The sequence below is a fragment of the Streptomyces cinereoruber genome (genome assembly GCF_009299385.1).
In the GTDB taxonomy this organism is placed as follows: Bacteria; Actinomycetota; Actinomycetes; order Streptomycetales; family Streptomycetaceae; genus Streptomyces; species Streptomyces bikiniensis.
In genome coordinates, this window is the sequence record NZ_CP023693.1 from 1,370,074 (window position 1) to 1,427,744 (window position 57,671).

A 57,671-nucleotide genomic window follows, 5' to 3' on the forward strand; every position below is an offset into this window, starting at 1 on the left:
CGCCGCGCCCGTCGCCGCCGAAGATCGTGGACTCCTCCCGGCCGACCCGCGTGAGGTCGTCGGGCGAGGTGGTCGTCCACTCGACCTGGGTGCCGTGGTACGCGGCGACCTGCTCGGCGATGCGGGTGGTGGTCACCGGCAGCGCGACCCGCCCGGAGCGCCGCTCGGCCGCCACCAGGTCCAGCATCACCAGGAGCGCCCGGTCGTCCTCGATGATCCGGCCCCGTTCGTCCACGAGCGAAAGGCGCTCGCCGACGGGGTCGAACCGCACGCCGAACGCGGCGCGCGCCGAGGCCACGATCTCCCCGAGCCGTACGAGTCCGGCCCGCCGGCTCTCGGCCGACTCCGTGGGCCTGGACTCGTCGAGACCGGGGTTGATCGTCAGCGAGTCGACCTGGAGCCGTCCGAGCAGGCTGGGCAGGACGAGCCCGGCGCTGCCATTGGAGGCGTCCACGACGACCTTGAGGCCGGCCTCCGCGATCCCGGAGGTGTCGACGTTGCGCAGCAGCGATCCGGTGTACGAGTCGAAGACGCTCGCCGGGAAGGACAGGTCTCCGATCTCACCGGGGAAGGCCCTCCGGTACTCCTGGCGCGCGAACACCCGGTCGAGCTTGCGCTGCCCGCCCTGCGAGAGGTCGGCTCCGCGCTCGTCGAAGAACATGATGTCCACGGAGTCGGGCACGCCGGGCGAGGTCCGGATCATGATGCCGCCGGCGCTTCCGCGCGCGGTCTGCTGTCTCGCCACCGGCAGCGGTACGTTCTCCAGGTCCCGTACGTCGATGGCGCTGGCCTGGAGCGCCGAGATCACCGCGCGTTTCAGCGCGCGGGCGCCCCGGGAGTGGTCACGGGCCGTGGTGACGGTCGAGCCCTTCTTCAGGGTCGTGGCGTACGCGCCCGCGAGGCGGACGGCCAGCTCGGGGGTGATCTCCACGTTGAGGATGCCGGAGACTCCGCGCGCCCCGAAGAGGTGGGCCTGGCCCCGGGACTCCCAGATGACCGAGGTGTTGACGAACGCACCGGCCTCGATCGTCTTGAACGGGTAGACCCGGACGTTGCCCTGCACGATCGATTCCTCACCGACCAGGCACTCGTCCCCGATGACGGCTCCGTCCTCGATCCGGGCGGCCCGCATGACGTCGGTGTTCTTGCCGATCACACAGCCGCGCAGATTGCTCTGCTGACCGATGTAGACGTTGTCGTGGACGACGGCCTTGTGCAGGAAGGCGCCGCTCTTGACGACGACGTTCGAGCCGACGACGGTGTGCTCGCGGATCTCGGCACCGGCCTCGACCTTGGCGTAGTCACCGATGTAGAGCGGCCCCCGCAGCACGGCGTCGGGGTGCACCTCGGCGCCTTCCGAGACCCATACTCCGGGCGAGATCTCGAAGCCGTCGATGTCGACCTGGACCTTGCCCTCCAGGACGTCCGCCTGGGCCTTCACATAGCTCTCGTGCGTACCGACGTCCTCCCAGTAGCCCTCGGCGACATAGCCGTAGATCGGCTTGCCCTCCTTCATGAGCTGCGGGAAGACGTCTCCCGACCAGTCGACCGACTTGTCGGCCTCGACGTAGTCGAACACCTCGGGCTCCATCACGTAGATGCCCGTGTTCACGGTGTCCGAGAAGACCTGGCCCCAGGTCGGCTTCTCCAGGAAGCGTTCGACCTTGCCCTCCTCGTCGACGATCGTGATACCGAACTCCAGGGGGTTCGGCACCCGGGTGAGGCAGACCGTGACGAGTGCGCCCTTCTCCTTGTGGAAGGCGATGAGATCGGTGAGATCGAAATCGGTGAGCGCGTCCCCCGAGATGACGAGGAAGGCGTCGTCCTTCAGCGCTTCCTCGGCGTTCTTCACGCTTCCCGCTGTACCGAGCGGCTTCTCCTCGTTGGCGTAGGTGAGCTCCATCCCGAGCTCTTCGCCGTCACCGAAGTAATTTCGGACGAGAGAGGCGAGAAACTGCACGGTGACGACGGTCTCGTTGAGACCGTGCCTCTTGAGCAGTCGTAGGACGTGCTCCATGATCGGCCGGTTCACCACCGGCAGAAGAGGCTTGGGCATGCTCGAGGTCATGGGGCGAAGACGGGTTCCCTCGCCACCGGCCATCACGACGGCCTTCATGTCGGAAGCGTCCTCCTTCAAGAGATGACGGTCCTGCCGACTTCGCCTGTCCGCTCAGTAGCCCGCGGACGTCCTCGTTGTTGCCGGCGACGCTGCTCGACACAGAAGGAACGGGCTCAATCGGCCTCGGTATCCGTCTTCACGAGTCGACGGACCTGGACCACGTAGAGGATCCCTGCCCACCAATACAGAGTTGTACCCCATCCGGCGAAGGCCCACCCGAAAACTTCAGCGAGTGACGAAAGCCAGCCCGTTCCGTCACTGAGAAGCAGCAACGGGAACGCGTACATGAGGTTGAAAGTCGCAGCTTTTCCGAGGAAGTTGACCTGCGGCGGCGGGTAGCCGTGCCGGCGGAGGATTCCCACCATGACCAGGAGCATGGCCTCGCGCGCCAGGAGGGCGACGGTCAGCCAGAGCGGCAGGATCTCCCGCCAGGTGAGGCCCACGAGGGTGGACAGGATGTACAGGCGGTCGGCGGCGGGATCGAGCAGCCGGCCGAGGCTGCTGATCTGGTTCCAGCGTCGGGCGAGTTTCCCGTCGAGGTAGTCGCTGACGCCACTGAGCGCCAGGACGAGAAGCGCCCATCCGTCGCTCTTGGGGCCGCCGAACTCGGGGCGGAGAATCAGCCACAGAAACAGCGGCACGCCGACGAGGCGCGCCATGCTGAGAATGTTGGGGATGGTGAGGACCCGGTCGGTCTGAACGCGAGTCTCCTGGACCTCCACCCGGGGGCCTCCTGCTGGGGATGATGCCGACGTTGCCCCCTGACCCTACCTTCAGCTCACCGGACCACCGCGCACGGGGTCACGTCGGCGCCCCTGAACGCAGGAAAGCCCCGCACCAGAGGTGCGGGGCTTTCCCACAATGATTGTTCGGCGGTGTCCTACTCTCCCACAGGGTCCCCCCTGCAGTACCATCGGCGCTGAAAGGCTTAGCTTCCGGGTTCGGAATGTAACCGGGCGTTTCCCTAACGCTATGACCACCGAAACTCTATGAAGTTCACGAACCGCCGCACCCCGCAGGGGGCGTGTTCGTTGCTTCAGAACTAACACAGTGGACGCGAGCAACTGAGGACAAGCCCTCGGCCTATTAGTACCGGTCAGCTCCACCCCTTACAGGGCTTCCACATCCGGCCTATCAACCCAGTCGTCTACTGGGAGCCTTACCCTCTCAAGGAGGTGGGAATACTCATCTCGAAGCAGGCTTCCCGCTTAGATGCTTTCAGCGGTTATCCCTCCCGAACGTAGCCAACCAGCCATGCCCTTGGCAGGACAACTGGCACACCAGAGGTTCGTCCGTCCCGGTCCTCTCGTACTAGGGACAGCCCTTCTCAATATTCCTACGCGCACAGCGGATAGGGACCGAACTGTCTCACGACGTTCTAAACCCAGCTCGCGTACCGCTTTAATGGGCGAACAGCCCAACCCTTGGGACCGACTCCAGCCCCAGGATGCGACGAGCCGACATCGAGGTGCCAAACCATCCCGTCGATATGGACTCTTGGGGAAGATCAGCCTGTTATCCCCGGGGTACCTTTTATCCGTTGAGCGACGGCGCTTCCACAAGCCACCGCCGGATCACTAGTCCCGACTTTCGTCCCTGCTCGACCCGTCGGTCTCACAGTCAAGCTCCCTTGTGCACTTACACTCAACACCTGATTGCCAACCAGGCTGAGGGAACCTTTGGGCGCCTCCGTTACCCTTTGGGAGGCAACCGCCCCAGTTAAACTACCCATCAGACACTGTCCCTGATCCGGATCACGGACCGAGGTTAGACATCCAGCACGACCAGAGTGGTATTTCAACGACGACTCCACCATGACTGGCGTCACGGTTTCACAGTCTCCCACCTATCCTACACAAGCCGAACCGAACACCAATATCAAACTGTAGTAAAGGTCCCGGGGTCTTTCCGTCCTGCTGCGCGAAACGAGCATCTTTACTCGTAGTGCAATTTCACCGGGCCTATGGTTGAGACAGTCGAGAAGTCGTTACGCCATTCGTGCAGGTCGGAACTTACCCGACAAGGAATTTCGCTACCTTAGGATGGTTATAGTTACCACCGCCGTTTACTGGCGCTTAAGTTCTCAGCTTCGCAACCCCGAAAGGTCACTAACCGGTCCCCTTAACGTTCCAGCACCGGGCAGGCGTCAGTCCGTATACATCGCCTTACGGCTTCGCACGGACCTGTGTTTTTAGTAAACAGTCGCTTCTCGCTGGTCTCTGCGGCCACCCCCAGCTCAGGAAGCAAGTTCCTTCACCAGTGATGGCCCCCCTTCTCCCGAAGTTACGGGGGCATTTTGCCGAGTTCCTTAACCATAGTTCACCCGAACGCCTCGGTATTCTCTACCTGACCACCTGAGTCGGTTTAGGGTACGGGCCGCCATGAAACTCGCTAGAGGCTTTTCTCGACAGCATAGGATCATCCACTTCACCACAATCGGCTCGGCATCAGGTCTCAGACTATGTGTCACGCGGATTTGCCTACGTGACGTCCTACACCCTTACCCCGGGACAACCACCGCCCGGGCTGGACTACCTTCCTGCGTCACCCCATCGCTTACCTACTACAAGTCTGGTTCGTCGGCTCCACCACTCCCCTTTGCCCGAAGGCTCCGGGGCGGCTTCACGGACTTAGCATCGCCTGATTCGATATTGGGCGTTTCAAAGCGGGTACCGGAATATCAACCGGTTGTCCATCGACTACGCCTGTCGGCCTCGCCTTAGGTCCCGACTTACCCTGGGCAGATCAGCTTGACCCAGGAACCCTTAGTCAATCGGCGCACACGTTTCTCACGTGTGTATCGCTACTCATGCCTGCATTCTCACTCGTGAACCGTCCACAACTCGCTTCCGCGGCTGCTTCACCCGGCACACGACGCTCCCCTACCCATCACAGCGGGCGTTGGCCCTCATGCTGCAATGACACGACTTCGGCGGTACGCTTGAGCCCCGCTACATTGTCGGCGCGGAATCACTTGACCAGTGAGCTATTACGCACTCTTTCAAGGGTGGCTGCTTCTAAGCCAACCTCCTGGTTGTCTCTGCGACTCCACATCCTTTCCCACTTAGCGTACGCTTAGGGGCCTTAGTCGATGCTCTGGGCTGTTTCCCTCTCGACCATGGAGCTTATCCCCCACAGTCTCACTGCCGTGCTCTCACTTACCGGCATTCGGAGTTTGGCTAAGGTCAGTAACCCGGTAGGGCCCATCGCCTATCCAGTGCTCTACCTCCGGCAAGAAACACACGACGCTGCACCTAAATGCATTTCGGGGAGAACCAGCTATCACGGAGTTTGATTGGCCTTTCACCCCTAACCACAGGTCATCCCCCAGGTTTTCAACCCTGGTGGGTTCGGTCCTCCACGAAGTCTTACCTCCGCTTCAACCTGCCCATGGCTAGATCACTCCGCTTCGGGTCTTGAGCGTGCTACTAAAATCGCCCTGTTCGGACTCGCTTTCGCTACGGCTTCCCCACACGGGTTAACCTCGCAACACACCGCAAACTCGCAGGCTCATTCTTCAAAAGGCACGCAGTCACGAGACGCACCCGAAGGCACGTCCGACGCTCCCACGGCTTGTAGGCACACGGTTTCAGGTACTATTTCACTCCGCTCCCGCGGTACTTTTCACCATTCCCTCACGGTACTATCCGCTATCGGTCACCAGGGAATATTTAGGCTTAGCGGGTGGTCCCGCCAGATTCACACGGGATTTCTCGGGCCCCGTGCTACTTGGGTGTCTCTCAAACGAGCCGCATGAATTTCAGCTACGGGGGTCTTACCCTCTACGCCGGACCTTTCGCATGTCCTTCGCCTATCCATACGGTTTCTGACTCGCCTCACAGCCGGCAGACTGTGAAAGAGAGATCCCACAACCCCGCATGCGCAACCCCTGCCGGGTCTCACACGCATACGGTTTGGCCTCATCCGGTTTCGCTCGCCACTACTCCCGGAATCACGGTTGTTTTCTCTTCCTGAGGGTACTGAGATGTTTCACTTCCCCTCGTTCCCTCCACATGCCCTATGTGTTCAGGCATGGGTGACAGCCCATGACGACTGCCGGGTTTCCCCATTCGGAAACCCCCGGATCAAAGCCTGGTTGACGGCTCCCCGGGGACTATCGTGGCCTCCCACGTCCTTCATCGGTTCCTGGTGCCAAGGCATCCACCGTGCGCCCTTAAAAACTTGGCCACAGATGCTCGCGTCCACTGTGTAGTTCTCAAACAACGACCAGCCACCCACCACACGACACTGCTGTGTCGCTTTACTGGGGCCGGCATCCACGAAGGCAGACCATGACGGCCGTACCCTCAGACACCCAACAACGTGCCAGGCACGATCCGTTGAGACGGATTCACGTTCCACGCCGAAGCAGTACTGGTGAAGGTCTCTCGTGATCGTGCCAACTAATCAACGTTCCACCCATGAGCTGACCGTGCAGAACGTTCGTCTGCATCCGGTGCTGTGCTCCTTAGAAAGGAGGTGATCCAGCCGCACCTTCCGGTACGGCTACCTTGTTACGACTTCGTCCCAATCGCCAGTCCCACCTTCGACAGCTCCCTCCCACAAGGGGTTGGGCCACCGGCTTCGGGTGTTACCGACTTTCGTGACGTGACGGGCGGTGTGTACAAGGCCCGGGAACGTATTCACCGCAGCAATGCTGATCTGCGATTACTAGCAACTCCGACTTCATGGGGTCGAGTTGCAGACCCCAATCCGAACTGAGACCGGCTTTTTGAGATTCGCTCCGCCTCGCGGCATCGCAGCTCTTTGTACCGGCCATTGTAGCACGTGTGCAGCCCAAGACATAAGGGGCATGATGACTTGACGTCGTCCCCACCTTCCTCCGAGTTGACCCCGGCGGTCTCCTGTGAGTCCCCATCACCCCGAAGGGCATGCTGGCAACACAGGACAAGGGTTGCGCTCGTTGCGGGACTTAACCCAACATCTCACGACACGAGCTGACGACAGCCATGCACCACCTGTATACCGACCACAAGGGGGGCACCATCTCTGATGCTTTCCGGTATATGTCAAGCCTTGGTAAGGTTCTTCGCGTTGCGTCGAATTAAGCCACATGCTCCGCTGCTTGTGCGGGCCCCCGTCAATTCCTTTGAGTTTTAGCCTTGCGGCCGTACTCCCCAGGCGGGGAACTTAATGCGTTAGCTGCGGCACCGACGACGTGGAATGTCGCCAACACCTAGTTCCCAACGTTTACGGCGTGGACTACCAGGGTATCTAATCCTGTTCGCTCCCCACGCTTTCGCTCCTCAGCGTCAGTAATGGCCCAGAGATCCGCCTTCGCCACCGGTGTTCCTCCTGATATCTGCGCATTTCACCGCTACACCAGGAATTCCGATCTCCCCTACCACACTCTAGCCTGCCCGTATCGGATGCAGACCCGGGGTTAAGCCCCGGGCTTTCACACCCGACGTGACAAGCCGCCTACGAGCTCTTTACGCCCAATAATTCCGGACAACGCTTGCGCCCTACGTATTACCGCGGCTGCTGGCACGTAGTTAGCCGGCGCTTCTTCTGCAGGTACCGTCACTTGCGCTTCTTCCCTGCTGAAAGAGGTTTACAACCCGAAGGCCGTCATCCCTCACGCGGCGTCGCTGCATCAGGCTTGCGCCCATTGTGCAATATTCCCCACTGCTGCCTCCCGTAGGAGTCTGGGCCGTGTCTCAGTCCCAGTGTGGCCGGTCGCCCTCTCAGGCCGGCTACCCGTCGTCGCCTTGGTAGGCCATTACCCCACCAACAAGCTGATAGGCCGCGGGCTCATCCTTCACCGCCGGAGCTTTCCACCCGCCGAGATGCCTCGGCAGGTCGTATCCGGTATTAGACCCCGTTTCCAGGGCTTGTCCCAGAGTGAAGGGCAGATTGCCCACGTGTTACTCACCCGTTCGCCACTAATCCACCCCGAAGGGCTTCATCGTTCGACTTGCATGTGTTAAGCACGCCGCCAGCGTTCGTCCTGAGCCAGGATCAAACTCTCCGTGAATGTTTACCCGTAATCGGGTGAGACACTCGCGTTGAGCGGGACAGCCAGACCGGAATAAGGCCGGCTGTCCACAGCGTCCTCGCTGTGTGTGCCACCCCAGAGGGGTGGACTTTTTCAAAGGAACCTCGACCATCCGAAGATGGACGGGGTATCAACTAATCTGGCGTTGATTTTTGGCACGCTGTTGAGTTCTCAAGGAACGGACGCTTCCTTCGTACTCACCCTCTCGGGCTTTCCTCCGGGCTTTTCCCTTCGGTCTTGCGTTTCCGACTCTATCAGATCTTTCCGACCCGATTTCCTCGGTGCTTTCCGGTCCCATTCGCTTTCGCTCCGGGCCCTTCCGGCGAGGTGAAACACTACCAGGCTTTCTCGGTCCCCCTGACCACGTCCCACTGCGAGTACGCAGAGGTGTAGACCACTGGGGTTAGGATCTGGCTTGATAGGCGCTGCCGACCCGCGACTCAAGGCCGCGTTGGGGTCAGGCAGGAGTACGACAGTACATCCCACCGCCAGTAGAGGCAAACCGTCGCCGGTGGTCCCTAGCCCCGTCCAAGTGGTACGTCTCGGGCGGAACCGGGACTTCCCATGACATACGCTTCTGAACAGTTCGCCGTCCAGGACAGGTAGTGACGGCGCCACACAATCTCCGCCCCTGGGAGGCTTCCCATGACAGTCGTGACCTCGCCGCTCGCCGGCCGTGCCATCGGTCTCGCCGCAGTCCCCGATCCGGTCTTCTCCGGTGCGATGGTCGGTCCCGGTACCGCCATCGATCCCGTACGTGAGCCCTCCGAGGCCGTCTCCCCCGTCGACGGGGTCATCGTCTCCATGCACCCGCACGCCTTCGTCGTCGTCGACGCCGAGGGGCACGGTGTGCTGACGCACCTCGGCATCGACACCGTCCAGCTCAACGGCGAGGGCTTCGAGCTGCTCGTCAGCAAGGGCGACACCGTGACGCGCGGACAGGCCGTCGTGCGCTGGGACCCGGCCGCGGTCGAGGCCGCCGGCAAGTCCCCCATCTGTCCCGTCGTGGCTCTGGAGGCCACCGCGGACTCGCTCTCCGACGTCGCCGAGGACGGCCACGTGGCCACCGGCGACAGCCTCTTCGGCTGGAGCTGAGCCGGTCCGTCCGCCGTGACGACCGCGAGTTCGACATTCAACGCGACGGCAGGGGCCGTCGCTCAATCGGAGACGGGTGAGATGGAGACAACGCTGCGAGGCGTCGGCGTCAGCCACGGAGTGGCGATCGGCGAGGTCCGGCACATGGGCACTGCGGTTCTGGAGCCGCCGGCCAAGTCGATTCCGGCCGAGGAGGCGGAGCGCGAACAGGGGCGCGCCCGTCAGGCCGTGGAGGCCGTGGCCGCGGATCTGATCGCCCGGGGCAACCTGGCCGGTGGAGAGGCCCAGGCGGTGCTCGAGGCCCAGGCGATGATCGCCCAGGACCCGGAGCTCATCGCCGACGTGGATCGCCGGATCGCGGTCGGCAGCACGGCAGAGCGCGGCATCTACGACGCCTTCTCGCACTACCGCGAGCTGCTCGCCGGGGCCGGCGAGTACATGGCGGGCCGGGTCGCCGACCTGGACGACGTGCGGAACCGGATCGTCGCGCGGCTGCTCGGCGTGCCGATGCCGGGTGTGCCGGACAGCGACGAGCCGTACGTGCTGATCGCGCGGGACCTGGCGCCGGCCGACACGGCGCTGCTCGACCCGACGCTCGTGCTCGGGTTCGTGACCGAGGAGGGCGGGCCGACCAGCCACAGCGCGATCCTCGCACGGGCCCTGGGCGTGCCGGCCATCGTGGCGCTGCCGGGCGCGGGCGAGCTGGCCGAGGGCACGCTCATCGCGGTCGACGGTTCCACCGGTGAGCTGTTCGTGGACCCGAGCGAGGAGAAGAAGGCGGAGCTGACGAAGGCCGCCGCCGAGCGCAGGGCCGCGCTGGCGACGTCCACCGGGCCGGGGGCGACCTCGGACGGGCACAAGGTGCCGCTGCTGGCCAACGTCGGTGGCCCGGCGGACGTGCCGGCGGCGGTGGAGGCCGGTGCGGAGGGCGTCGGTCTGTTCCGCACGGAGTTCCTCTTCCTGGACGACAGCAAGAAGGCGCCGTCCGAGGAGAAGCAGGTCGAGGCCTACCGCCAGGTCCTGGAGGCGTTCCCCGAGGGGCGTGTGGTCGTGCGGGTGCTCGACGCGGGCGCCGACAAGCCGCTGGACTTCCTGACCCCGGCGGACGAGCCGAACCCGGCGCTGGGTGTGCGGGGGCTGCGGTCGCTGCTCGACCACCCGGAGGTGCTGCGGACGCAGCTCTCCGCCCTCGCGAAGGCGTCCGAGGGACTGCCGGTGTACCTCGAGGTCATGGCGCCGATGGTGGCGGACCGTACGGACGCGAAGGCGTTCGCCGACGCCTGCCGTGAGGCGGGGCTGCGGGCGAAGTTCGGTGCGATGGTCGAGATTCCGTCGGCCGCGCTGCGGGCGCGCTCGATCCTGCAGGAGGTCGAGTTCCTGTCGCTGGGCACCAATGACCTGGCGCAGTACACCTTCGCGGCCGACCGTCAGGTCGGTGCGGTGTCCCGGCTCCAGGACCCGTGGCAGCCGGCGCTGCTCGACCTGGTGGCGCTGTCCGCCGAGGCGGCCAAGGCCGAGGGCAAGAGCTGTGGTGTCTGTGGCGAGGCCGCTTCGGATCCGCTGCTCGCGTGTGTGCTGACGGGTCTGGGCGTCACCTCCCTCTCCATGGGTGCGGCGTCGATTCCGTACGTGCGGGCGACGCTGGCGAAGTACACGCTGGCGCAGTGCGAGCGTGCGGCGGCCGCGGCGCGTGCTGCGGACACCGCGCACGAGGCGCGGCTGGCCGCGCAAGCGGTGCTGTCCGGGGAGTGATCCCCTGAGGTGAGCGACGACGAAGGGGCTTTCCGTCACGGAGGTGGCGGGGGCCCCTTCGTCGTGCGCGGGGCCGGTGGTCAGTGGTGGGTGGTCCAGTCGTCGTCGGGGCCGGGGGCGAGGGGGAAGCCTGCGCGGTACTCGACGCCGGGTTCCGGGGAGAGGGGTTCTCCCGTGCGGGCGTCGGTGCAGTAGGCCGAGAAGACCTCGGCCTCGGTGAGCGGGGTCAGGGTGCCGTCGGTGAGGCGCCAGCCGTGGAGGCGGTCGGGGGTGTCGGGGGCGGTGGTGCGCAGGACGAGGCCGCCGGGGGCGGCGAGGGCGATGCCGGCGGCGAGGACGGCGGTGAACTCGGCGGCGGGTTCGGTGCCGGCGGTGTCCTCGGGTGGTGCGGTGCCGTCGGCGTGGAGGACGGCGAGGAGCTGGTCGTCGGCGGCGGGGACGCTGCAGACGAGGTGGTGGATGCCGGGTCCGGCGGTTTCGAGGAGGCGTACGAGCAGGTGGGCGGCCCGCTCGTAGGCGGCTTTGCCGATGTCCTTGCCGCAGGTCGCGCAGTCGCCGGTGGTGGCGAGGACGGTGGTGGCGTACTCCCAGGTGGCCTGGCGGACGGCGGTGTCGACGAGCTCGGGCAGGAGCGTCGTGAGGGGCTGGCCGGTATAGGTGACGCGGGCTCCGGTGGCGGCGAGGTGGGCGGTGAAGCGGCTGCGGCTCGCGGACAGGTCGGGGTCGGTGTCGGTCTCGGCGCACCAGGCCGCGTACTCCTCGGGGTCGAAGAGGGTGACGGTGGTGTGGCCGCCCTGGCGGGCGAGGGCCCTGAGGAGGGCTTCGACCTCGCGCAGGTAGGTGGTGTGGTCGGTGAAGGGGAACGTGCGGTAGCGGCGCATGGCCGCGAAGTCCTGTTCGTCGGCGAGGAGTCCGACGGTGCTGGGGATCTCGCGGCGCAACGCGCGGCGCAGGTTCGTCGGGGTGGTTCCGGTCCGTGTCATGTCTCCCCCTGGTGACGGTCCGATCAGTGCTCACTCACCGTAATCTTCGCCACTGACAGTGACGCTCCGGGGAGGGTCGGCCTCCCCGGAGCGTTCCGGGACACCGTGGGGAGCGGTGCCTCAGCGGGTGCGGTAGGCGTTCGTCAGGGTTTGGGTGAGGGTGTTGCCCTTCGTGTCGGTGAGTTCGGCGCGGAGGGAGACGGAGCGTCCGGCGGTGGGGTTGCGGAAGGTGGCGTGGCCGTCGGGGACGGGGACGCGGGTCCAGGTGGTGCCGTTGTCGGTCGACACCGACACGGTCAGGGAGCGGACGCCGGAGCCGGCCGCCGCTCCCTGGACGGTCACCGGAACGCGTGCCTGGGTGCCCGCCGGGGCGGTGCCGTCGAGGCCGAGGGCCGGGGCGAAGCGGACGGTGCTGAGGGGAAGCGCGGTCGGACGGGTGGTCGCGGCCGAGGGGAAGGCCCAGGCGGCGGTGACCCGGCCGCGCGGCGCCGTGCCGTCGCCGCGGGTCGCGGTGGCGGTCAGCCGGTACGAGGCCGCTCCCGGGGTGGTGGTGAACGTGCCCCGGCCGGGCTCGCCCCTGCGGGTGCCGATCAGGACCCCGTCGCGGTGGAGCGTGGTGGTGGCGGCGTGGAAGCGCGGCGCGCTCGGCGCGTGGCCCTCGCCGTCGGCGAGCAGCGGGACGTCGAGGGAGAGGGCGGCGCCGTCGCGGACGCCCGCCGGGCGGGCGCCGGGCGCGGTGGCGAGGGCCGGGCCGAAGACGGCGTTGTCGAAGGTGTGGGTGGTGGTGGCGCCCGCGCGCACCGCGATTCCGTTCCGGGCGTACCGGTTGGGCGTCTCCCCGGAGGCGGCGGGGCCCTCGTACTCGACGTCCCACAGGCCCCGTTCGGGGGTGACGAGGACGGTCGCGGTGCCGAGCGGCCGGAGGGGCTGGACGATGCCGACGGTGGGGCCCGCGCTGGGCTGGACGGAGACGAACGCGGTTCCGGTGTCGCCGTCCGGGGCGGCGCGGCGGACCTCGACGGCGGCGAGGGAGGAGGGGGACGGGTGTCGGACGAGGCCGGTCAGGGCGCGTGAGGAGGTGAAGGTGTAGCCGAGGGCGTAGTCGGTGGTCCCGCCGGCCCAGTAGGTGTCGAACCACTCCTTGACCGAGCCCGGTTCGGCGTCGGGGCCGAGGTGGGCGACGCGCAGGCCGGGGCCGGCCATGACGTTCGCGGAGCGGGTCGTGCCGCCGTGGGTGACCTCGACGACTCCGAGGCGGCTGAGGAAGCGGGCGTCCGGGTCCTGCGGGCGGACGTCCACCGGGGCGGTCGTGCGGGCGTCGACGGTGACCGCGGTGTCGCGGTCCAGGTCCAGGCGGGGCTGGACGATCCAGTCGGTTCCCGAACCCTCCTCGCGCCCGACCACGGTGGAGTCGAGCAGGTAGCGGCCCCTGGGGAGGCGGACGGTGACCGTGCCGGAGGCGTCGTGGGGCGTGACCTCCTCGGACGCGCCGGGACCCGAGATGCCGGTGACGTGAGTCCGGTACGCGTCGGTGGCGGTCCCCTGGCGGTCGAGGTGGCGGATCGTCAGGGTGTACGTCTCGGGGGTGCGGGGCGCCGCCACGGCGGTCGGGGGCAGTGCGGAGAGCGTCATGCCGGAGAGGACTCCGGCGAGGGCGAGGGTGCGGAGGGCCCTGCGGCGGGTCGCGTGGCGGGGCGTGCCCGGAGTGGTGCGGGCGGGTGCCGTCGTGCGGCTGAGCGCCGTCGTGCGGTCGGGTGTTGAGGAATCGTTCATGCTCAGCACTGCTCGGGGCGGCGGAGGCGTTCCCGTGACCTGGGACACAGCGGTGGAGGGGTGTGTTCCAGGTCACGGGAACGCGGACGAACCACCGTCCAGTGCCAGTTGTGGAATCACCTATGAGAGATCGTTTCCGTGCCGGGGACCCCTCGGCGCTCGGCGAGGCGTACGACGAGCACGCACGCGTGCTGTACCACTACGCGTTCCGGGTGTGCGGGGACCGGGCGGCCGCGGAGGACGTCGTCTCCGCCGCCTTCCTGGAGGCCTGGCGCTGTCGCGGGAAGGTGCACGCCGACGGCGGGAGTCTGCGTCCGTGGCTGCTCGGCATCGCGACCAACATCATGCGGGGCGCCGCCCGCGAGGCCCGGCGGCGGGACGCGGCCCTCGCCCGGCTCCCCGAGCGCGGTGTCCTGCCGGACTTCGCCGACGACGTCCTCGCCCGGATGACGGACGGGGAGCAGATACGGGCCGCCCGCGTCGCGCTGGGCAGGCTCCGGCGGCGCGAGCGCGAGGTCTTCACGCTCGTGGTGTGGGCCGGTCTGGACTACGCGGCGGCCGGCGAGGCCCTCGGCGTCCCGGTCGGGACCGTCCGCTCCCGGCTGTCCCGCGCGCGTGAACGGCTGCGGAAGCTCGCGGACGCCGAGCTGAGGGCGGCGCGGCGGCGCGAGCGGTCCGCCGTCGTCGCCGTCCGGGCGGGCGGTCCCGCCCGTGCGGCCGGTGTGCGCGAATCCGTACCCGTGTCCGGGCGTCGGCCCGTACCGCCGTCCGTGCCGGCAACAGGTTCCCTTTCATCCCGATCTAATCCGGAGAAGCAGGCATGAACACTTTCACCCCCCGCCCGCCGCACGGCGCAGACGCGCTGCTGCGGGCCGAGCTCGCCGAGCTGCTGCCCCCGCCGCCGGTGCCCGAGCTGACGCCGGAGCGGAACCGCGACCTGCGGCACGCCGTCCTGCGGTCCGCGCTCGCCGCCGACGGCGGTGCGAGGCCGTCGCCCGCACGCCGGACGCGTCCCGGCTTCCGGCTCGGCTGGATCGCCGCTCCCGCGGTCGCCTGCGCGCTCGTCGCCGGTGTCGTCGTGCTCGCGCCCGGGGAGGCGCCGGGCGGGTCGCCGGGCCGGGGATCGGTCGGGCAGCCGGCCCCGTCCGACGCCGTACGGCTCCTGTCCCACGCGGCGCTCGCCGCGGCGGCCGCTCCCGCGCCCGAGGTGCGGCCCGGGGAGTACGTCTACGTGAAGAGCCTCGTCGCGTACGCCGGACGCGACGCGGGCGGTGGCCCCGCCGTGCTGCCGCCCGCACGCGCGCGCGAGGTGTGGCTCTCCCCCGACGGCAGCCGCCCCGGTCTGCTGCGCGAGACGGGGGCCGCCGACACGCCGCTCGGGTCCCGGGCGCCCGTGTACGAACTGGACCGCCCCGGGGCCGTACCCCGGAAGACCTCCCTCGGGGCGGAGGCGCCGTCCGTCACGAACCCGACGCACGCGTACGTGGCGGCGCTTCCCACCGATCCGGAGGCGCTGCTGCGGCTGGTGCGCGAGCAGACCCGGGGCTCTGGTGGTTCCGGGGGCGACGCCGATCAGCGGGCGTTCACCGCGATCGGGGCGCTGGTCGCCGAGACCTGGGCTCCCCCGGAGGTCACCGCCGCGCTGTACCGGGCCGCGGCCCTGATCCCGGGCGTGACCGTGCTGCCGTCCGCTACGGACGCGGCCGGTCGCGAGGGCGTCGCCGTGGCCCGTACCGCCCACGGGGAGCAGACGCAGTGGGTCTTCGACCGTACGACGTCGGCGTTCCTCGGGGAGCGGACCGTCCTCGCCGAGACCACGCCGGCCGGGCGGGCGGGCTCCGTCCTCGGGGTGTCGGCGGTACTCGTGAAGGGGGCCGCCGCCGCGCCCGGTGAGCTGCCGAAGGCGTAGGGGAAAACGCCCGGGGCCCCGATCCTGGTGGATCGGGGCCCCGAGGTGTTGGCGTGTCTAGGCGCGGCGGTTGACGGCCAGGGTCTCGTAGAAGTGGAGGAGGCCGAGGTCGTCGACCGAGCCGGCGTTGACGGCCTTGGCGAGCGGGGTGCCCTGGAGGAGGCGCTTGACCGGGACCTCGATGCGCTTGCCGGTGAGGGTGTGCGGGACGCCCGGGACCTCGATGATCTCGTCGGGGACGTGGCGCGGGGAGAGTTCGGAGCGGATGGTCCGCTTGATGCGGGTGATCAGCTCCTCGTCCAGGACGGCGCCCTCCACGAGGTGGACGAAGAGCGGCATCCAGTAGCCGCCGTCCGGCTCCTCCAGACCGATGACGAGGGATTCGCGGATCTCCGGGAGGCGTTCGACGGCCTCGTAGATATCGGCGCTCCCCATGCGGACGCCCTGCCGGTTGAGGGTGGAGTCGGAGCGTCCGTGGATGACGACCGAGCCGTGGTCGGTGATCGTGATCCAGTCGCCGTGGCGCCACACGCCCGGGAACATCTCGAAGTAGCTGTCGCGGTAGCGGCTGCCGTCGGGGTCGTTCCAGAAGTGGATCGGCATGGACGGCATGGGGTTGGTGACGACGAGTTCGCCGACCTCGTCGATGACGGGCTTCCCCGAGGGGTCCCAGGCCTGGAGGTCGGTGCCGAGGCCGGCGGCCTGGAGTTCGCCGACGTGGACGGGGAGGGTGGGGACGGCGCCGGCGAAGCAGGAGCAGACGTCCGTGCCGCCGCTGACGGAGGCGATCCAGAGGTTGTCGCGGACCTCGTCGTGGAGCCAGCGGAAGCCGTCCGGGGGCAGCGGGGAGCCGGTGGTGGCGACGCACTTCACGGCCGAGAGGTCGAAGTCGCGGCCGGGGTGCACGTCCGCCTTGGCGCAGGCCATCACGTAGGCGGCGGAGGTGCCGTACAGGGTGGCGCCGGTGCGTTCGGCGACCCGCCACTGGGCGGCGGTGTCGGGATAGCCCGGGCTGCCGTCGTACAGGACGATCGTCGTACCGGTGAGCAGGCCGGAGACGAGGAAGTTCCACATCATCCAGCCGGTGGAGGTGTACCAGAAGAACACGTCCTCGGGGCCGAGGTCGCAGTGCAGGCCCAGCTGCTTGACGTGCTCGACGAGGATGCCGCCCTGGGACTGGACGATCGCCTTCGGCAGGCCGGTGGTGCCGGAGGAGTACAGGACCCACAGCGGGTGGGAGAAGGGGACCTGCTCGTAGACCGGCTCGGTGTCGGCGGCGACCAGGTCGTCCCAGACGAGGGTGCCCTCGGGGGCCGGGGTGCCGAGGAGCGGGATGTGGACGACGGCGCGGAGGGTCGGGAGCTCGGCGCGCAGCTCGGCCACGGTGTCGCGGCGGTCGTGCTCCTTGCCGCCGTAGCGGTAGCCGTCCACGGTGAAGAGGACGACCGGCTCGACCTGCTGGAAGCGGTCGAGGACGCTGCGGGCGCCGAAGTCCGGGGCGCAGGAGGTCCACACGCCGCCGACGGCGGCGGTGGCGAGCAGGGCCACGACGGACTGCGGGACGTTGGGCAGGTAGCCGCTGACGCGGTCGCCGGGGCGTACGCCGAGGGCGCGCAGCTCGGCGGCGAGGGAGCCGACCTGGCGGCGGAGCTCGGCCCAGGTCACCGGGGTGGGCTCATGTGTCTCGTCCACATGGAGCAGGGCCGCGTCGTGGGGGCGCTCGTCGGCGGCGCGCAGGGCGTGCTCGGCGTAGTTGAGGGTGGCGCCGGGGAACCAGTCGGCGCCGGGCATCGAGCGGTCGCCGAGGACGCGCTCGTACGGGGTGGAGAAGCGGAGGTCGAACCACTCGGCGACCGCCCGCCAGAACGCTTCGAGCTCCTCGACCGACCAGCGGTGGAGCGCCGGGTACCCGCCCTCGGCCGGGGCGCCGTGGTGCTCGGCCGCCCAGGACTGGAAACGGGTGACGGCGGCCGTGGCGATGCGTTCCTCGTCCGGCTGCCAGAGCGGCTCGGTCTGCGCTGATGTCATGGGGCGGCTCCCTGGCTGTACGCGGGGTCTGCGTGTGTCCCGCGCACGTGCTGGGGTGTGCGCGCGACGCGGCTGACAGGACGATGCCATGTGATCGTCTTTCGCACCAGGGCCGCCCGCCCATGGTCCGGTAGTTGAATATGTGCTCCCACCACGGGTGAACGGCAGTTGAACGCGGCTCGTATCGCCTTTTTCGGGTGGCAGGGTGAGCCGCATGGACGGTCGTGAACTGCTGCGTTCGATGAAGGTGTTCGGTTCTGTGGAGGGCTTGCGGTCGGCGTGGCGGCAGCGCCGTACGGGCGCGTGGGGGACGCCTCCGAGGGGGCCGGAGCGGGCCCGGGTGCCGGGGCTCGCGGAGGCGGCGGAGCCGGCGCCGGGCGGGGGGACGATCCGGTTCGCGCGGTCCTCGCTGCGGCTGTGCGTGTCGGCGGGCGGCACGGTGTTCTGGGGGTGGGACGGGGCCGGGCCGCTGCCCTCGTACGCGCTGGCCGGCGAGGCGCCCGAGCCGGACCCCCGGGCGGCCCTGGAGCCGGACACGGACGGCGGGTGGCGGGTCGTGTCGGAGCGGGTGACGGTGGCGGTCACCCGGCACGGGGCGGTGGAGATCAGGACGCCGGGCGGGCTGCTGCTCCGGCGGGACCTGCCGCCGCGGTGGTGGGAGCCGGTGGGGGTGGCCGGGGTCGGGGATTCGTCCGGGGCTGCGGATTCGTTCGGGGTCGCGCGCTGGGTGCAGCGGAGCGAGGTGCCGGCCGACGCGCGGTTCTTCGGGCTCGGCGGGCGGTCGGGGGGACTGCGGCTGCGGGACGGCTCGTACGGGCTGCGGCGCACGGCCTCGCGGAGGGGTTCCGGGGGCGGGGAGGGGCGGGGGGCCGGGCTCGGGTTCGGGTCGGGGTCGAGGTCCGGGTCCCGGTCCGGCCCCGGGGACGTGCCGCCGCACCTCGCCATGCCCGTGCAGTTCGTCGTCTCGGACGCCGGTACGCACCTGGTGTTCCACGACAACTCCTGGGACGGCCGGGTCACCCTCTCCGAGGGCGAGGAGGGGGCCGGGTCCGGGCACGACCGGCCGGGGACCGGCGAGGTCCGGATGGAGGGCGGTCCGCTGCGCTGCTGGGTGGTGGTCGGCACCCCCGCGCGCGTGCTCCACGGCTGGGCGGCGCTCACGGGCGCGCCCGCGCTCCCGCCGTCCTGGGCGCTGGGCCCGCAGCACGCGCGCGCGGGCTCCGGTGGCGTGGCGGAGGTGCGGAGGGCGGTGGACGCGTACCGGGAGCACGGGCTTCCGCTGTCCGTCGTACACCTGGACGACGGGCACCCGGGCGCAGGACACCCGGACGCCGGGCATTCGGACGATCTGTCCGGACTCGCGGAGGAGCTGCGGAAGGAGGGCGTGCGGCTGGTGGCCGTCGCGGACCCGGTGGTACGGGCGGAGCCCGGGGGCCGGCCGCACGACGCCGACCGCCGGGAGGCGCGCGGCGTACGCGGTCTGGCGGCGGCCCGCGCCGGGTACGAGGGGCTGCGCCGGCTGCGGCCCGACGAGCGGCCCTTCCTCCTGTCGCGCTCCGGCTGGGCGGGCGTACAGCGGTACGGGGGCACCTGGACGGACGGGCTGCCGGCGGGGTGGCCGGGGCTGCGGGCCTCGCTCTCGCTCGTCCTGGGGCTCGGTCTGTGCGGGGTGCCGTACTCGGGCCCGGACGTGGAGGGCTCCGGAGCCGACGGCGGTTCGTCGCCGGAGCTGTTCCTGCGCCGGTACCAGCTGGCGGCGTGGCTCCCGCTGTTCCGCACGCGCGCGGGGACCGGTCCCGAGCCGCACGAGCCGTGGGAGTACGGGCCCGAAATCGCGGAGTACGCGCGCGTGGCTCTGGCCGAGCGGGAGCGGCTGCGGCCGTACTTCACGACCCTGGCGCGGCTCGCCCGGATGACGGGCGCCCCGTACGTACGGCCCGTGTGGTGGGGGACGCCGGAGGACCGGGCGCTGCGGGACTGCGAGGACGCGTTCCTGCTCGGCGACTCGCTGCTCGTGGCCCCGGTCCTGACGCACGGCACCGACCGGCGGGCGGTGCGGCTGCCGCGCGGACGCTGGTACGACACGGCGACGGGACGGGCGTACGAGGGGCCCGGGCAGGTGCTGCTCGACGCGCCGCTGTCGCGGGTGCCGGTCCTGGCCCGGGCGGGCACGGTGCTCCCGGTGCGGGGCGAGGAGGGCGGCACGGTCCTGGAGGTGTGGGCGCCCGCCGCCGGGCGGACGGGCGGGGGGCTCGTCGTACGGGACACGGGGGACGGCTGGGAGCCGGCCGAGATCGAGCGGTACCAGTCTCGCCTGGTGGACGGACGGGTGGTGGTCGAGCGGGTGACGGACGACGGGGCGGCGGAGGCGGGGCTGCCGGTGCGGGTGCGGGGACTTTGAGGGGCCTGTCGGCTCCTCCGCCCTCCCCGGCCGAACTTCCCCTCTCAGCCGTACTCCCCCGCGAACCACTTCCGTACCGCCTCCGTGTGGAGCGGGAAGGCCAGTTCCTCCGGGGCCCGGAGGAGGTGGTGGCCGGTGGTCTCGTCCGTCGGGGCCGAGGCGGGCAGGGCGGAGGCCGGGCGGGGCGGGAGGAGGCCGAAGAGGAGGAGGTGGCCGCCCGGGGAGCTCATCGCGTCGGCGAGGCGGACCTCCTCGGCGGCGGCCTCGATGCCGGTCTCCTCGCGCAGTTCGCGGGCGACGGCGGCGCGCCAGTCCTCGCCGTGGTCGATGAAGCCGCCGGGGAGCGCGGTCCTGCCCCGCTGCGGCTCGATGGCGCGGGTGATGACGACGAGTCCCGTCGTGCCGTCCGTGTCCGTGACGGGCAGGAGGGCTACGGCGACGGGCAACGGGTTGCGGTAGGCGGTGCGGCCGCAGCCCGGGCAGGTGCGGGGCCAGCCCGCGTCGGCGGAGTGGGCCGCGCCGCAGGAGGAGCAGTGGGAGTCCTGCACGGTCGGGCCCTTGACGGTCGGGGGCTCCGCGGCCGGGCCCTTGACGGTGGGAGGCTGCACGGGCGAGCCCTTCGCGGTCGAAGGCCGCGCGGTCGGTTCGGTCACGCCACGACCGTATGCGATCACCCTTTCCCGGCGCTGCCGGAACTGGTAGACGGGGGCGCATGACAGGACTCGCCCCTCTTCTCCGTACCCTCTCCGTCGCGGCCGCCGGGCTGCTCGCCCTCGCCGGTTCCGTCGCCGCCCCCGCTCCCCCGGCCTCGGCCGCGCCGGAGCCCAGGGCGCCTCGGGAGTTCGTGGCCCTCGACTCCGTGGACCGGACGATCCTCCAGGAGATGCGCTACACGACGCCGCACAACTTCACGGGCGTGCCGGTGGACGGTTACCGGCAGCCGCTGTGCGTCCTGACCCGGCCGGCGGCGGAGGCACTGCACCGGGCGCAGGTGCGGCTGCTCGCCCGGGGTTACACGCTGAAGGTGTACGACTGCTACCGGCCGCAGCGGGCCGTCGACCACTTCGTGCGGTGGGCGGAGGACCTGGAGGACGAGCGGATGAAGAAGGAGTTCTATCCGCTCGTCGACAAATCGAGGCTGTTCGCGGACGGTTACATCGCGGAGAGGTCCGGGCACAGCCGGGGCTCGACCGTGGACCTGACGATCGTGCGGCTGCCGGCGCAGCCCACGCGCGCGTACCGGCCGGGCGAGAGGCTGGTGGAGTGCTACGCGCCGCAGGAGGAACGGTTCCCCGACAACTCCGTGGACATGGGGACGGGGTACGACTGCTTCGACACGCGCTCGCACACCGACGATCCCCGGATCACGGACGCGCAGCGGGCCAACCGGCAGCTGCTCAAGGGGGTGCTCGCCGAGCAGGGGTTCGTGAACCTGCCCGAGGAGTGGTGGCACTTCACGTTCAGGCCGGAGCCGTTCCCGGAGACGTACTTCGACTTCCCGGTGGCGCGGAGGTCGGTGGCGGGGCACTGAGCCTTCCGGTGGAGGGTCCCCTGACGGGCCCTCCACCGGGGATCAGGAGGTGACGGCCGCGTGGGTGCGGTCGGCGAGGACGAGGGCGTGCTCGACGACCGCCACGAGGACGTTCTTCACGGACTCGCGGTCCCGGGCGTCGCACATGACCAGCTCGACCTCGGGGTCCAGGTCGAGGGCCCCGCGCACGCTCTCGGCGGGGAACCGCTGGGCGCCCTCGAAGCAGTTGACGGCCACCGTGAACGGGATGCCGCGCCGCTCGAAGTAGTCGATGGCCGCGAAGCTGTCCTCCAGGCGGCGGGTGTCGGCGAGGACGATCGCGCCCAGGGCCCCCTGGGCCAGCTCGTCCCAGAGGAACCAGAAGCGGTCCTGGCCGGGCGTGCCGAACAGGTACAGGACGAGGTCCTCGCGCAGCGTGATCCGGCCGAAGTCCATGGCGACCGTGGTGGTCGTCTTGGACTCGACGCCGTGCAGGTCGTCGACGGGCCGGCCCGCCTCGGTGAGCACCTCCTCGGTCCGCAGCGGCCTGATCTCGCTGACCGCGCCCACCAGGGTCGTCTTGCCGACCCCGAACCCGCCGGCGACGAGGATCTTCAGGGTCACCGGTTCGACGTAGGGCTTGGTGCGGCTAGAGCGCCCGAAGGCCATTGATCACCTCGCGGAGGATGTTCACGTCCGGCAGCTCGGCCGGCGGAACGGGGCGGGTCACGTGGACGAGTTCGTCCTCGACGAGGTCGCCGACGAGGACCCGGACCACCCCGACGGGGAGGTCGAGTCCGGCGGCGAGCTCGGCGATCGACTGGGGCTGCTCGGAGCAGCGTTCGACGATCTCCACGTGTTCCGGGGAGAGCGTCTGGTCCCGGCCGGGGTCTTCGGCGGCGGGTTCGGGGACGACCAGCGCGATCAGGTCGAGCCGGTGGCGGGTGGCGGCGCTCGTCCGGCCGCGGGTCATCGCGTACGGGCGGACCACCGGTCCCGCCTCGTCGTCGAACCAGTGGTGGGGGCGCGGTGCGCCTCCCTCCGCGGGTCGGTTCCGCTCGGCTTCGTCACTCATGCCGTCCCACTCACCCTCCCGAGGGCAGTCCGGTCCGGGGGGCCGTCGCCAGGTGGGCTCCGACCCGCTTCACCATCAGCGTCATCTCGTAGGCGACCTGGCCGACGTCGGAGTCGGCGTCCGCGAGCACCGCCAGGCAGCTGCCGTCGCCGGCGGCCGTGACGAAGAGGAAGGCGTCCTCCAGTTCGACGACCGTCTGGCGCACCTTGCCCGCCTCGAAGTGGCGGCCGACGCCCTTGGCGAGGCTGTGGAAGCCGGAGGCGACGGCGGCCAGGTGCTCGCCGTCCTCCCGGGTGAGGTCCTGGGAGGCACCGGTGGGAAGGCCGTCGCTGGAGAGCACCAGGGCCTTCCGGATGGAGCCGACGCGCTGGACGAGCTCGTCGAGAAGCCAGTTCAGTTCGCCGTTTCCGGAGGTCGTGCTGGGTGCTGCGGCGTTCGGTGCGGTCATCGACCGTCCCCCTCGGGTGTCGTTCCTGGTGCTGTCGGGTCGTCAGGGTCGGTGGTGTCCCGGCGTCCGCGCTGCCAGCCGCGCTGCATGGCGGCCATCCGGGCGCGCACCTCCTCGGCGTCGCGCTCGAAGGAGTCCGGTCCGACGGGCGCGGCGGATTCCTTGTCGGTGCCGGTCTTGCGGTCGGCCTCGCGCAGCTGGGGGGCGAGGCTGGCCTGGCGGACGCGGCGGGGCAGACCGTCGAAGAGGGCCGGGGCCGGGGCCTCCGGCGGGGCGGGGGCGGTCGCGGGCGGTGCGGGGGGCTCCGGGCGCGCGGTGCCTTCCGGCCGTCCGGAGCCCTGCGGTCGGCCGGAGGCCTCCGGTCGTGCGAGGCCTTCCGGCTGTACGGGGCTTCCCGGGCGCGCGGGGGTCTCCGGGCGCGCGGGGCCGCCCGGCTTCGCGGAGCCCTCCGGGCGTACGGGGACGAGGGTGGGGCCCTGGCGCTCCTCGTGGCCGATGCCGCCGGGGCCGGTGGTCTGGCGGCCCGGGGTCGGGTGGGCCCGGCCGGGGGCCGGATGGGTGCGGTCGGGGCCGTCAAGGCGGCGGCCGTGGTCCACGACGAGGGTCGGGGTGTGGCGGCGCGGCAGCGGTACGGGGCGGCGGGCGGGCTCGTCGGCGGACTCGTCGCGGCCGGTGGCGGCACGGTCCGGGGCCTGGTCGTGCTGCTCGCCCGCCGGGGCGAGGCCGGTGCGGCGCCGGTCCCGGGGCTTGAAGAGGCCGCCGCGCTCGCTCTCGGTGTCGTCGAGGAGGTCCGCGGACCGGTCGAGGAGCGCGTCGAAGTCGTCTTCGAGCGGGGCCTCCAGCTCGACGGGGCCGTCGAGGGGGCCGCCGGTGGTGACGTCGGGGACCCTGGCGAGCGCCGGGCGGCGGGTGGGCAGGGCGGCGGAGTCGCCGTCGGCGCGGTCGGAGACCTTGCGGTCCAGGCGGAAGCCGGCGCCCTCGGTCTCGGGCGCGTCGGTGAGCAGCGCGGCCGGAATGAAGACGACCGCGGTGGTCCCTCCGTACGGGGAGGTCTGGAGGGAGACGCGGACGTTCTGGCGCTGGGCGAGCCGGCTGACCACGAAGAGGCCGAGGCGGTCGGTGTCCGAGAGCTCGAACTCGGGGGTCTCGGCGAGCCGGAGGTTGGCGTCGAGCAGGGCGTCGGGGTTCATGCCGAGGCCGCGGTCGTGGATCTCCAGGGTGAAGCCGTTGGCGACCCGCTCGCCGAGCACCTGGACGGCGGTGTGCGGCGGGGAGAACACCGTGGCGTTCTCCAGGAGTTCGGCGATGAGGTGGGTGAGGTCGGCGACGGCGGGGCCGCCCACGCCGAGGCGGGGCAGTCGGCGCACCTCGATCCGCTCGTAGTCCTCGACCTCGGCGACGGCGGCGCGGACGACGTCCATGAGCTGGACGGGCTTGCGCCACTGGCGGGAGGGGGCGGCGCCGGACAGGATGACGAGGCCCTCGGCGTGCCGGCGCATGCGGGTGGTGAGGTGGTCGAGCCGGAAGAGGTCGGCCAGTTCGTCGGTGTCCTCCGTGCGCCGCTCCATGGTGTCGAGGAGGGTGAGCTGGCGGTGGAGCAGGACCTGGTTGCGGCGGGCCAGGTTGACGAAGACCTCGGAGACGCCGCGGCGCAGCTCCGCCTGTTTGACGGCGGCCTCGACGGCGGCGCGCTGGAGGGTGTTGAGGGCCTGGCCGACCTGGCCGACCTCGTCCTCGCCGTAGCGCAGGTGGGGCACTTCGGTGGTGACGTCGACCTGTTCGCCGGCGGCGAGCCTGCGCATGACGCTGGGCAGGCGGACGCCGGAGACCTCCTGGGCCTCCTTCTGGAGGCGGCGCAGGTCGTGGACGAGCGCGCGGCCGATGCGGACGGAGATGACGATCGAGGCGAGCAGGGCGAGGAAGCCGAGGACGCCGGCGACGCCGACCTTGAGGAGGACGCTGTACGCGGCGGGCTGGACGCGTTCCTGGTAGCGGTCGCCCGCGGCGGTGTTCTCGCGGGCGAGGGCGTCGAGGACGGGGCCGGCGTGGTCCTGCCAGTGGGCGGCGGTGACGGCGCGCGGGCTGTTGGTGGGGCCCTGTTCGACGAGGGCGTTCTCGGCGGTGCGCAGCGGCAGGGTCTCGGGGCCGCGCCAGAACTTCTCGAAACGGTCGCGTTCGGCGGTCGGCAGGAGTTCGAGGTTGACCTCGTAGAACTGCTTGCGGTTGGCGATCAGGTCGGATATCGCGCGGATCTCCTGGGCGGTGACGCGGTCCGCGACGAGCGCGGAGAGCACGAGGGCGTCCTCGCGGGAGAGCAGTTCACGGGCGCGGGTCACGCCGACGAGGGCGCGGCCCTGCTTGTCCATCTCCACGTTCTCGAGGGCGTGGAGGGTGATGAGGAAGCTGTAGCAGGGGTCGACCAGGCGGTTGTAGAACTCGAGGGCCTGCATGCGGCCGATGCCGCGGTTCTCCACGGAGCGGCGGATCGATTCGAGGCCGTCGAGCGCTTCGAGGAGGCTGTCGATCCGCTGGGCGGTGACGGGCCGCATCTCCTCGCGGACGCCGGGCTCGGCGGCGTTGGCGCGGATGCGGGCGATCTGCCGGTCGGTGGCCCGGCGGGTCTCCTGGAGCTGGCCGAGGGCGTCGGAGCCGCGGGGATCGGCGAGGTAGATGAGGGACTGGCGGCGTTCGAGCTGGATGACCCGGGCGGTGTCCTCCAGGGGGTAGCCGACCTTGTCCACGATGTAGCCGACGTCGAGGAGCTGGTCGGCCTCGCGGCCGGTGAGGACCGTGGCGAAGCCCCACAGGCCGGTGAGCGAGACGAGCGGTACGAGCAGCAACGCCACGATCTTCCTGCGGATGGACTTCCCGCGAAAGCGCATGGCCTCCCCCAGCTCGGCCCCCGTTCGTCGCGAGGGTCCTTCACTTCGTGACGTCGGGCGTCAACACACGGCGTCAACCTTGAGTTTCAACAAACGGCGGCGTGAGCCTACTACTGCATCGCGACCATCCCGAAGGCATGTCCGGGCTATTTTCAGCCTGTCGAGTGAGCGTTGATCATGAGATGTCCTGTTATTCGGGGAGTTGAGTCCGGCCACTGTGGCGCAGGACACCTGCTGACGTGCGTCTCCACCGACCTGCGGAGATGGCTGGAACTGTGCGTTCCGCTCCTACGGGGTCTCGCGTTCACCCGGGGCGGGGCGAAACCTTTTCCCTCTGACGTGCGTCAATAGGTACGGGGAGGGTTCTGTCCGCGTAAAGGCGCTCACAACGGGCAGCCGTTTCCCTGGAGTCGTTCAGTGGTGGGGAGTGACAGGACAATGGAACACGAGGCGCGGTCGGCGCGGCAGTTGTGGGTGGAGGAGGAGCGGGGCCGGCGGCGGATGCCCGATCCGGTGCGCGACGCCGCCGTCAGGGCCGTGCTGATCACATCGGTGACCCTCATCCAGGCGGTGGTGGCGTTCTTCTGCAGCCTCGCGGGCTCGTGGCTGGCGTTTCCGGTCACCCTCTCCGCGGTGGCCTCGACGGTCGTGGCGACCTGGAGCGTGCTCGACGTCTGGATCACCCGTCAGGTGTGGCGCCAGCGCAACGGGGTGGTGTCGGAGCCGAGCAGTACGGCGCGTCCGCCGCTGCGGGCGCGGCGCGACGAGGGCCGGATGGAGGCGGCGCCGCTGTCCGAGGCGGCCTGAGGCGGTACGGGGAGCGGCCCGGTCCCGATGGGGGCCGGGCCGCTCCCCGTTGTCCGGCGGTCGTTGTCCGGGGGTCCGCTACGCGGCGTCCGTCGGGGCCGGGTCGTCGGACTGGTGGCGGCGGAACATGCGCGTCGCCGTGATCTCGCCGTGGATCGCCTCCCCCTCCGGGTCGGTCTGCGGAAGCCCCGGACGCAGGTGCTCCTCCACGCTGATGTACTTCAGCCCCGCCCGCAGGTCGGCGTCGTTGCGGAGCCGGATCACCAGCGGGAACTCGGCGAGCGCGGTCGTGTCGAACAGGCCCGTCGTGTAGAGGAGCTGGACGCCGAGCGCGTCCGACACGGCCCGCTGGAGCTCCAGGAGGTACGTGGCGTTGGCGCGGCCGATCGGATTGTCCAGGAACAGCGTGCCCGCGTGCCGGTGCTTGTCGCGGCCCCGGTCGTTGGAGCGGAGCGCCGCCATCGTGCAGTACAGGGCGATGGCCGCGGTGAGCAGCTGACCGCCGGAGAAGACGTCGCCCATCTGCCCGACGGGGACCCGCTCGGCGCGCAGCACCGCGTCCGGCTTGAGGATCTCGACGGAGACGCCCTTGGGTTCGAGGGCCGCCTGCACGCCCCGGAGCAGCAGGGACATGCCGTCGCGGCGCAGGTCGGAGTTCTTCTTGACGGCGGCGCGGGTGGCCTCGTCCACGACCTCGCCGAGCCGTTCCGCGAGGGTGGCCTGGTCGGGCTCCTCGAAGCGGATCCGCAGGAACTCCTGGCCGGACCACTCGCCGAGACCCTCGGGGAGCCGGGAGAGCCGCTGGGCCGAGCGGAGCGTGGCGAGGGAGGACTCGACCAGGCCGCGGAGGCGGTCCACGATCGAGTCCCGGTTGCGCTCCAGCTGCTCCAGCTCGTCGGTGAGGACCCGCAGCCGGGGCGCGAAGGCCTCGGCCCACTTGGCGGCGTGCTCGGGGAGCGCGGACGCCGGGAGTTCGCGGATCTGCTGGCGGGCCGGGGTGCGGACCTGCTCGTAGCGGGTGGAGTTGGCGTGCCGGACGAGGACGTCGCTCGCCTCGCGGACGGCGGCGTCGGCGGCGGACAGCTCGCCGGTCCGGCCGCGCAGCGCCCGGCGCGCCTCGGTGGCCGCCGTACGGGCCTCCTCCAGGCTGCCGGGGTACGGCTCGGCCTCCTCCTGCTCCTCGTCCGCGTGGTCGCGGAGCAGGTCCCGGAGCAGGGCCGCCGTCTCGTCGAAGCCGCCGGCCGCGTCCTCGGCGGCCCGGTGGTCGCGGAGCAGTCCGGCGTGGGCGGCGCGGGCCGACTCCAGGGCGGCGCTGCGGGAGGCCAGTTCGGCGGTGGCGGTGCGCAGGAGGGCCTGGGCGCGCTCGGCGTCGGCGGGGACCAGTTCCTCGGGCAGCTCGGTGTGGGCCTCGCCGTCCTCGGGGGCGAGTCGCTCGGCCTCGCCGCGGAGCCGGCCGAGCTTCTCGCTCGCCTCGGAGGCGCGGGTCTCCAGCATCTGGACCAGGGACTCGGCGCGGGCGGCGGCGGCCTGGCGGGACGGTCCGTCGGCGCCGTCGGTGGACTCCAGGAGCTGTTCGGCGCGGGTGCGGACCTTGTTGGTGAGGCGGTTGAGCTCGGCGAGGGCGGCGGACTCGTCGCTCTCGGCGCGGGCCTGCTCGGCGCGCAGGTCGGCGCCGACGCCGACCTTCTCGTACAGCTGGGACGCGGCCCGGTAGGCCTCGCGGAGGGTGGGCAGGGCGGTGCGGGGCGCGGCCGGGTCCGCCTCGGGGAGCGGGTCGGGGGCGCCCGCGATCTCGGCGCGCTCGGCCCGTAGGGCGCGGGCGGTGCGGTGGGCGTCGTCGGCGGCGCGCTGGGCGGCGCGGCGGTCCTCGTCGGCGGCGCGGGCGCGCTCCAGGCAGGTCTGGGCGCGGGCCTCGTACTCGGTCGCGTCGTCGGCGAGTTCGCGGAGCCTGGCCTGCCAGGCGGAGCGCTCGCGCAGCCGGAACGCCAGGCCGGCGAGGGCGTCGGCGGCCCGGCGGGCGCGCTGGGCGGCCTCCTGGCGCTCCTCGCGGACGCGGATCGCCTCGGCGGCGCTCTCGTCGGCCTCCGCGCGGGCGGTGCGGGCCTCTTCGAGGGTCGCGGCGGCCGTCTCGGCGCTCTCGCGGGCGGCCTCGGCGGCGGCGGCGAGCTCGGCGAGCATGCCGGGCGGGCAGTCGGCGCGCCAGGCGCCGATCCGGGCGGCGAGGGAGCGGTCGCCGGCGAGGCGGGCGGCGAGGGCGCGGATCTCCTCGTCGCGGGCGGCGGCACGCGCGCGCAGGGCGTGCCGCTCCTCGTCGGCCGCGTGCTCGTCGTGCATGGCCGGGTTCGGCGGTACGAGGAAGACGCCCGCGTCCTCGTCCCCCGACCGCGCCGGTACGGGGGCGAGCAGGGCGGCGGCGGTGCCGACGGCGACGGCGGAGCGGGGCAGCAGGGCGGCGGCGGCCAGGACCTCGCGGGCGCGTCCGTACGAGACGGGGTCGGTGATGACGACGCCGTCGACCAGCTCGGGGCGGGCGGCGAGCACGCGCGCGTGGTCGGCGGGGTCCACGGCCTGGGCGAGGTAGCGCCAGCCGGGGAGGGCGGGGATGCCGTGCTCGCCGAGGTGCTCGACGGTGGCGAGGACGTCGGGGCCCGGCGGCAGCAGGCCGCCGTCGCCGAGGGCGCCGAGGATGCGGGAGTCGTCGGCGGCGGCGGTGCGCAGGTCGAAGAGCTGCCGCTCGGCGGAGGCGACGGCCCCGTCGAGCAGGGAGCGCAGCTCGTCGGCGTACCGGTCGAGGTCGGCGACGGTGAGCGCTCCCCCGTGGGACGCGCCGTCGTCCCCGGCGGCGGGCAGGCCCAGGAGTTCGGCGAGGCGTGCCTCGGCGGCCAGGGACTCGGCGGCGCGGCGCTCCGCGTCGTGGGCGTTCCCGGCGGCCCCGGCCGCGTCGGCGGCGCGGGCGGCGGCGAGTTCGGCGCGGGCCTCGGCGGCGGCGGCCTCGCGGGCGCGCTCGATGGCGGCGCGGGCGGTCTCGCGGGCGGTGTCCCAGGCGGCGACCGTGGTCTTCTCGGCGTCGCTGGCGGCGAGCGCGGCGCGGGCCGGGTCGGCGTCGGGCGCGGTGTCGTCGAGCCAGCCGGCCCGTACGGCCTCGGCGGTCTCCTGCTCGACCTCGGCGAGCCGCTGGCGCAGGTGGCCGGCCTCGCTGCGGGCGCGCTGGGCCTCGGTGGCGGCGGCGGTGGCGTCGCGGTGGGCGGTCTCGCCCGCCTCCTGGAGGGCGGTGGAGCGCTCCTCCTCCTCGGCCGCGTGCCGCTCGCCCTCCTCGGCGGCGGCGGCGAGGGCCCGTACGAGGTCGGCGGCGGCCGTGGCGCGGGCGGCGAGGGCGGGGGCGGCGTCCCGCTCGGCCTCGCGGATGGCGGCGGCCACGCGCGCGGAGCGGTCGCCGGCGGCGCGGTGGCGGAGGACGGCCTCGGCGGCCTGCCAGGCGGAGTGCAGGGTGCGGGCGTCGGTGAGTTCGCGGCGCTGGGAGGCCGCGCCCTTCTCGGCGGCGGCCAGGGCCAGGGAGGCGTGCCGGTAGGCGAGTTCGGCGGCGATGAGGGCGCTGCGGCCGCGGGCGTCCTCGGCCTCGGCGACGGCGTGGGCGGCGGTGGTGACCTGCTGGGCGAGTGCGGCGCCCCGGCCGCGCTCCTCGGCGGCGCGGGCGGAGAGCCGGCGGGCGAGGGTGCGGGTGCGGCGCTCGGCGGCGGCATGGACCTCGCGCGCGTGGGTCCGGACTCCGGCGGCCTCGACGATCCGGTTCAGGAGGTCGACGGAGCCGGCCGTGAAGTCGCGTTCGGCGGTGAGTTCGGCGCGGCGGCCGAGTTTGTTGCCGAAGCCGCCGACGAGGTCGGCGAGGCCGTCGGTGTCCCGGGTGTCGGTGACGGCGCGCAGCAGCAGGTCGGTGAAGTCGGAGTCCTTCTTGACCGCGAAGAGGCCGGCGGCCTCGCCCTCGTCGGCGTTCATCTCGCGCTGGTAGCGGAAGAGTTCGGGGTCGAGGCCGAGTTCGCCGAGGTGCTCGTTCCAGCGGTCGTGGATCTCCTCCCAGACCACCTCCAGGTGCGGGTAGGCCTTGCCGGCCTCGGTCAGGGCGTCGCGGAAGCCCTTCATGGTGCGGCGGCGGCCGCGCGCGCCGGAGGCGCCCTCGACGGGCGGGCGGACCGAGGTGGCCTCGGCGACGGGGAGGTTGTCCAGGCTGAGGCCGGGGCCCGGGCGGAAGGAGTACCAGGCCTCGGCGAACTTCCGCGGGTCGTTGGAGACCTGGCGGCCGCGCCACTCGCTGGCCTTGCCGACGACGACGAGTTCGCCGGTGAGGGTGTGCTGCCACTCCAGGGCGACGTGGCCGCAGTCGTCGGCGAGGAGGAACTTGCGGAGCACGCCGGAGCTGGCACCGCCAAGGGTGTTGCGGTGGCCGGGGAGCATGACCGAGAAGATCAGCTTGAGGAGGACGGACTTGCCGCCGCCGTTCTCCAGGAAGAGCACGCCCGCGGGGGCCGGGCGGCGCGGCGGGCCGACCGGCTCGTCCTCGAAGAACTCCGCCTGGGTGGGGGCGGGGTGGGGCACGGGGGCGCCGACTCCGCGCAGGTCCAGGACCGTGTCGGCGTAGCGCGCGCCGGCGGGGCCGATGGAGTAGAGGCGGACCCGGGACAGCTCGTACATGGCGGGGACTCTCGTGCTGGGAAGGTCGGTGGGGCGGCGGGACCGCGCGGGACGTGAACGGGGTTACGAGTGGAAAGGGAGGCCCGCGTCGGCCGCGAGCTCCAGGTCGTCGCCCTCGGGCGGCGGCAGGAGGGTCGCGGAGCCGTCGCTGACGGGGACGACGCCGAGTTCGAGGAGTTCGGCCATGGCGGCGGAGCCGGCCATGTCGCGGACCTGGAGCTGGTAGCGGGCGGTGGTGCGGTAGGAGCCGCCGCCCTCGTCGCCGGTGCGCTGGAGGAAGCCGGAGTCGGTGAGGAACGCGGCGGCCTTGCCGACGATGCCGGTGGTGGAGCCGGCGAGCCGGCGGGCGTCCTTGGTGGCGCCGGTGGCGCTGCGGCGGGCGTAGGTCCGCCAGGCGGCCTCCAGGCCGGGGGCGCCGGAGGCCGGGTCGGTGTTCTCGCCCGCCTCCTCGGCGCGCTGTTCGAGCCGCAGGCAGGCCTGGCGCACGAAGGCGTCGACGCCGTTGACGGTGAACCGGCCGATGTACGCGTCGTCGGCGAGGTCCTCGGGGCGGGGGAAGGCCATGGCGGCGACGGCGAGGTGGGCCAGGCCGTGCAGGAAGCGGTCGGCGGAGTCCGTGGAGGCGCGGCGGGCGTAGTCGCCCATGCGGACGGCGAAGACGGAGTCCTCGGCGGCGGTGACGGCCATCCCCGCGCGCGGGGAGACCTCCAGGACGACGAGGCCGAGGCCGGTGGCGACGGCGTCGGCGAGGCGCGCGAAGGCGGGGTCCTCGCGGTAGCGGCGCAGGAGTTCGGCGTACTCGGCGTCGCGGGCCGGGAGCAGCTTGGGCTGGAGCCCGAAGGAGACGAGCCGGGCCGCGTCGGCGGCGTCGGCGGGGGTGACCGCGGGGCCGCCGGGGCCGCCGGACGCGGAGGCGACGGGAGCGGCCGGGGTCTGCGGGGACTCCTGCCTGCTCCACGCGTCGGCGTGCGGGGGCTCCTGCTCGCTCCACGCGTCGGCGTGCGGGGGCTCCTGCTCGCTCCACGCGTCGGCGTGCTCGGCGTGGGTCTCGCTCACGGCTGGGGCTCCTCGGGACGGTTCTCGGTCGGTACGGCGGACGGAGGGGTCTGTACGGCGGGCGGGAGTACGGGCAGCGGGACGGGGGTGACGGCAGCCGGGGCCGGGGGCCGTCCGGCGGGCGCGGGCGGGCCGTCCGCGAGCCGCACGGCCCGTACGGACGGGACGTCGCCCCGCCGCCGAGCGGCCCCGGCGCGGGCCGGTCCGGGCGCGAGGGGGACGGTGCCGAGACGGGGACGGGGGGCCTGGGCGGCACCGGGGCCGGGTGCCGGGTCCGGTACGGGGGCGGGATCGGCTGCCGGGCTCCGGCCGGGCTCCGGTACAAGATCCGAGTCGGTCGCGGGGCTCCGTTCGGGATCCGGCGCGAGGCTCGGGCCGGGTGCCAGGGCTGCCGCCAGGTTCGGGTCCGGTTCGGTTCCGGTTTCCGGGGTCGGTGGCGTGGCTTCCGCAGCGGTGAGTTCCGTGCGTGCGGTCTCCGGGGCCGTGGCTTCCGGGCGGGGCGCGGGGACGGCGGCGGTTTCGGGTGCTGCGGTGTCCACGGGGTCCGGCGGGCCGACCGGGGCGGGGCCGGCCCCGTCGGCGCAGGAGGCGGTACAGGAGGTCGGGGCGGCGGCTGGTTCGGGGGCCGTCGTCGGGGCGGGGGGTACGAGGGTCACGTCGCCTCCGTGCGGTCGGCGGCCATGCCCGCCGCGTCGAGGAGTGCCGTACCGACGACGAGGTCGGCACCGCCGAACTCGGGGTCGTCCAGCGGGGTGCCGTCGTCGACGGCGAAGAGCAGCCGCTCCTCGCCCTGGCGGTAGGCGGTGCCGACCGGGGGGCTCGCCGCGTGGACGGCGAGGAGGGCGACGAGGTACGGCAGGTCGGGGTCGATCGCGCGGGCCTCGGCGAGCAGGCCGGAGAGGCGGCGCGGGGCGTCGTGCTCCAGGTCGAGCAGGCGCATGGCGTGTCCGAGCTGTTCCTCGCTGAAGCGGGAGTCGTCGGGGGTGGCGATCAGGTCGGGCTCGGGCATCTCCGCGCCGAGGTGCTCGCGCTCGACGGGCGGGGTGAGGAGCAGGTCGACCAGGTCGCCGAGGCGGACGGAGGCGGGGGTGCGCAGCCCGGTGCCGTGGGCGAAGAAGGCGTCGGTGGCGCGGGTGGCCTGCTCGACGGGGAGCGTGAGGAGCGGGGCGACCAGCTGCCCGTACAGGTCGAGTCCGGTGTACGCGGCGGGGGCGGCGAAGGCCTGGCGGTCCTGCTCGGCGCGGAAGAGCGGTCCGGCCTCCAGGAGGCGGGACTGGAGCTGGGTGTGGCGCCGGATGCAGTCCTTGACGATGTCGACGAGTTCGGCGGCGCGCCGCTTGTGCTCGGCCGTCTTCGCGTCGGTGGCGGCCTCGGCCTCGTCGCGCGCCCTGCGGATGTTGGTGAGGATCGCGTTCTCGTGGCGGTAGCGGTCGGCGACGTGGTCGAGCGCCTCGGCGATCATGTCGGGGACCGTCTGGAGCCAGTCGACCGCGCGGACGTTGCGCCGGGTGGCCTCCAGGGTCCTGCGGAGGGTCTCGGCGTACTGCACGGTCCGGTAGCGGGCCTGCTCGGCGGCGAGTTGGGCGTCGGCGAGGCGGCCCCGGTTGATGAGGACCTCCAGCTTCACCTCGGCGGCGATCTGGGCGCTGGTGACGTCGGTGTCGAGGGCTCCGACGAGGACGTTGACCGCTTCGTCGGTGGTGCGGAGGTAGACCCCGCCCCCGTACCCGGGGACCTCCTCGACGAGTTTGAAGTCGTAGTCCCTGCGGACGTAGACGCCGTCGGTGCCGAAGGTGCCGTAGACGGCGCGGAAGCCGCGGTCGACGCTGCCGACGTTGATCAGGTTCTCCAGGACCCAGCGGGCCACGCGCTCGTGCTCGGCGGCGGGGCGCTCGGGGGCCTGGGCGGCGACGCGGGGCAGCAGGCGGGCGACTATCTGCTCGTGGTCGGCGCCGGTGTCGAAGTCCATGTTCAGGGTGATGAGGTCGATCGCGGCGAGGGCCACCTCGGCCATCGCGTAGACCGTGTACTCGCCGGCCAGGTTCGCCTTGCGGGCGTCCAGGTCGTGCAGCGGGGCGGTGCACGCGAGCGCGCGGAGCCGCCGCGCGAGCCCTTCGTCGGCGGCCGGGCCCTGCGCGGGCCGCGGCCCCGCGCTGAGCTGGGGCGGAGCGAGGTCCGTCGAGGCAGGCGAAGTCACGGTGCACAGATTAGGTCCTCACCCTGACAACGGTCGAAACAGTGCGGATGCGCACGGACCCCCGGGGTTCAGGGACGGGTGCCCGGCGGAGTGCCGGCGGTCCGGGCGCAGGCGTCCGCGACCCGGGTGCGGGAGTCGTCCAGGTAGCGGGCGAGGAGGCGTTCCGCCGTGCCGCGCTCGCCGGCGCGCAGGGCGTCCAGGATCTCCCGGTTCCGTGCGAGGAAGGGCTCGTGGAGGGCGCGCGGGTCGTCCACGAGGTGGAGGGCGAGGCGGAGTTCGGCGAGGACGCCGCGCATCAGTTCGTCGGTGCGGGCGCTGCCCGCGAGGGCGACGAGCGCGCGGTGGAAGTGGATGTTGGCCGTGGAGACGCCGTCCCAGTCGTCGGCGCGGGCGGCGCCCTCGCCCGCCGCGACGGCGGCGGCGAGGCCGTCGAGGGCGAACGGCGGCCGTCCCAGGCCCCGGACGACGGCGCACTCCACGAGCCCGCGGGTGCGGTAGATGTCGGCCACGTCGTCGGCGTCGAGGACGCGGACGAAGACGCCCCGGTTCAGCTCGTGGACGAGCAGGCGTTCGTGGGTGAGGAGGCGGAAGGCCTCCCGCAGGGTGTTGCGGGAGACGCCGAGGGCGCCGCCGAGGGCGTCCTCGGAGAGCCGGGTGCCGGGCGCGAGGCGGCCCTCGGCGACGCGGGCGCGCAGGATGTCCGCGACCCGTTCCGCCGTGCTCGTGCGCCCGAGCAGCGCGCGGTCCTCCGCCAGGTCCCCGATCCCGGTCTCCGCCCGTCCCGTCACGGCGCTCCCTCCCGCTCCGTCGTCATCCACCGTCCTCCGCCGCTGTTCCCGCGGTGTCCGCCGGCCCGGCCGCACGGCAGTCAACCGCACGGGGACGGACGGGACAACACGCTTCCCGCCGGACCGCTCCCCGCCGTATCCCTGCCGTATCCGTGCCGGATTCTTGTCGGATCGTTCAACAATCCTCTACGTTGAGAGCATCCCACGGTCCCGCCGTGCCCGCGTGGGCACGCCCCCCGTCCCGCGAGGCGCAGATGAGCACGAACCGGGTGTCGATCGACCTCAACGCCGATCTCGGCGAGGGTTTCGGCCGCTGGACCCTGACCGACGACGAGGAGCTCCTGTCGGTGGTCACCAGCGCCAACGTGGCCTGCGGCTTCCACGCCGGGGACGCGGCCACCATGCGGCGCGTGTGCGAGCTGGCCGCCGCGCGGGGGGTGCGGATCGGGGCGCAGGTGTCCTACCGGGACCTGGCGGGGTTCGGGCGGCGGTCGATGGACGTCCCGGCGGCGGAGCTGGCCGCCGAGGTGGCGTACCAGATCGGCGCCCTGGAGGTCTTCGCCCGGGCGGCGGGCTCCCGGGTCGCGTACGTGAAGCCGCACGGCGCGCTCTACAACCGGGTGGTCGGGGACGCGGAGCAGGCGGCGGCGGTCGTCGAGGGCGTGCGGCTCGCGGGCCGGACGCTGCCGGTCCTGGGGCTGCCCGGCTCCCGGCTGCACGAGGCCGCCGCGGCGGCCGGGCTGCCGGTCGTCACCGAGGCCTTCGGCGACCGGGCCTACCGGTCGGACGGCTCCCTGCTGCCGCGCGGGCAGGAGGGGGCGGTCGTCACCGATCCCGCCGAGGTCGTGGAGCGGTCGGTGGCCCTGGCCCGGCTCGGGACGGTCACCGCGCACGGCGGGGCCTCCGTGTCCGTCCGGGCCCGGTCCCTCTGTCTGCACGGGGACACTCCGGGCGCGGTGGAGCTCGCCCGCCGGGTCCGGGCGAGCCTCGAATCGTCCGGGGTGCGGGTGGAGGCCTTCGTATGAGCGGGAACGGGACATCTTCCAGGGCCGTACGCGTATGCGTGCGCGTGCTGCGCGTGGGCGAGCGGGCGCTGCTCGTGGAGCTGGACGGCGGCGCCGAGGCGGAGGCGTTCCACGCCGAGGTGCTGCGGCGGCGGGCGGCCGGTGTCCTTCCCGCCGTACGGGAGGTCGTGCCGGCGGCGCGGACCGTCCTGCTCGACGGGGTGGCGGACCCGGACCGGCTCGCGGCCGAGCTGCCGGGCTGGGAGGTGGGGCCGCTCTCCGCGCGCGTGGAGCGGGTCGTGGAGGTGCCGGTCCGCTACGACGGGCCCGATCTGGCGGAGGTCGCCGCCTGCTGGGGCGTGTCCGCCGAGGAGGCGGTGCGGATCCACACGGCGGCCGAGTTCCGGGTCGCCTTCTGCGGGTTCGCGCCGGGCTTCGGCTATCTGACGGGACTCGGCGAGCGTTACGAGGTGCCCCGGCGGGCCACTCCGCGCACCGCCGTCCCGGCCGGTTCGGTCGCGCTGGCCGGGCCGTACACGGGCGTGTACCCGCGCTCCTCCCCCGGCGGCTGGCAGCTGATCGGCACCACGGACGCGGTCCTCTGGGACACCGGGCGGGACCCGGCTGCGCTCCTCTCCCCCGGCACCCGGGTCCGGTTCACGGCCGAGGACGCGCGGTGACGGGCCGGGGGGTGGCCGTGGTCCGGCCGGGGGCGCTGACCACCGTGCAGGACCTGGGGCGGCCGGGGTACGCGCACCTGGGCGTGGTCCGCTCGGGCGCGCTCGACCCGGCGGCCGTACGGCTCGTCAACCGGCTCGTGGGCAACGCGGAGGGGGCGGCGGTCCTGGAGACCACCGTCGACGGGTGCGCGGTGCGGGCCCGGTGCGCGGTGACCGTGGCGGTGGGCGGCGCGCCCTGCCCGGTCCGGGTGGACGGACGCCCGGCCGCCTGGGGCACGGCGGTCCGGGTGGCGGCCGGATCGGTGGTCGAGGTCGGGACGGCCGTACGGGGGCTGCGGGCGTACGTGGCGTTCGGCGGCGGGATCGAGGTCGAGCCGGTGCTCGGCAGCCGCTCCACCGACCTGCTGTCCGGCCTCGGCCCGGCGCCCCTGGCGCGGGGGGCGGTCCTGCCGCTGGGTGCGGAGACGGCGGTACGGGGGCCGGTCGACGCCCCTCCGTGGCCGGGGCCGCCGGACGCGCTCGTACTGCGGGTCCGGCTCGGGCCCCGCGACGACTGGTTCACTCCCGGCGCGCTCCGCACCCTCGCCACGCGCGCGTACCGGGTGTCCCCGGCGAGCAACCGGATCGGGCTGCGGCTCGAAGGCCCGGCCCTGGAGCGGGCCGTGACCGGGGAGCTGGCGAGCGAGGGCATGGTGCTCGGTGCGGTCCAGGTCCCGCCGGACGGGCGCCCGGTGGTCTTCCTCGCGGACCATCCGACGACCGGGGGCTATCCGGTGGTCGGGGTCGTCCGTGAGGCCGATCTGGGCGCGGCGGCCCAGGCGGTGCCGGGGACGGCGGTGCGGTTCGTACCGGTGCGGTGAGCGGAGGCCCGGTTCGCTGTCACGGACGCGAGCGCGGCGGCGAGGGCGTCGTCCGCGTGCGCGTCGAGGGGCCCGGTGCCGGTGCCGCCGGCCCGGTGGCGCAGTTCGGCGGCGGCGAGCAGGAGGAGCTGCGGGAGCAGGTCGCGGCTGCGGCGCAGGACCCAGCCGGTGCCGGCGGTGGCGAGCCACAGCAGGGACTCGGCGCGGGTCGGCGGCGGCCGGTCGGGGTCCGGCGCGGGCGGCGCGCCGTGGGCGAGCCCCCGGTCGGCGAGGAGCCGGTGGAAGCCCGCCGCGACGGCACGGTGGCCGCGTTCGCCGGGGTGGAGCCGGTCGGCGCTCCACAGGGTGCGGTCGTCGGTCCAGGCCCGGTCGGCCAGGTGCAGGTGGACGGCCCCGTACCGGGCGGAGAGCGCGTGGACGACCGCGTTGACGGACCGCTGGCGGCGGGCGAGCGGGCGTGCCAGGGGCGGGGGCAGTCCGAGCATCCGGCCCGGGTCGGGCAGGCAGGCGGTGAGGAGGACGGCTCCGAGGGCGTCGAGGTCGCCGCAGACCCGGTCGAGGCGGCGGGCCAGGAGCGCGATGTCGAAGGTGCGGCGCAGGGTGTCGTTGACCCCGACGACGACGGAGGCGAGGTGGGGCCGGAAGGCGAGGGCACGGCGGGCCTGCTCCCCGGCGACGTCCCCGCTGAGCGCGCCGCTGACGGCCAGGTTCAGGAACGCCGTCTCCTCCCCGTCGGGCGCGAGCCCGTCGGCGAGCAGCGCCGCCCATCCCCGCCAGGCCCCGTCCACCCGGTCCCCGACGCCCTCGCTGAGCGAGTCCCCGAGCACGGCGAAGCGGAGGGGGACGGCGGGGACGGGCCGAAGGCCGACCGGGGGCCGGGACCCGGGAGACCGGGACGCCGGGCGATGGGGCTCCGGGTGACGGGGCTCCAAGGGCCGGAGTTCCTGGTGGCGAGACTCCGGATGGCGGGGCTCCGAGGGCCGGGGCCCCGGATGGCGCGGCTCCGGCACCCGGGGCAGGGCCGGCCGGGCCGGGGGCGGAGCCGGGCGGCCGCGCCCGGCTCCCGGCGGCACCGTCCCCGCGCGCGTGGCGTCCCCGGTCATCGGCGGGGCTCTTCGGGGACGAACGCGCCGGGAACCCCCAGGACTTCGGGGGCTCCAGGGACCCCTGGGACTCCGGGAGCTTCTGGGGCTCCAGGGGTTCCCAGAACTCCAGAGGCTCCGGGAGCTCCGAGGGCTCCCAAAACTCCAGAAGCCCCAAAAGCCCCGGAGGCTCCGGGAACTCCAGGGACTCCGGAGGCTCCCGGGTCTCCAGGAACTCCGGACACAAGCACCTCCGGCCCGGGCAGGGCGTCGTGGGCGTGGAGGAAGGCGGCGACGGAGCGGTCCCAGGCGAAGCCCTCCGCACGCGCGCGTGCGGCCCGGCGGCGCACCGTCTCCGGAACGGCGAGGAGGCTCTGGACGCCGGAGGCGAAGGCCGCCGGGGTGTCGGCCGCGGCCACCCCGGCCGTGCCGACGACCTCCGGGAGGGCCGAGGATGCGCTGACGACGACCGGGGTCCCGCAGGCCAGGGCTTCGAGGGCGGAGAGCCCGAACGTCTCGGCGGGCCCCGGCGCCAGGCAGACGTCGGCCGCCGCCTGGAGGTCGGCCAGGGCCTCCCGGTCGGCGAGGTGCCCGGCGAACCGCACCGGAAGGCGCCGCTCGCGCGCCCGCCGCTCCAGGGCGCCCCGCAGCGGCCCGTCGCCCGCGACCACGAGCGCCGCCGCGACCCCCGCGGCGCGCAGCTCCTCCAGGGCGTCCAGGGCCGTGCCGGGCCGCTTCTCGACGGAGAGGCGCGAGCACAGCAGGAGCAGCACCCGCTCCCCGGCCGCGTACCGGGCCCGCAGGGCGGCGTCGCGGCGGTCTGGCCGGCAGTGGTCCAGGTCCACGCCGAGCGGGGCCCGTACGACGTTGCGGGCCCCGATCCGTACGAACTCGCGCTCCGCCCACTCCGTCGTGCAGACGATCCGGGCGAACGCCCAGGCGGTGCGGCGGTTGAGCCGGTCCGCCGCGCGGGCCGCGAGGGCGGGCGGCACGCCCCAGGTCCGCAGGACCCCGTCCGCGGTCTCGTGGGAGACCATGACCGACGGCACGCGGGCGCGTCGCGCCCACTCGCCCGTCCAGCGCAGGGTGGTGCGGTCCGAGACCTCGATCCGGTCGGGGGCGAGTTCGTCGAGGAGGCGGGCGACCCGGCGCCGGTCGGCGAGGACCCGGTAGCCGCAGGTGCCGGGGAGCACGGGTCCCGGGAGGGTGACGATCCGGCCCTGCTCGGTGCGGCGGTCGCTCGCGGTGGCGCCGGGGACGACGAGGACCGGCTCGTGCCCGGCCGCCAGGTAGCCGCGGCCGAGCCGGTCGAGGGCGGTGCGGAGGCCGCCCGAGGTGGGGGTCACGAAGTTGGCGAGCCGCACGATCCGGAGCCCGCCGCGACCGTCGGGGCCGCCCGTACGCGCGCCCGTGCCCGTATCCGTACGCGTTCGCACGGCCATCCGTGCGTCGTTCACGCCGCCACCGCCGTCCGCTCGCGCAGGACCTCCCGGTAGTGGCCGATCAGTTCGTCGCCCAGGGCCTCCCAGGTGCGGCCTTCGACGGTGGTACGGCCGGCCCGGCCGTAGGCGGCGCGCAGGTGCGGCGCGGCGGCGAGCGCGGCGACGGCGTCGCGCAGCGCGTCCGGGTCGCCCGGGGGCACGAGGAGCCCGGTGCGGCCGTGGTCGACCAGGTCCAGGGGCCCGCCGGCGGCCGGGGCGACCACCGGGACCCCGCTCGCCATGGCCTCCTGGACGGTCTGGCAGAAGGTCTCGTACGGGCCGGTGTGGGCGAAGACGTCGAGCGAGGCGAAGACCCGGGCGAGGTCGGCGCCGGTGCGGCGGCCCAGGAACCGGGCGCCCGGCAGGGCGGCGCGCAGGGCGGGCCCGCTCGGCCCGTCCCCGACGACCACGACCCGCACGCCGGGGAGCCCGCACACCCCGGCGAGCAGGTCCACGCGCTTCTCGGGGGCGAGGCGGCCCACGTAGCCGACGAGGAGCTCGCCGTCCGGGGCGAGTGCGCGGCGCAGGGCGGTGTCGCGCAGTGCGGGGCGGAAGCGGGCGGTGTCGACCCCGCGGCCCCAGAGCCGGACGCGGCCGATGCCGTGGGCCTCCAGGTCGCGCAGGGCGGCGGAGGACGGGGCGAGGGTGCGGTCGGCGGCGCCGTGCACGGCGCGGAGGCGGCGCCAGGCGGTGCCCTCGCCGGTCCCCACGTACGTGCGCGCGTAACCGGCGAGGTCGGTCTGGTAGACGGCGACGGCGGGGATGCCGAGCCGGGCGGCGGCCGTCATCCCGCGCACGCCGAGGACGAACGGTCCGGCGAGGTGGACGAGGTCGGCGCGGTGCGCGGCGATGGCCGCGGCGACCCGGCGGCTGGGCAGGGCGACGCGTACCTGCGGATAGCCGGGCAGGGGCAGGGACGGCACCCGGACGACGGCGCAGGGGGCGTCGGCGTCCGCGGCCGGGTCGGCGACGGCGGGGGCGATGACGAGCGGGGCGTGGCCCCGCCGGACGAGGTGGCGCGCGGTCTGCAGGGCGCAGTGCGCCACACCGTTGACGTCGGGAGGGAAGGATTCGGTGACGATGACGACACGCATATGGGTGTTGTCGTCGCGCCCGGCGTGCCCCCGTCGAAGTCGATCTGGACGGGGAGGGAACGTCCCGTGAGCGTTTCCCGCCCGGGGCCCGTGGGGGCGGGCCGCGCCACCGGCCCGACCCGCCCCGGGCAGGTCCTAGACCTGCAGGTCCGGCCCTATCCGGTTGCGTACCGCGAGCTGGACCTCGACCTCCTCGGCCGGGTCGGCGGCGAGGCGGCGCAGGCGTTCGGCGACGCGGATGTCGCCGGTCTCGGCGTGCTGGGCCGCGACCTCGCGGGTGGTCTCCTCGCAGTCCCAGAGGCATTCGACGGCGAAGCCGGTCGCGAAGGCGGGATCGGTGGCGGCGAGGGCGCGGGCCGCGCGACCGCGCAGCTGGGAGGAGGCCGTCTCCCGGTAGACGTGGCGCAGCACGGGGGCCGCGCAGGCGATGCCGAGGCGTCCGGCGCCGTCGACGAGGAAGGGGAGCGCGGGGGCGTCGGGGCCCTGGGAGCGTACGGTCTCGCGCAGCGCGCCGAGGACGGAGGGGGAGTCCTCGGCGGTGCCGCGGCAGGCCAGCACCTCGGCGGCGGCGGTGCCGAGCGCGTCGGTGCGCCGGATCCACGCGCGGGCGCGGGCGACCGCGTCGTCGCCGCACATGCGCCGGTAGGCGGCGACGGCGGCCTCGGCGACCGCGCGGGAGCCGCTGTCGGCGGCGTGCTCGACGAGGTCGAGGACGGCGGGGTCCCGTGCCTCGGCGAGGTGGTGGAGGGCGGCGCCCCGGGCCCCTTCCGCGCCGTCGCGGGCGGCGGCGAGGAGTTCGGGCCGGTCCTCGGGGCCGGCGACGGCGGTGAGGCAGCGGGCGGCGGGGCCGTACAGGACGGCACCGCGCTCGTACCCCTCCTGTGCCCAGTCGAGGACGGCGCGCACGCTCCAGCCGGGGCGGGGCCCGGTGGGGCGCATCTGGCGCTGCCAGCGGTCGAAGGAGCCCTGCTCCATGGCGGCCCTGACGCGGGGTCCCACGGCGTCGCGCCGGTCCTCGGCCCACAGCCGCCAGGGGCGGGGCTCGAAGGCGTCGCGCACGGTGCGGGCCAGTTCGGCGTCGCCCTCGGCGTCGGCCGGGAAGCGGGCCAGTACGGAGGGGGCGAGGGCGCGGAGTCCGGCGTCGTCGTCGCGCAGGGCCAGCTCGTCCAGGGCCCAGGCCCAGTTGGTGCCGGTCGCGGCGTAGCGCCGGAGCAGCAGCAGGGCGTCCTGGCGTCCGTAGGAGGCGAGGTGGCCGAGGACGGCGAGCGCGAGCCCGGTCCGGGACTCCTCGGTGTCGAGGTGGTCCTCGGCGCCGAAGAGGTGCGCCTCGATCTCGTCCAGGCCTCCGTGGAGGTCCAGGTAGAGACGGGCGTAGTAGAGGGAGCGGTTCTCGACCTGCCAGTCGTGGCGGGGGTCGTCGAGGACGCAGTGGTTCAGGGCCGCGAGGGCTTCGGCGCGGGGCGCGGCGAGCGCGTGCAGGGTGCCGTCGCCGCGGCCCCGCTGCAGCAGGCCGAGCAGGGTGCCGCTCGGCGCTATGAATGGTTCGAACATGGGAGGACGCCTCACATCAAGCTGTCGACACGACCGGGGGATGCCGGGATGACCGGGATGAACCGGGTCAGGCGGTGCATCGGTGTACGCCTAGGCCGTGCGGCGACATGTCGGGCCGCTCGTCGTCCTGCGCTTGCCAGTGATCATCTTCCTCTGCCTCTCGTCGGTGGCCCGTTCTGCCGGGTCCGACGTCATGATGACCCACCCATTTCGCCACCGCGACCACATTTACGACGCCGCCTCACCTGGGGTTCAGCGCCCGTTCACCGGGCTCCGAGGAGTTCCAGGAGTTCGGCCTTGCCGAACATCCGGGCGGTGTCGACGGCGGACGGAGTCCCCGCCTCCGGATTCGCGCCGCCGGCGAGGAGGGCGCGGATCACCTCGGCCTCGCCCTTGAAGACGGCGCCGGCGAGCGGGGTCTGGCCGCGGTCGTTGGCGCGGTCGGCGTCGGCGCCCCGCTCCAGGAGGGCGGAGACCGCGGCGGGGTGGCCGTGGTAGGCGGCGAGCATGACGAGGGTGTCGCCCCGGTCGTTGGTGAGGTTCGCGGGGACGCCCGCGTCGACGTAGGCGGCGAGGGCTTCGGCGTCCCCCGTGCGCGCGAGGTCGAAGACCTTGGACGCCAGCTCGATGACCTCGGGGTCCGGAGTCTCGCTCATCGGGGGACCGCCTCTCTCCTACGGTGTCGGGCCGCGCACGGCGAGCGCGGCCGTACGGGTGAATCGACAGGGTACTGCCCGTCCGGGGACATGACCGTGCGCGACGGAGGCAAAGATCACGGCGTCCCGTCCCCTCCGGATCCGCCTTAAGGGCACCCCGGGCGTTTCGCCACCGGGCCGGGCGTCCGCCGTCCGCCGGTCAAGTGAAATCCCCCGATTTTCACTCCAATGCACCTTTAGTCACATAGATACTTGCCGTGAACCTGGAAGAACTCGTGGTGACTGTCCCCTCACCCAGGAGAACACCCAATGATCCTGTCCATCTCAGGCGTGGTCCTGCTCGGCATCATCTGCTTCCTGTTCTTCAAGAAGGACGGACTCAAGGCCTCCCACGCCCTCGTCTGCTCGCTGTTCGGCTTCTACCTCGCGGGCACCGCCATCGCCCCGAGCATCACGGCGGGCGGGCAGAGCCTCGCCGGTCTCCTGGGCGGGATCAAGTTCTGACGCCCCTCAGCCCCTTCCACCACTTCAGGAGTACGACGTGGCCCGGCGACCACTCCCCCGCATTCTGAGCAGCGGCAGCACGCAGATCGCCCGTGGTCGGGAGATCGCGCGCACGGCCGCCGACAGCGCCACCGATGTGCTCCATCCGCTGATCACGGTCTCCCGCGGTCTGCGGAAGCTGGCCGCGTCCGCGCGCGCCAAGTGGGCCGCGACCCCCAAGGAGCGGCGTGGTCCCACGCTGTTCCTGGTCGCGGCCTGCGTCCTGGTCGTCGCCCTCCTGCCGTACGGGCCGCTCCTCGCGCTCGTCGTGCTCATGGGCGCCGCCGCGTGGAAGGGGCGCGAGCGTCCGGTCGTGAAGACCGGGCCCGACGAGGCGGAGACCGCCCGCCTCAAGGGCCTGTACGAGGCGCTCGTACCGTACTTCTCCGTCCCCGAGGACCCCTCCCCGCTCTTCTCCCACGGGGGCGACTGGAGCGGAGCCTTCGGGGAGTACGCCTTCGACGGGGACGGGCGGCTCACCCGGCTGCGGATCTCCTACCCCCCGTACTTCGCCGACGGCGAGCCGGCCGCGCGCGCCCGCGTCGAGCAGCTGCTGCACGCCAAGTCGGGGCGCGGCCGCGAGTACCGCTTCGACTGGGACGAGGAGGGCAACCGGCTCGTCCTGAGCGTGCTGCCCGCCCTGCCCACCACCATCGCCGCCCAGCGCTTCGTCACCGTGCCGGGCGAGACCGTCCTCGGCTTCACCGACGCCGACGCCGTGCAGCGGACCGTTCCGGTGCTCGCGGCGGAGGGCGCGACGGAGGACGCCCCGGCCGTGGTCTGGCGCACCGGCCCCCGCTCCACCGAGCCGCACCTGCTGGCCGTGGGCCAGCCGGGCAGCGGCACCACCTCCCTGCTGCGCTCGATCGCGCTCCAGGCGCTCCCCCACGGCGACGTCCTGATCGTCGAGGGCGGCGGCACCGGCGAGTACGCGTGCCTGACCGGCCGTGCCGGGGTCCTGGCCGTCGAGTGCGGGCTCTCCGGCGCCCTGGCGAGCCTGGAGTGGGCGGCGCACGAGACCGAGCGGCGCCTGATCGCCGCGAACCGGGCCCGGCAGGCCGGCCTGCCCGCCCCGGAGGACACCCGGCGCCCGCTGTGGATCCTGCTCGACCGGCCGGGCGTCCTCGGCCACCTGGCCGCCGCCGACGGGCGCCCCGACCCGCAGGAGCTGCTCCAGGTGCCGCTGCGGCACGGGCGGGCGGCCCAGGTGACGGTGGTGGTGGCCGAGCAGTTCGACAGCGTGGACATGCTGAGCGAGGCGGTACGGACCCACACCAGGGCCCGGATCGTCCTCGGCCCCGCCGCCCCCGGGCAGATCGAGGCCGTCCTCGGCGTCCAGCCGCACACCACGCCGACGCCCGACGTCCCCGCGGGCCGGGGCTACGCGCGCCTGGGCACCGGCCCGGTCCTGCGGCTCCAGGTGCCGGCAACGCCCGATCCGTACGACGACGCGACGAACGACGCGCACCGCCGGGCGGTCCTGGACCTCCTGCCGGAGCGGACCCCGGCCTCGCCCGTGACGGCTCCCGCGCCGACGGTGGTGATCGAGAAGATCCCCGTCACCGCGCCCGACCCGGCTCCGGGCCCGCTGCACGCCCCGGTCCCGGCGGAGGGCTGAGCACCGGGCACGCCGGAGGGGCGGGTACGGACACCACGGTCCGTACCCGCCCCTCCGCACGTCCTGGGAGACTCCCGGCCTGACTACGCGACGAACGACCGCGGCGGTTCCGTCCCCCCGCCCGCCGCCCCCGACTCGACCAGGCGGGCCGCGGCGGCGAGCCGGGCGGCCGCCTCGTCCGCGACCGGGCCGCCGACCGTGAAGGGCAGCCGGACGAAGCCCTCGAAGGCCCCGTCGACGCCGAAGCGCGGGCCGGAGGGCACCCGGACGCCGACCCGCTCGCCCGCCTCGGCGAGCCGGGAGCCGGAGAGGCCGCCGGTGCGCACCCAGAGGGTCAGGCCGCCGCGCGGGACCGTGAACTCCCACTCGGGCAGCTCCCTGCGGACGGCGGCCACCAGCGCGTCCCGGTTCTCCCTGGCCTGTTCGCACCGCAGGCCCACGGCCTCCTCCCAGCCGCCCGTCCGCATGAGCCAGTTGACGCCGAGCTGTTCCAGGACGGGGGTGCCGAGGTCCGCGTAGGCGCGGGCGGCCACCAGGGAGCGGATGACGTCGGGCGCGGCCCGGACCCAGCCGATGCGCATGCCCGCCCAGAAGGCCTTGCTGGCCGAGCCGACCGTCAGGACGGTGGACCCGGCCGGGTCGAAGGCGCAGACCGGCCGGGGCGTCTCCAGGTCGTCGTCGAGGCGCAGCTCGGCCATGGTCTCGTCGACGACGAGCACCGTGCCCGCCGAGCGGGCCGCCTCCACGAGCTGCCGCCGCTGGTCCTCGTCCGCGAGCGCGCCGGTCGGGTTGTGGAAGTCGGCGACGACGTACGCGAGGCGGGGCGCCGCGTCCCGCAGCACCTGGCGCCAGCGGCCCAGGTCCCAGCCGCCGAGCCCCTCGGACATGGCGACGGGCACGAGCCGGGCCCCGGCCTCGCGCATCAGCTGGAGGATGTTGGCGTACGAGGGGGACTCGACGGCGACGCGCTCGCCGCGCCCGGCGAAGAGGTGGCAGATCGCGTCCATGGCGCCCATGGCGCCGGTGGTGACCATGATCTGCTCGGGCATGGTGGGGATGCCGCGGGCGGTGTACCGGTCGGCGAGCATCTGCCGCAGCGCGGGCAGGCCCGCCGGGTAGTCCCCGTGCGTGTGGGCGTAGGGCGGCAGCTCCTCCAGGGCGCCCTGGAAGCCCCGGGACAGCCAGGGCTCGGGGGCGGGGAGGGCCGCGCAGCCGAGGTCGATCATCGAGCCGAGGGACTCGGGCGGCAGCGGTTCGAGGCCGCGCGCGGGCAGCGGGTTCCCGGCGGGGACGGCCGTCCAGCTGCCGGCGCCGCGCCGGGACTCCAGGAAGCCCTCGGTGCGCAGCGCCTCGTAGGCGGCGGCCACCGTGGTCCGGCTGACGGCGAGCGCGAGGGCGAGCTCCCGCTCGGCGGGCAGACGGGCGGCGACCGGGACGCGGCCCTCCAGGACGAGCAGCCGGATGCCGTCGGCGAGGGCGCGGTAGGCGGGCGGCTTGCGGGCGCCGGGCGCGGCGGGCCGGGGCTGCTGCGCCCCGAGCTGCCGGGCGAGCTGTGCCGGTCCCACCGCCGAAGTCCACTGAGCCACGGAAATCAGTCCACCTTCCTCGAATTGGCCATGGTTGGCCTTCGATCCCCTGCCACAGAGTGGCACGAGTCGGTCCACTACCACCACCCTGGGGGGCAGCACCTTGTCCATCGCCTCCGGCCTTCGCGGCCGGCACCTCACCCGTCGACTGGTCCAGCTCTACGTGGGGCTGACGCTGTACGGCGTCAGCTCGGCGCTGCTCGTGCGCGGCGCGCTCGGCCTGGAGCCCTGGGGCGTCCTCCACCAGGGCCTCGCGGAGAAGACCGGGCTGACGATCGGCGTGGTGTCGATCGTGGTGGGGGCGGTGGTGCTGCTCCTGTGGGTCCCGATCCGGCAGCGGCCCGGTCTCGGCACGGTCTCCAACGTCTTCGTGATCGGCCTGGCGATGGACGGCACCCTGGCCCTGGTCCCGGAGTCCGACGCCCTGGTCGTACGGGTGCCGCTGCTCGTGCTCGGGATCGTCCTCAACGGGGTCGCGACCGGTCTGTACATCGCGGCGCGGTTCGGCCCCGGCCCGCGCGACGGCCTGATGACCGGTCTGCACCGGCTCACCGGCCGGTCCATCCGCCTGGTGCGGACGCTCCTCGAAGTGGCCGTGGTGGCGACCGGCTTCCTGCTCGGCGGTTCGGTGGGCGTCGGCACGGTCCTGTACGCGCTCTCGATCGGCCCGCTGGCCCAGTTCTTCCTGCGCCGGTTCGCGGTCCCGGAGCGGGAGGAGGACGTCACGACGGCCTCCGCGGGACCCGCCCCGGCGGAGGACCCCGGCCCGGCCGGACCCCTCGCCCCGGCGGAGGACGCCGGCCCCGCGACGGCCGCTCGTCCCCCGGCGGTCGCCCCCGGGACACCGGAACAGGCGATACTGCGGCGGTGACCCGCGTACGCCACCCCTATCTCGACCACCCCTCCCCCCTCCCGTTCGCCCACCGCGGCGGCACGGCGAACGGCCTGGAGAACACCGCGGCCGCCTTCCGCCGGGCCGCCGCGGCGGGCTACCGCTACTTCGAGACCGACGTCCACACGACGTCCGACGGGGTGCTCGTGGCCTTCCACGACGCGACCCTGGACCGGGTGACGGACGCCTCGGGCCGGATCCGCGACCTGCCGTGGGCGGCGGTGCGCGAGGCCCGGGTGGCGGGCCGGGAGCCGCTGCCGCTCTTCGCCGACCTCCTGGAGGAGTTCCCGGAGGCCCGCTGGAACGTGGACCTCAAGGCGGAGTCGGCCCTGGAGCCGCTGGTGGACCTGATCCGCCGGACCGGCGCCTGGGACCGGGTCTGCGTGGGCTCCTTCACCGAGGCCCGGGTGGCCCGGGCCCAGCGCCTGGCCGGAGCGCGGCTCGCCACCTCGTACGGGGTGCGCGGGGTGGTCGGGCTGCGGCTGCGCTCCCTGGGCATTCCGGCGGCGCTGCGGGCCGGGGCGGTGGCGGCGCAGGTCCCGGAGCGGCAGGGCGGCGTCCCGGTGGTCGACCGGCGGTTCGTCCGGGAGGCGCACGCGCGCGGCCTCCAGGTCCACGTGTGGACCGTGAACGATCCGGCCCGGATGAACTCTCTCCTCGACCTGGGGGTGGATGGCATCATGACCGATCACCTGGAGACGCTGCGCTCGGTGCTGGCCGAGCGGGGGGCGTGGAGCTGAGCGCGCGCCCGGGCGGCACGGGGACGGGACACCAGGGGCACGCGCCCACGGGGACGAACGAGGGGGCACGGCCGTGACCGCCGACACCACCGAGCCGGAGGAGTACGCCGCCGGCCCCGCCGAACGGCGGCGCGAGCAGCGGGGCTGGTACTTCTACGACTTCGCGTGCTCGGTGTACTCGACGAGCGTGCTCACCGTCTTCCTCGGCCCGTACCTGACCTCGGTGGCGCGGGCGGCGGCCGACCCGGAGGGGTTCGTCCACCCGCTGGGCATACCCGTGCGGGCGGGCTCGCTCTTCGCGTACGCCGTGTCGGCCTCGATCGTGGTCGCGGTGATCGCGATGCCGCTGGTCGGCGCGGCGGCCGACCGCACGGGCCGGAAGAAGCCGCTGCTCGCGGCCACCGCGTACCTGGGGGCGACGGCCACGGCCGGGATGTTCTTCCTGGACGGCGACCGCTACCTCCTGGGCGCCTTCCTGCTGATCCTGGCGAACGCCTCGCTGTCGGTCTCGATGGTGCTCTACAACGCCTATCTGCCGCAGATCTCGGAGCCGGACGAACGGGACGCGGTCTCCTCGCGCGGCTGGGCCTTCGGCTACACGTCCGGCGCGCTGGTCCTCGTCCTGAACCTGGTCCTCTACTCGGGCCACGACTCCTTCGGCCTCACCGAGGGCGAGGCGATCCGGATCTGCCTGGCCTCGGCCGGGGTGTGGTGGGGCGCGTTCACCCTCGTGCCGCTGCGGCGGCTGCGCGACCGGCGGCTCCCCCCGGAGGGCCGGGAGCGGGCCGGCGGGGGCGCGGTCGGCAGTGGCTGGAGGCAGCTGCGGGCCACCCTGAAGGACATGCGCCGGCACCCGCTGACGCTCTCCTTCCTCCTCGCGTACCTGGTCTACAACGACGGCGTGCAGACGGTGATCTCCCAGGCCTCCCTGTACGGCTCGGAGGAGCTGGGCCTGGACCAGACGACGCTCATCACGGCGGTCCTGCTCGTGCAGGTACTCGCGGTGGCGGGGGCGCTCGGCATGGGGCGGCTCGCCCGGTCCTACGGCGCCAAGCGGACGATCCTGGCCTCGCTGGCGGTCTGGACCCTGATCCTGGCGGCGGCCTACGTCCTGCCGGCCGACGCGCCCGTCTTCTTCTACTCCCTGGCGGCCGCGATCGGCCTGGTCCTGGGCGGCAGCCAGGCCCTGTCGCGCTCGCTGTTCTCCCACCTGGTGCCGCGCGGCAAGGAGGCGGAGTACTTCTCGGCGTACGAGATGAGCGACCGGGGGCTCAGCTGGCTGGGTCCGCTGGTGTTCGGTCTCGCGTATCAGCTGACGGGAAGCTACCGGGATGCCATCATCTCCCTGTTGATCTTCTTCGCCGTGGGCTTCGTCCTGCTCGCCAGGGTGCCGGTGCGGCGCGCGGTCGAGGCCGCGGGGAACCCGGTACCGGAGCGTATTTAGACGTGGCGGTGAAAGGGCGGTAGTGTACGCGTTTGGCCTGCCAGGCGGACCGTTACTGCGTGCTGCTTTGGTGAAGACACCATGTCACACCTGCCGTCAGATGTGACAAAACGGGCACTGGTGGGTACAACAAGGGGCGGCACGACGGGCGACGCATGACCCGGCACGGGAATCTTTACCGCCGACCGGACGTTGACCGGATAACGACGACAGCGACATCTGTCCTGTGGGCGACAAGCCCGGGAGGCACGATTCATGAGTGAGCGAGCTCTTCGCGGCACGCGCCTCGTGGTGACGAGCTACGAGACCGACCGCGGCATCGATCTGGCCCCGCGCCAGGCGGTGGAGTACGCATGCGAGAAGGGACATCGCTTCGAGATGCCCTTCTCCGTAGAGGCGGAGATTCCGCCGGAGTGGGAGTGCAAGGTCTGCGGAAGCCAGGCACTCCTGGTGGACGGGGACGGTCCCGAGGAGAAGAAGGGCAAGCCTGCGCGTACGCACTGGGACATGCTCATGGAGCGGCGCACCCGCGAGGAGCTGGAGGAGGTCCTCGCCGAGAGGCTGGCCGTCCTGCGCTCCGGCGCCATGAACATCGCCGTGCATCCGCGCGACAGCCGCAAGTCCGCCTAGCGGACCGCCGGACGAGCAACGCCGCGGGGCCCGGTACACGAAGACGTGTACCGGGCCCCGCGGCGTTTTCCGTACGCGCCCCGAGGCGGCCGGGGTCAGGGCGTCAGGGGCGGGCGGGAGTCGTCGGGCCGGTACGGGCCCCGGGGGGCGTCCTCGCGGACGACCTCGCCCTGGACCACCTTGCCGTCCGGGCGGTGGATGCGGGCCTGCTGGAAGGCGTCCTGGAGGCTGCCGGGGGACGCGGCGCTCATCCGGCGCTCGACCGCCTTCTCCGCGCGCCGCCCGAGGAAGGAGCGGACCGGGGGGATCAGCAGGAGCAGGCCGGCGGCGTCGGAGACCAGGCCGGGGAGGATCAGGAGCAGGCCGCCGAGCATCAGGAAGCCGTTGCGGTCCTCCGCGCCGGTCCGCTCCGGCGCGACGGGCACCCCGCCGGTCCGGGCGGCCTCCTGGGCCTGCTGGAAGGTCGAGGTCAGGTTGCGGAAGGCGCGCCGGCCGGCCCGCTTGACGACGACGGTGCCGAGCACGGCACCGCCGACGAGCAGGGCGAGGACGGTCAGCCCGCCCGCCGCGTCCGCCACCACGGTGAGCAGCCAGATCTCCAGGACCAGCCAGGCGGCGAGGCCGAGCGGGAGGAACGTGCGCGCGCGGGAGCGCTTCTCGGGGGCGGGAGAGGGCGGTACGCCGGTCGTCATGGTCCCCAGTGTGCCTGGAGCCCCGCCGGAACGGCGTAAAGGGAAGATCAGTACGGGGGCGGGGTCAGGAGGACTTGCGGCCCAGCCGCTTGCCGACCTTCTCCGCGCGCGCCGTCAGGCCCCAGCCGGTGACCCGCCACAGCGCCTCGACGAGGATGTCGCGGCTCATCTTCGAGTCGCCGACCTCCCGCTCCACGAAGGTGATCGGGACCTCCACGACGTGGTAGCCCGCGGCGACCGCGCGCCGGGCCAGGTCGACCTGGAAGCAGTACCCGGCCGAGGCCACGTCCTCCAGGCCCAGGCCCTCCAGGGTCTCCTTGCGGAAGGCCCGGTAGCCGCCGGTGACGTCGCGGATCGGCACGTCGAGCATCACGCGCGAGTAGAGGCTGCCGCCCCGGGAGATGAACTCGCGGGACTTCGGCCAGTTCACGATCCGCCCGCCCGGCACCCAGCGGGAGCCGAGCACCAGGTCCGCGCCCTTGAGGGCGGTGAGCAGCCGGGGCAGCTCCTCGGGCTGGTGGGAGCCGTCGGCGTCCATCTCGACGAGGACGCCGTAGCCGTGCTCGATGCCCCACCGGAAGCCGGCCAGGTAGGCGGCGCCGAGCCCCTCCTTGCCCTTGCGGTGCAGGACGTGCACGTGGTCGTCCTCGGAGGCGATCTCGTCCGCGAACTTGCCCGTGCCGTCGGGGCTGTTGTCGTCGGCGACGAGAACGTGCGCGTCGGGTACGGCTTCCCGCACCCGCGCGACGATCGGCTTGATGTTGTCCGCCTCGTTGTAGGTCGGAATGATCACCAAGGCCTTGCCGAGCGGGCCGTAACGCCTCTGGCCACCGTCGTTCACTACTGCCCCTTCGGATGCAAACACAGGCCCCCACCATAGCGAGGTCCCAGGGGTGCTCCGGCGTGGCGGGTCGGGTGGGACGGGTGACGTGCGGCGTAGTCCCGATCGGGCGGCGCGGTCCCGGCCGGGCGGCGCGTCACGCGTCCGGCCGCGCGAACACCGTCCGTCCGTGCACCACCGTGCGCAGGCAGACGGGGAGGTCGGCGCCGGGCGAGAGGTCGGGCAGGCCGGGCGTGCCGGAGCGCGGGTCGGTGGACCAGCGGGCGACCCGGTCGTCGGGCGCCTGGACGACCAGCTCCTCGGTGCGCCAGACCGCGTAGTCGGCGGGGGCGCCGGGGACCAGCGTCCCGGCGTCGTCGCGACCGACGGCACGCCAGCCGCCCCGGGTGTGGGCGGTGAAGGCGGCGCGGGCGGAGATCCGGTGCTCGGGGGTGCGGTGGAAGGCGGCGGCCCGGACGGTGCCCCAGGGATCGAGCGGGGTGACGGGGCTGTCGGAGCCGAAGGCCAGCGGCACTCCGGCGCGCAGCAGCGCCGCGTACGGGTTGAGGGTGCGGGCCCGCTCGGCGCCGAGCCGGTCGGCGTACATGCCCTCCTCGCCGCCCCAGAGCGCGTCGAAGGCGGGCTGGACGGAGGCGGTGAGGCCCAGCTCGGCGAAGGCGGCGATCGTCTCGGGGGTGAGCATCTCGACGTGCTCGACGCGGTGCCGGGCGGCCCGGATCCGGGCGAGGCCCAGCTTCTCGGCGGCGGCCCGGAAGCCCTCGACGACGGCGGTGACGGCGGCGTCCCCGATGGCGTGGAAGCCGGCCTGGAGCCCCGCCTCGGTGCAGGCGACCACGTGGAGGGCGACGGTGGTCGCGTCCAGGTGGGCGGCGCCCGTGTGACCGGTGTCGGCGTGGTCGGCGTACGGCTCGTGGAGGCAGGCCGTGTGGGAGCCGAGGGAGCCGTCGGCGAACAGGTCCCCGGCGGCGCCGAGCGCGCCGAGGTCCCGCGCCCGCTCCACGTCGAGGTCGGCCCAGTAGCCGACGACCCGGGGCCCGGCCTCCTCGCGCGCGAGGTCGAGCAGTCCGGTGAAGTCCTCCTCGGAGGAGATCCGCGGGCCGCCGCACTCGTGCAGGGTGCCGATGCCGAGGGAGGCGGCCCGGGCGCGGGCGGCGCGCTGGGCCCCGGTGCGCTGGAGCGCGGACACGGCGCCGAAGGCGGCGGCGCGCACGGCGTGGTGGGCGTCGCCGGTGAGGGGCCACAGGCCGTCGTGGAAGCCGTCCAGGTCCCGGACGCCGGGCACGAGGTCGAGCATGGCGGTGGTGACGACGGCCGAGTGGACGTCGATCCGGGTCAGGTAGAGCGGGCGGCCGCCGGTGAGGCCGTCGAGCTCGTCGCGGGTGAGCGGGCGGCGCTCGGGCCAGCGGGAGGCGTCCCAGCCGTGGCCGAGGAGGACGCGGTCCTCGGGGCGGGCGGCGGCGTGGGCCCGGATCCGCTCCGCCGCCTCGGCGAGCGAGGCGGCGGAGGAGAGGTCGAGCCCGGTGAGGGCGAAGCCGGTGGCGGTGGTGTGCACGTGCGCGTCGACGAACGCCGGGGTGACGAGCGCGCCCTCCAGGTCGACCACCTCGTCCACGCCGGACGCGAAGGAGTCGGCCGCGCCCTCCGAACCGACCCAGGCGACGTGCCCGCGCTCCACCACCATGGCGGTGGCGAAGGGGTCGGCGGGGCTGTGGACTTCTCCCCCGCGCAGCAGCACGGTGCGGTGTTCGCCGGGAGACCCGGCAGGCATGGACTCGCTCATGGCACCAGGCTAGGACCTGCGCGGACCCGGTTCGTCCGGCAGGTCCCCCGGCGGATGCCGAAGGGCACGCCGGACGGGTGCCGGCGGGTCAGACGCGCGGCGGCCGGGCCTCGTACGGGGTGGACAGGACCACCGTCGTACGGCTGGACACGCCGGCCTGGGAGCGGATGCGGCTGAGCAGGTGCTCCAGCTCCAGCGGGGTGGCGACCCGGACCTTGAGGATGTAGTTCTCGTCGCCCGCGACGCTGTGGCAGGCCTCGATCTCGGGGATGTCGGCGAGCCGGTCGGGGGTGTCGTCGGGGGCGCTGGGGTCGAAGGGTTTGACCGAGATGAAGGCGGTCAGCGGCAGGCCCACGGCCTCCGGGTCGACGACGGCGGCGTAGCCGCGGATGACACCGCGCTGCTCCAGTCGGCGGACGCGCTGATGCACGGCCGACGTGGACAGGCCGGTGGCCTTGCCCAGGTCGGTGTAGCTCATGCGCCCGTCCTTGACGAGCAACTCCACGATCTGACGATCCAGCTCCTCCATGCGGTGACCCTAGTGCTCCGGAGGGCGCGCGGCACAGCCCGGGGCGGCCCGTATGGGGCGCTATGCGCCGTCACGAGGCACCTGCGACGGGCATGTGACGAACGCCACAGGTTTGCGCCCGGCCCGGGATGCCGCCTCACGATTATGCGGAGTTCCGCATGGGAAGTGGTTGCTGTGGTCGAAGGCCGCACAGATCCGGCCGACCCAGCCGAGGGGGAGATTCTCCATGCAGGAGCCTGTTGATTCGGTCGACATGTCCGACGAGCTCGACGCGTACGACACCTTTGAGATGTTCCGGGTCGTCTGCCCGGAGTGCGTGCAGCCCATCGCGCTGCTCGCGGACGAGGACGTGCTGCCGGAGCACGCGCTCTGCCCGACGCCGTGGAACCCCTTCGTCCTCACGGTGTGCCCGGGCACGGGCCTCGCGGCCTCCGAGGCGTCCGCCGCCGACGACACCCTGGAGGTCCAGGAGCAGGACACCGCGCTGCTCCTGACGCTCCCCCAGGGGCTCGACTGGCGCACGCAGCCCTTCTCGCACGTCGGCGGCCCGGGCTCGCGCCCGATCCGGGTGCCGCAGATGCGCCGCGCGGCCTGAGGCCGTACGCCGCCGGACGTTCCCGTACCGCGTGACGGCGCGGTACGGGAGACCGGACGGCGCGGGGAACGGGACCGCCCGGGTACCGGGCGAACTGCCGCTCGAATCCGCTCGGCGGTGACCCTTGGCCGCCGGGGCGCGTTGGTCAGGGCATGACCACGCTGCACACGACGCCCAGCGGTTACGGTCGGCACCGGCAGGCCGAGCCGCGCATTGAAGAATCGGTTCCTCAACCGGCTGCGGCGCCGGCGACGACGGCCGTGTCCGCTCCGGCGCCCCCACCCGGGTCCGCGGCCGGATCCACGCCCGTACCCATGCCCGTGCCTGTGCCCGTCCCGGCGCAGGGGCAGGCGCAGCCCCGGGCGGAAGGGGAGGCGGAGGGCCGGACGGAGGCACGGGCCGAAACCCGGGTCCGGCCCCAGGACCGGCCCCGACCCCGCGTACAGCCGCAGGCGCAGCCACCGGCCCCGGCTCCGGCTCTGACAGCAGCTCAGGCACCGGCTTCGGCCCCGATCCCGGCACCAGCTCCGGCCCCGGCCCCGGCACCAGCTTCGGCTCCGGCTTCGGCTCCGGCCCCAGCCCCGATCAGCCCGCCCCTCCCCGCCAACCCGCCGGTCACGATCACCACCCCCGTCCCGGTCGCCGCCCCGGTCCCGGTCTCGGCGCAGGGCCCGGTCTCCGCGGCCCTTCCCGCTCCCGTCCCGGCGCACCCGCCCATCTACCAGGACGTGCTCTCGCTCTGGGCGAGCCAGGGCCGCACCCTGCCCGGCCACCGCGACCAGGAGTGGACCCGGCTCGCCGCGGGGCCCGTCTGGGCGGACCGGACCGTCCGGGTCAGCGGGACTCTGGTCCGACCAGGTGACGGGCGATGACCACCCGCTGGATCTGATTGGTCCCCTCCACGATCTGGAGCATCTTGGCCTCCCGCAGGAAGCGCTCCACCGGGAAGTCCGCCGTGCAGCCGTACCCGCCGAGCACCTGCACCGCGTCCGTCGTGACCCGCATCGCGGCGTCCGTGCAGAAGAGCTTGGCCATCGCCGCGCACCGGCCGAAGGGCCGCCCCTCGTCCCGCAGTCGCGCCGCCTCCAGGTACAGCGCCCGGCCCGCCTCGACCTGGGTCGCCATGTCGGCGAGGAGGAAGCGGAGCCCCTGGAAGTCGGCGATCGGCCGACCGGACCGGCGGCGCTCCCGGGCGTACCCGACGGCCGTGTCCAGGGCGGCCTGGGCGAGCCCCACGGCGCAGGCGGCGATGCCGAGCCGTCCCGAGTCCAGGGCGTCGAGCGCGATCGCGAAGCCCTGCCCCTCCCCGCCGAGCCGCCGCGCGTCGGGGACCCGTACGCCGTCGAAGCGCAGTTGCGCGGTGGGCGAGCCGCCCATGCCCATCTTCCGCTCGGGCGGGTCCGCGCTCAGGCCCGGCGCGTCCCCGGGGACCAGGAAGGCCGTGATGCCGCGCGCGCCGGGGCCGCCGGTGCGGGCCATGACCGTGCAGAAGTCGGCGATCCCGCCGTGCGTGATCCACGCTTTGGTGCCGTCGATCGTCCACCCGTCGCCGTCGCGGACGGCCCGGGTCCGCAGCGCCGCCGCGTCCGACCCGGCGGAGGGCTCGGAGAGGCAGTACGCGCCGAGGAGGCCGCCGCCCAGCATCGCGGGCAGGTGCGCGGCCCGCTGCTCCTCGGTGCCGAAGCCGGCGAGCGCGTGGCAGGAGAGGGTGTGGACGCTGACGCCGAGGCCGACGGTGAGCCGGGCGGCGGCGAGTTCCTCCAGGACCTGGAGGTACACCTCGTACGGCCGGCCTCCCCCGCCGTACGCGGGGCCGTAGGGCAGTCCGAGGAGGCCGGAGCGGGA

General features: G+C 73.2%; 41 protein-coding genes, 3 rRNA genes and 1 pseudogene (2 of these 45 only partly in view). 17 read left to right on the forward strand and 28 right to left on the reverse strand.

The genetic code is table 11. The annotated features are described in order from the left end of the window. The 5 genes from CP977_RS05930 to CP977_RS05950 form a co-directional block, all read right to left on the reverse strand. On the reverse strand, window positions 1–2,116 hold the 5' portion of the coding sequence (locus tag CP977_RS05930) for a mannose-1-phosphate guanyltransferase (protein ID WP_062758271.1). Its footprint begins 380 nt before the window's first position; the window shows 2,116 of its 2,496 coding nt (coding positions 1–2,116); its start codon is at window positions 2,114–2,116; the stop codon falls past the left edge of the window. Window positions 2,117–2,232: 116 nt separating this feature from the next. After that, on the reverse strand, window positions 2,233–2,841 hold the full coding sequence (gene clsA / locus CP977_RS05935) for a cardiolipin synthase ClsA (protein ID WP_030221889.1): 609 nt from the start codon (window positions 2,839–2,841) through the stop codon (window positions 2,233–2,235). 145 nt (window positions 2,842–2,986) lie between these two features. Then, window positions 2,987–3,103: ribosomal RNA gene (gene rrf, locus CP977_RS05940) — 5S ribosomal RNA — on the reverse strand. Between the two features lie 82 nt (window positions 3,104–3,185). Beyond that, a 23S ribosomal RNA gene (locus tag CP977_RS05945) occupies window positions 3,186–6,307 on the reverse strand. Between the two features lie 284 nt (window positions 6,308–6,591). Next, a 16S ribosomal RNA gene (locus tag CP977_RS05950) occupies window positions 6,592–8,117 on the reverse strand. Together the 16S, 23S and 5S rRNA genes form the textbook arrangement of a ribosomal RNA operon. A gap of 666 nt (window positions 8,118–8,783) precedes the next feature. Between CP977_RS05950 and CP977_RS05960 the strand changes: the two genes are divergently transcribed. Beyond that, window positions 8,784–9,233: a PTS sugar transporter subunit IIA gene (locus CP977_RS05960; protein ID WP_062758273.1), complete on the forward strand. Its 450-nt coding sequence runs from the start codon at window positions 8,784–8,786 to the stop codon at window positions 9,231–9,233. An 81-nt stretch (window positions 9,234–9,314) separates the two neighbouring features. After that, window positions 9,315–10,985: a phosphoenolpyruvate--protein phosphotransferase gene (ptsP, locus tag CP977_RS05965; protein WP_062758275.1), complete on the forward strand. Its 1,671-nt coding sequence runs from the start codon at window positions 9,315–9,317 to the stop codon at window positions 10,983–10,985. Between the two features lie 80 nt (window positions 10,986–11,065). Here ptsP and CP977_RS05970 read toward each other — a convergent pair whose 3' ends face one another. Next, entirely contained in the window at window positions 11,066–11,968 is a 903-nt protein-coding gene (locus CP977_RS05970) for a hypothetical protein (protein ID WP_152369737.1), read from the reverse strand. A gap of 120 nt (window positions 11,969–12,088) precedes the next feature. Beyond that, window positions 12,089–13,741 carry a serine protease gene (locus CP977_RS05975; RefSeq protein ID WP_183953313.1) on the reverse strand — a complete coding sequence of 551 codons (1,653 nt, stop codon included), beginning with the start codon at window positions 13,739–13,741 and terminating at the stop codon, window positions 12,089–12,091. Between the two features lie 122 nt (window positions 13,742–13,863). Between CP977_RS05975 and CP977_RS05980 the strand changes: the two genes are divergently transcribed. After that, the gene (locus CP977_RS05980) at window positions 13,864–14,565 is read left to right on the forward strand and encodes an RNA polymerase sigma factor (protein ID WP_229991599.1); all 702 of its coding nucleotides are present in this window, start codon (window positions 13,864–13,866) and stop codon (window positions 14,563–14,565) included. Then, window positions 14,562–15,650 carry a CU044_5270 family protein gene (locus tag CP977_RS05985; protein ID WP_152369738.1) on the forward strand — a complete coding sequence of 363 codons (1,089 nt, stop codon included), beginning with the start codon at window positions 14,562–14,564 and terminating at the stop codon, window positions 15,648–15,650. The genes CP977_RS05980 and CP977_RS05985 overlap by 4 nt, the downstream gene beginning before the upstream one ends. Before the next feature lie 57 nt (window positions 15,651–15,707). Here CP977_RS05985 and CP977_RS05990 read toward each other — a convergent pair whose 3' ends face one another. Next, window positions 15,708–17,678, reverse strand: coding sequence for an acetoacetate--CoA ligase (locus tag CP977_RS05990; RefSeq protein WP_152369739.1), 1,971 nt, complete (start codon window positions 17,676–17,678; stop codon window positions 15,708–15,710). 214 nt (window positions 17,679–17,892) lie between these two features. Between CP977_RS05990 and CP977_RS05995 the strand changes: the two genes are divergently transcribed. Then, window positions 17,893–20,079 (forward strand): glycoside hydrolase family 31 protein, encoded by a 2,187-nt coding sequence (locus CP977_RS05995; protein ID WP_152369740.1) that lies wholly within the window; start codon window positions 17,893–17,895, stop codon window positions 20,077–20,079. Window positions 20,080–20,123: 44 nt separating this feature from the next. On the opposite strand, the gene CP977_RS06000 is transcribed toward CP977_RS05995, so the two are convergent. Continuing rightward, entirely contained in the window at window positions 20,124–20,627 is a 504-nt protein-coding gene (locus CP977_RS06000; RefSeq protein WP_079131471.1) for an NUDIX domain-containing protein, read from the reverse strand. 164 nt (window positions 20,628–20,791) lie between these two features. On the opposite strand from CP977_RS06000, the gene CP977_RS06005 reads away from it, so the two are divergent. Continuing rightward, on the forward strand, window positions 20,792–21,610 hold the full coding sequence (locus CP977_RS06005; protein WP_104860585.1) for a M15 family metallopeptidase: 819 nt from the start codon (window positions 20,792–20,794) through the stop codon (window positions 21,608–21,610). A 42-nt stretch (window positions 21,611–21,652) separates the two neighbouring features. On the opposite strand, the gene CP977_RS06010 is transcribed toward CP977_RS06005, so the two are convergent. The 4 genes from CP977_RS06010 to CP977_RS06025 are packed head-to-tail and all read right to left on the reverse strand — an operon-like array spanning window position 21,653 to window position 25,994. After that, window positions 21,653–22,258: a GTP-binding protein gene (locus CP977_RS06010; protein ID WP_062758286.1), complete on the reverse strand. Its 606-nt coding sequence runs from the start codon at window positions 22,256–22,258 to the stop codon at window positions 21,653–21,655. Next, window positions 22,239–22,664, reverse strand: a complete 426-nt coding sequence (locus tag CP977_RS06015; RefSeq protein ID WP_062758288.1) for a DUF742 domain-containing protein — start codon at window positions 22,662–22,664, stop codon at window positions 22,239–22,241. The genes CP977_RS06010 and CP977_RS06015 overlap by 20 nt, the downstream gene beginning before the upstream one ends. A gap of 10 nt (window positions 22,665–22,674) precedes the next feature. Beyond that, window positions 22,675–23,112, reverse strand: coding sequence for a roadblock/LC7 domain-containing protein (locus CP977_RS06020; protein WP_062758290.1), 438 nt, complete (start codon window positions 23,110–23,112; stop codon window positions 22,675–22,677). Continuing rightward, the gene (locus CP977_RS06025; RefSeq protein WP_183953311.1) at window positions 23,109–25,994 is read right to left on the reverse strand and encodes a sensor histidine kinase; all 2,886 of its coding nucleotides are present in this window, start codon (window positions 25,992–25,994) and stop codon (window positions 23,109–23,111) included. Before CP977_RS06025 ends, CP977_RS06020 begins: the two co-directional genes overlap by 4 nt. 438 nt (window positions 25,995–26,432) lie before the next feature. Between CP977_RS06025 and CP977_RS06030 the strand changes: the two genes are divergently transcribed. After that, entirely contained in the window at window positions 26,433–26,801 is a 369-nt protein-coding gene (locus CP977_RS06030; protein ID WP_208421587.1) for a hypothetical protein, read from the forward strand. Between the two features lie 78 nt (window positions 26,802–26,879). Here the strand turns inward: CP977_RS06030 and CP977_RS34750 are convergent, their stop codons facing one another. The 4 genes from CP977_RS34750 to CP977_RS06050 form a co-directional block, all read right to left on the reverse strand. After that, complete coding sequence (locus CP977_RS34750) at window positions 26,880–31,487, reverse strand: coiled-coil domain-containing protein (RefSeq protein ID WP_109186963.1); 4,608 nt, start codon at window positions 31,485–31,487, stop codon at window positions 26,880–26,882. Between the two features lie 63 nt (window positions 31,488–31,550). Then, the gene (locus CP977_RS06040; protein ID WP_152369741.1) at window positions 31,551–32,543 is read right to left on the reverse strand and encodes a hypothetical protein; all 993 of its coding nucleotides are present in this window, start codon (window positions 32,541–32,543) and stop codon (window positions 31,551–31,553) included. 652 nt (window positions 32,544–33,195) lie between these two features. After that, window positions 33,196–34,740: a hypothetical protein gene (locus CP977_RS06045; RefSeq protein ID WP_062758297.1), complete on the reverse strand. Its 1,545-nt coding sequence runs from the start codon at window positions 34,738–34,740 to the stop codon at window positions 33,196–33,198. A 68-nt stretch (window positions 34,741–34,808) separates the two neighbouring features. Beyond that, window positions 34,809–35,528: a GntR family transcriptional regulator gene (locus tag CP977_RS06050; protein ID WP_109186966.1), complete on the reverse strand. Its 720-nt coding sequence runs from the start codon at window positions 35,526–35,528 to the stop codon at window positions 34,809–34,811. Between the two features lie 254 nt (window positions 35,529–35,782). On the opposite strand from CP977_RS06050, the gene CP977_RS06055 reads away from it, so the two are divergent. From CP977_RS06055 to CP977_RS06065, 3 genes are read left to right on the forward strand one after another with little or no spacing between them, the layout of a single operon-like run. Next, entirely contained in the window at window positions 35,783–36,553 is a 771-nt protein-coding gene (locus CP977_RS06055) for a LamB/YcsF family protein (protein ID WP_062758302.1), read from the forward strand. Further along, entirely contained in the window at window positions 36,550–37,212 is a 663-nt protein-coding gene (gene pxpB, locus CP977_RS06060; protein WP_062758304.1) for a 5-oxoprolinase subunit PxpB, read from the forward strand. The genes CP977_RS06055 and pxpB overlap by 4 nt, the downstream gene beginning before the upstream one ends. After that, window positions 37,209–38,072, forward strand: coding sequence for a 5-oxoprolinase subunit C family protein (locus CP977_RS06065; protein ID WP_109186967.1), 864 nt, complete (start codon window positions 37,209–37,211; stop codon window positions 38,070–38,072). The genes pxpB and CP977_RS06065 overlap by 4 nt, the downstream gene beginning before the upstream one ends. Here CP977_RS06065 and CP977_RS06070 read toward each other — a convergent pair. The 5 genes and pseudogenes from CP977_RS06070 to CP977_RS06090 form a co-directional block, all read right to left on the reverse strand. Next, complete coding sequence (locus CP977_RS06070; RefSeq protein ID WP_152369742.1) at window positions 37,979–38,899, reverse strand: SGNH/GDSL hydrolase family protein; 921 nt, start codon at window positions 38,897–38,899, stop codon at window positions 37,979–37,981. The genes CP977_RS06065 and CP977_RS06070 overlap by 94 nt on opposite strands. Window positions 38,900–39,408: 509 nt before the next feature. After that, a pseudogene (locus tag CP977_RS06075) lies at window positions 39,409–40,596 on the reverse strand (glycosyltransferase); the annotation flags it as partial. A gap of 11 nt (window positions 40,597–40,607) precedes the next feature. Beyond that, a complete protein-coding gene (locus tag CP977_RS06080) occupies window positions 40,608–41,729 on the reverse strand; it encodes a glycosyltransferase family 4 protein (RefSeq protein WP_152369743.1) in 1,122 nt (373 codons plus the stop codon). A gap of 135 nt (window positions 41,730–41,864) precedes the next feature. Continuing rightward, on the reverse strand, window positions 41,865–43,280 hold the full coding sequence (locus tag CP977_RS06085; protein WP_062758310.1) for a serine/threonine-protein kinase: 1,416 nt from the start codon (window positions 43,278–43,280) through the stop codon (window positions 41,865–41,867). A gap of 263 nt (window positions 43,281–43,543) precedes the next feature. Beyond that, window positions 43,544–43,936, reverse strand: a complete 393-nt coding sequence (locus CP977_RS06090; protein WP_062758312.1) for an ankyrin repeat domain-containing protein — start codon at window positions 43,934–43,936, stop codon at window positions 43,544–43,546. 309 nt (window positions 43,937–44,245) lie between these two features. Between CP977_RS06090 and CP977_RS06095 the strand changes: the two genes are divergently transcribed. Next, a complete protein-coding gene (locus CP977_RS06095) occupies window positions 44,246–44,440 on the forward strand; it encodes a hypothetical protein (RefSeq protein WP_030215129.1) in 195 nt (64 codons plus the stop codon). A gap of 37 nt (window positions 44,441–44,477) precedes the next feature. Next, window positions 44,478–46,097, forward strand: a complete 1,620-nt coding sequence (locus CP977_RS06100; protein WP_152369744.1) for a hypothetical protein — start codon at window positions 44,478–44,480, stop codon at window positions 46,095–46,097. Window positions 46,098–46,180: 83 nt separating this feature from the next. Here CP977_RS06100 and CP977_RS06105 read toward each other — a convergent pair whose 3' ends face one another. Then, a complete protein-coding gene (locus tag CP977_RS06105) occupies window positions 46,181–47,683 on the reverse strand; it encodes an SCO1417 family PLP biosynthesis transcription factor (RefSeq protein ID WP_104860581.1) in 1,503 nt (500 codons plus the stop codon). A 103-nt stretch (window positions 47,684–47,786) separates the two neighbouring features. Here CP977_RS06105 and yczE point away from each other — a divergent pair, with 103 nt between their 5' ends. The 4 genes from yczE to CP977_RS06125 all read left to right on the forward strand — a co-directional run bounded on the left by yczE (window position 47,787) and on the right by CP977_RS06125 (window position 51,389). Continuing rightward, window positions 47,787–48,554: a membrane protein YczE gene (gene yczE / locus CP977_RS06110; protein ID WP_062758318.1), complete on the forward strand. Its 768-nt coding sequence runs from the start codon at window positions 47,787–47,789 to the stop codon at window positions 48,552–48,554. Then, the gene (locus tag CP977_RS06115) at window positions 48,551–49,315 is read left to right on the forward strand and encodes a glycerophosphodiester phosphodiesterase family protein (RefSeq protein ID WP_109186970.1); all 765 of its coding nucleotides are present in this window, start codon (window positions 48,551–48,553) and stop codon (window positions 49,313–49,315) included. Before yczE ends, CP977_RS06115 begins: the two co-directional genes overlap by 4 nt. A 73-nt stretch (window positions 49,316–49,388) precedes the next feature. Then, window positions 49,389–50,759, forward strand: coding sequence for an MFS transporter (locus CP977_RS06120; RefSeq protein ID WP_152369745.1), 1,371 nt, complete (start codon window positions 49,389–49,391; stop codon window positions 50,757–50,759). A 255-nt stretch (window positions 50,760–51,014) separates the two neighbouring features. Further along, window positions 51,015–51,389 carry an RNA polymerase-binding protein RbpA gene (locus tag CP977_RS06125; protein ID WP_026278069.1) on the forward strand — a complete coding sequence of 125 codons (375 nt, stop codon included), beginning with the start codon at window positions 51,015–51,017 and terminating at the stop codon, window positions 51,387–51,389. Window positions 51,390–51,484: 95 nt separating this feature from the next. Here CP977_RS06125 and fxsA read toward each other — a convergent pair whose 3' ends face one another. From fxsA to CP977_RS06145, 4 genes are all read right to left on the reverse strand, one after another. After that, the gene (gene fxsA, locus CP977_RS06130) at window positions 51,485–52,081 is read right to left on the reverse strand and encodes an FxsA family membrane protein (RefSeq protein WP_062758324.1); all 597 of its coding nucleotides are present in this window, start codon (window positions 52,079–52,081) and stop codon (window positions 51,485–51,487) included. Window positions 52,082–52,145: 64 nt separating this feature from the next. Beyond that, a complete protein-coding gene (locus CP977_RS06135) occupies window positions 52,146–52,922 on the reverse strand; it encodes a polyprenol monophosphomannose synthase (protein WP_062758326.1) in 777 nt (258 codons plus the stop codon). 136 nt (window positions 52,923–53,058) lie between these two features. Next, entirely contained in the window at window positions 53,059–54,702 is a 1,644-nt protein-coding gene (locus tag CP977_RS06140; RefSeq protein WP_372460690.1) for an amidohydrolase, read from the reverse strand. Window positions 54,703–54,790: 88 nt separating this feature from the next. Then, window positions 54,791–55,231 carry an Lrp/AsnC family transcriptional regulator gene (locus CP977_RS06145; RefSeq protein ID WP_015032222.1) on the reverse strand — a complete coding sequence of 147 codons (441 nt, stop codon included), beginning with the start codon at window positions 55,229–55,231 and terminating at the stop codon, window positions 54,791–54,793. A 226-nt stretch (window positions 55,232–55,457) separates the two neighbouring features. On the opposite strand from CP977_RS06145, the gene CP977_RS06150 reads away from it, so the two are divergent. After that, on the forward strand, window positions 55,458–55,826 hold the full coding sequence (locus CP977_RS06150; protein ID WP_152369746.1) for a hypothetical protein: 369 nt from the start codon (window positions 55,458–55,460) through the stop codon (window positions 55,824–55,826). 834 nt (window positions 55,827–56,660) lie between these two features. On the opposite strand, the gene CP977_RS06160 is transcribed toward CP977_RS06150, so the two are convergent. After that, window positions 56,661–57,671, reverse strand: partial view of an acyl-CoA dehydrogenase family protein gene (locus tag CP977_RS06160; RefSeq protein ID WP_152369747.1) — the 3' portion only. Its footprint extends 162 nt past the window's final position; the window shows 1,011 of its 1,173 coding nt (coding positions 163–1,173); its start codon lies beyond the right edge, outside the window; the stop codon is at window positions 56,661–56,663.

Excerpts from the sequence above, each read along its gene's own strand:
- CP977_RS05960 (WP_062758273.1), top strand. The coding sequence starts at position 8,784 with ATGACAGTCGTGACCTCGCCGCTCGCCGGCCGTGCCATCGGTCTCGCC.
- ptsP (WP_062758275.1), top strand. The coding sequence starts at position 9,315 with ATGGAGACAACGCTGCGAGGCGTCGGCGTCAGCCACGGAGTGGCGATC.
- CP977_RS05970 (WP_152369737.1), bottom strand. The coding sequence starts at position 11,968 with ATGACACGGACCGGAACCACCCCGACGAACCTGCGCCGCGCGTTGCGC.
- CP977_RS05975 (WP_183953313.1), bottom strand. The coding sequence starts at position 13,741 with ATGAACGATTCCTCAACACCCGACCGCACGACGGCGCTCAGCCGCACG.
- CP977_RS05980 (WP_229991599.1), top strand. The coding sequence starts at position 13,864 with ATGAGAGATCGTTTCCGTGCCGGGGACCCCTCGGCGCTCGGCGAGGCG.
- CP977_RS05985 (WP_152369738.1), top strand. The coding sequence starts at position 14,562 with ATGAACACTTTCACCCCCCGCCCGCCGCACGGCGCAGACGCGCTGCTG.
- CP977_RS05990 (WP_152369739.1), bottom strand. The coding sequence starts at position 17,678 with ATGACATCAGCGCAGACCGAGCCGCTCTGGCAGCCGGACGAGGAACGC.
- CP977_RS05995 (WP_152369740.1), top strand. The coding sequence starts at position 17,893 with ATGGACGGTCGTGAACTGCTGCGTTCGATGAAGGTGTTCGGTTCTGTG.
- CP977_RS06005 (WP_104860585.1), top strand. The coding sequence starts at position 20,792 with ATGACAGGACTCGCCCCTCTTCTCCGTACCCTCTCCGTCGCGGCCGCC.
- CP977_RS06010 (WP_062758286.1), bottom strand. The coding sequence starts at position 22,258 with ATGGCCTTCGGGCGCTCTAGCCGCACCAAGCCCTACGTCGAACCGGTG.
- CP977_RS06015 (WP_062758288.1), bottom strand. The coding sequence starts at position 22,664 with ATGAGTGACGAAGCCGAGCGGAACCGACCCGCGGAGGGAGGCGCACCG.
- CP977_RS06020 (WP_062758290.1), bottom strand. The coding sequence starts at position 23,112 with ATGACCGCACCGAACGCCGCAGCACCCAGCACGACCTCCGGAAACGGC.
- CP977_RS06025 (WP_183953311.1), bottom strand. The coding sequence starts at position 25,994 with ATGCGCTTTCGCGGGAAGTCCATCCGCAGGAAGATCGTGGCGTTGCTG.
- CP977_RS06030 (WP_208421587.1), top strand. The coding sequence starts at position 26,433 with ATGGAACACGAGGCGCGGTCGGCGCGGCAGTTGTGGGTGGAGGAGGAG.
- CP977_RS34750 (WP_109186963.1), bottom strand. The coding sequence starts at position 31,487 with ATGTACGAGCTGTCCCGGGTCCGCCTCTACTCCATCGGCCCCGCCGGC.
- CP977_RS06055 (WP_062758302.1), top strand. The coding sequence starts at position 35,783 with ATGAGCACGAACCGGGTGTCGATCGACCTCAACGCCGATCTCGGCGAG.
- pxpB (WP_062758304.1), top strand. The coding sequence starts at position 36,550 with ATGAGCGGGAACGGGACATCTTCCAGGGCCGTACGCGTATGCGTGCGC.
- CP977_RS06080 (WP_152369743.1), bottom strand. The coding sequence starts at position 41,729 with ATGCGTGTCGTCATCGTCACCGAATCCTTCCCTCCCGACGTCAACGGT.
- CP977_RS06085 (WP_062758310.1), bottom strand. The coding sequence starts at position 43,280 with ATGTTCGAACCATTCATAGCGCCGAGCGGCACCCTGCTCGGCCTGCTG.
- CP977_RS06090 (WP_062758312.1), bottom strand. The coding sequence starts at position 43,936 with ATGAGCGAGACTCCGGACCCCGAGGTCATCGAGCTGGCGTCCAAGGTC.
- CP977_RS06095 (WP_030215129.1), top strand. The coding sequence starts at position 44,246 with ATGATCCTGTCCATCTCAGGCGTGGTCCTGCTCGGCATCATCTGCTTC.
- CP977_RS06125 (WP_026278069.1), top strand. The coding sequence starts at position 51,015 with ATGAGTGAGCGAGCTCTTCGCGGCACGCGCCTCGTGGTGACGAGCTAC.
- fxsA (WP_062758324.1), bottom strand. The coding sequence starts at position 52,081 with ATGACGACCGGCGTACCGCCCTCTCCCGCCCCCGAGAAGCGCTCCCGC.
- CP977_RS06140 (WP_372460690.1), bottom strand. The coding sequence starts at position 54,702 with ATGAGCGAGTCCATGCCTGCCGGGTCTCCCGGCGAACACCGCACCGTG.
- CP977_RS06145 (WP_015032222.1), bottom strand. The coding sequence starts at position 55,231 with ATGGAGGAGCTGGATCGTCAGATCGTGGAGTTGCTCGTCAAGGACGGG.
- CP977_RS06150 (WP_152369746.1), top strand. The coding sequence starts at position 55,458 with ATGCAGGAGCCTGTTGATTCGGTCGACATGTCCGACGAGCTCGACGCG.